Origin of the sequence: Mammaliicoccus sp. RAM2, assembly GCF_045897195.1 — a bacterium.
GTDB classification, from domain to species: domain Bacteria; phylum Bacillota; class Bacilli; order Staphylococcales; family Staphylococcaceae; genus Mammaliicoccus; species Mammaliicoccus sciuri.
The window spans coordinates 115,344-173,014 of record NZ_JBJNWI010000005.1; the positions used below are offsets into that span (position 1 = coordinate 115,344).

A 57,671-nucleotide genomic window follows, 5' to 3' on the forward strand; every position below is an offset into this window, starting at 1 on the left:
CTTTCACCTAAATAATTATTTATTACCTTTTTTAATTGAAGTTGTAAGTTTTACTAAACCTTTTTTAGGACCTGGCACATTACCTTTAACTAAAATTACGTTATTTTCTGCATCAACTTTAACTACTTCTAAGTTTTGCATAGTAACTGTGTTTCCGCCCATACGGCCTGGTAATTCTTTACCTTTAAATACTTTAGAAGCATCTGAAGCCATACCCATTGAACCAGAGCCTCTGTGGTAACGAGAACCGTGACTCATTGGTCCACGAGAGAATCCGTGACGTTTAATTGAGCCTTGGAAACCTTTACCTTTTGAAACGCCTGTTGCATCAATAATGTCTCCTGCTTGGAAAGTATCTACAGTGACTTCTTGACCTACCTCGTATGCTGAAACATCAATGTTTCTGAATTCACGAGTGAAGCGCTTAGGTGCTGTACCTGCTTTTTTAGCATGGCCTTCAGCAGCTTTAGTAGCATATTTGTTAGATTTACGATCTTTTTTATATGCTTGTTTGTCTTCAAAACCGATTTGAACAGCGTTGTAGCCGTCTACTTCTTCAGTTTTAGTTTGTAATACTACGTTTTGACTAGCTTCTACTACAGTAACTGGTATTAATTCACCGTTTTCTGCGAATACTTGAGTCATTCCAATTTTTCTTCCTAAGATTCCTTTGGTCATCGAAAGTCGCACCTCCTGTTATTTTAATGAATTATAATTTGATTTCGATGTCTACACCTGATGGTAAGTTTAAGCCCATAAGAGCATCAACTGTTTTTGGTGTAGGGTTAAGAATGTCGATTAAACGTTTATGCGTACGTTGTTCGAATTGTTCACGTGAGTCTTTGTACTTATGAACGGCACGGATTACAGTATAAACTGATTTCTCAGTTGGTAATGGAATCGGACCAGACACTTGAGCTCCTGAACGTTTAGCTGTTTCAACAATTTTCTCTGCTGATTGATCGATCATGCGGTGATCATACGCTTTTAAACGGATACGAATTTTTTGTTTTGCCATAATTTTCCCTCCTTGTTCGTCTACTTTATAGTGATAGACTTCTCCACGAAAACTCTCTTACACACCGCCATGGCAAAGCGGCCGGGTGTGTCAGTAACCTCTCGCTTCATCGCTTCTTAAAGTCCAACATTAGATATGATACATGATTTATTTCTATTAATCAATAGATAACCATATATTTTTTCTAATTTCATCTAACACATACCCAAGTATTATAACGGATTATGCGTTCTTTTTCAATAGGTAAAATTTAAATAGATAATTTGTAATCTAAATGTTATAATATAACAAGCAATTTTAACTAGGTGGTGAAATCATGAAAAGAGGAATCAAATCAGTTTTGCTAGTTCTTTCTATTATATTAGTTGTATCTGAGTTATTATTAGCCATACCTTTTCTAGGTGGAGGAATCGTTCTTTCAACTGGTTATAATGCTTTGGTACTTAATGGAACGTTATACTTTATTACGACTCTCATCCTATTAATAGATAACCAGAATTCTGTTAAAGTAATATTTATCATTCCATTAATCGGACTAATCGCTAGCTTTGTTGCAATCATTCCTATTATTGGCTGGTTATTACATATCGTAATGGTCGTATTAATGATCATCTTCTTATTTACGATTATAATTGCGCCAGTATATATCCCATCTAAATATTACAAGACTACTTATAAAAGTTAATATATAAATAAAAAGCCACGAGACTTCATTAAATGAAATCTCGTGGCTTTTTTATTATGCATGTACAAATACAAAGTAAGCGACAAAGACGAAGAATAAACCGTACATAATTGGGTGAATTTCTTTATGTCTTTTTGCTACGATCATTGTAATTGGGTAGAATATAAATCCACACGCGATACCTGTTGCAATTGAATATGTTAAAGGCATCATAATCATTGTTAAGAAAGCTGGTACTGCTATCTCAAATTTTTGCCAATCAATTTTACCTAAGTTACTAACCATCAACACTCCTACTATAACAAGCGCTGGTGCTGTAACCGCACTTGTAACAACTGCCATTAATGGAGAGAATAATAATGCTGCTAAGAAACAAATACCTGTTACAACGCTTGCGAACCCTGTACGTGCACCAACTGCAACACCTGCACTAGATTCTATATAACTTGTTGTAGTTGAAGTACCAAATATTGCACCTACAATTGTTGCTAATGAATCAGAGAATAATGCTTTACCTGCTCTAGGTAATTTATTATCTTTCATTAATCCAGCTTGGTTTGCAACCGCAACTAACGTTCCTGCAGTATCAAAGAAATCTATAAATAAGAAAGTTAAAACGACAATTAAGAATTGTACATTAAATATAGTAGATAAATCACCAAACGCTTCGAATGCTGCACCAAATGTTGGTGACACACTTGGTACTTTCCCTACTATACTATCTGGCATTGCAATTAAACCTGTAATTAATCCCGCAATAGCTGTTAAGACCATTCCGATGAAAATTGCTCCTGGTAATTTTTTAGCCATTAATATAATTGTAATGATAATACCGAATACTGCTAATAGTACTTCTGGGTTATGCATAGTTCCAAGTGTAACTAAAGTTGAATCTTCTTTTTTAACAATACCTGCTCCTTGTAAACCTACAAAGGTAATAAACAACCCTATACCGGCAGACACAGCCATCTTTAATTCAAATGGTATTGCATTGATAATAACCTCTCGTAAACCACTCATCGTTAATATTGCAAATATAACACCTGAGAATAACACGCCTGTTAAACCAGTTTGCCATGGAATACCCATTGTTAGCACAACTGTAAACGCGAAAAACGCATTTAATCCCATACCTGGTGCTAAAGCTATCGGGTATTTCGCAATGATACCCATAAATAAACAACCAACTAGTGCTGCTAAAGCTGTAGCAACAAACACAGAACCTTGGTCCATTCTCATTGAATCAGGTACATTTTCAACACTTGCCAAACTTAACATTGATGGGTTAACCGCTAATATGTATGCCATAGATAAGAATGTCGTTAAACCACCAAGAATTTCTCTTTTATAATTTGTTCCCAATTCATCAAACTTAAAGTAACGTTTCATCATAAGACTCCTTTATTAATTTCAACACTGTACATTGTATTACTGGGAACATCAAAAATCAATACTTTTTACGAACATTTATATATTTTAATTTATTTATGTTCGTGTTATAGTTCGCTTTTTACGCTTTATAATCCGTGACAGTACGCCTCTAGCCAACTCAATTAAATATATAAACAAAAACTGAGACATCACATGATGTCCCAGCCTTTATTCAGATTAAGTTAGAACTTCAACCCTTTTAAAGCGTCTTTAAATGGATTGTTTTCTACTTCTTCAGTTTGCATATATTTCTTCATTTCTTTTTTGCCAATTTTACCTGATTTTCTATTTTTAAGTCTTTCGTCCATATGCTCTTGTGTTTCTGTATGACCACATACACATCTATAAGTCGCTTTTTTTCCTGTACCATAGAGTGTAAGTTTTTTCTTACAGTTTGGACATCTGGCATTCGTTTGTCTTTGTTGATTCTTTTTAGTCTTACATGTTGGATCTTGACACACAAGCATTTGACCATTTTTCGTTTTAACTTTAAGCATAAATTTTCCACAAGTCGGACACTCAGTCGTTGTGATATTATCATGCTTGAATTTGTCATCACTTTCTTTAATATCTGTGATGATTTCTCTCGTGAAGTTTCTCATTTCATCCATGAATTTATTTTTAGAATAATTTCCTTTTTCGATTTGAGTTAACTTCATTTCCCAATCTGCTGTTAATTCTGGTGATGTCAGTTGTTCAGGTGCTAAGTTTAATAATTGTTTACCTTTTGGCGTAATCTTAATTTTACCTTGTACCGATTCTATAACATTAGAACTATATAACTTCTCAATGATATCTGCTCTAGTTGCAACTGTTCCGATACCACCTGTTTCATTTAAAGTTTGAGCCAATTTCTTATCTTTAAGTTTAAAGAAATGATGTGGTGATTCCATCGCTTTAAGTAAAGTTCCTTCATTGAAGTATGCAGGTGGTTCTGTATCTTTACTAACGACATTCACTTTTTGTATATTCACGTGCTGTTGTTCTTCAAAAGGTAAAACTTTTACATGCGTCTTTTCTTCATATAATTCCTTAAAGCCTAATTCAACTGCTACTTCTTGTGTCAGTTTAAAAGTTTCTCCTTCACATGTTAATGTCACAGTTGTTTCTTCATATTGATATGGTGGTAATAATACTTCTAAAAATCTCTCAGCTACAATCATATATATTTTTTGTTCTCTAGGAGATAACTGATCAAAGTTAGGTCTCACTTCTGTTGGTACAATCGCATGATGGTCTGATACTTTTTTATTATCAACAAAATGTTTACCCGCTTTAATTGGTTTCTTAAGCAATGGTACAGCATGAGATTTAAGTGGCGTAGCACTTAATGATGATACTCGTTCTTTCAGAGATGAAACCATATCATCTGTTAAGTAGTTAGAATCTGTTCTAGGATAAGTCAGTACTTTATGCTGTTCGTACAATGCTTGCATTGTATTCAACGTTTCTTTCGCACTCATTTTATATCGTTGATACGCTGTTTGTTGCAAACTTGTAAGATCGTATAACTTTTGAGGGTACTTTGTTTTTTTCTTCTTCGAAATATTTTGGATAATACCCTTTTTATTTTGAACTTTTTGTTTAACTTGTTCTATTAAATCAGAATCAAATGTTTTATCCCCACTCTTACTCAGCCATTTAAATTTATATCCTTCAACTTCAATATTCATTTGATAATACTTTTCAGGTTTAAATGATTGAATTTCTTGTTGTCTCATTTGTACAAGATTTAAAGTTGGTGTTTGAACACGACCACACGATAATTGCGCGTCATATTTCGTTGTTAAAGCTCTAGTCGCGTTTATACCGACAATCCAATCCGCTTCACTTCTACATAATGCTGCTTGATATAAATTGTTGTATGCTTCACCAGGTTTTAAATTTTGAAAACCTGCTTTAATTGCTTTTTCAGTAACCGAACTGATCCATAGTCGCTTAATTTGCTTTTTGACTTTTGCTTTTTCAATAATTAATCTTGCAACAAGTTCTCCTTCTCTACCAGCATCTGTCGCAATAATAATTGAATTCACATCGTCTCGCTTCATCAAATGCTGAACTGTGTTAAATTGGCTTCTTGTTTTCTTAATTACAACATGTTTCATATAATCAGGAATAATTGGTAAAACATTTAAATTCCATTCTTTAAATTTTTTGTCGTATTCTTCAGGCGTAGCATTCGTTACAAGATGTCCTAATGCCCAAGTAACGATATAATTTTTATTTTCAAAGTAACCTTTTTTCTGATCATGAATACCTAATGCTTTAGCGATGTCACGACCTACTGAAGGTTTTTCTGCAAGAACTAATGCTTTCATTTCTTTTCACCCATTCTTTTTTACATTCGTACTATTATAACATGAATAAAAAGTGTTCTAAAGGCATGAAAAACTTTTATAAATTTTCGATTAATCGTATAATGGAATAAAATAATCGTTGAATATTAAAGGAGTGACTATCATGCAAATACTGCCTCTTAAAGAAATCGATTCGATTGCTTCTTATTTACACGAAAAAAATAGGCAAGAAACAAACTACGTGACACATATACCCCAGTCAATAGAAGATATAAAGAATGACTTAAGCCATAAATTTGATGAGAATACCTTCTACTATATAGAAGATCATGACACAATTATCGGGATATTAGGATTTGAAAGCGTAGATGATGAAACTGCAAATGTATGGGGACCAATCGTTAATGATACAAGTGAAGAAACGTTAAGCGCGTTAAAAGAAATATGGGAAACACTTTTAAACGATCATCCAAACATTAAATATTGTCACATTTCACTACATAAAGATCACATTTTAAATAACAGTAAACTGAAGAGACTACATGCGGGATATGTAGAAACGCAATATACGTTAGAAATTCAACAACCACCTTTACCAATTGATAAGAAACACCAAATGACGCCGTACAGCAAACCATATTACTATGCATTTAATAAATTACATTCCAATAGTTTCAAACATAGTGATATCAGTGCTGACGATATAATAGACTCACTAGATGATAATCATGCGCTTTATTTATATATAGCTGAAGGGCTCGTTAAAGGCTACATATATCTATCCATAGATATACCTGAGAAATTAGCCACAATTCCTAATTTAGCTTCTCACCATGATTACAGAAAACAAGGCATTGCTTTTCAAATGATTCATTTCGCGACGACAGAAGCATTTAATCATCAAGATGTCGAAACAGTTCGTATCTATGTAGATAGTAAAAAACATGAACAAATACAATTATTATATGAAAAAGTCGGTTTCCACATCGTCAATGAAACACATCATTTCAAATATGTTAGACCATACGATGTTTAACATTTAAACTAAGACCCACGAATGCTTATTGAACATTCATGGGTCTATTTTTAATAGTAAAATTACATTGTGAGCTATATGTTTTACATTAAAAAAGTTTCGGGCGTATAATACTTGGGTAGTTTAAATAATGCAAATAAATAGAGAAAGCGAGTCTTGTGTATGGAATACCTTATAGCCCTATTACCAGCATTGTTCTGGGGAAGCGTCGTATTAATCAATGTTAAAGTTGGTGGAGGTCCTTATAACCAAATCTTAGGTACAACAATCGGGGCTTTCATCATCGGTTTATGTTTATTCTTCTTTGGTGATGTACACTTTACATTCACTACAGTTATTATCGGTATGATTTCTGGTGCTTTCTGGGCACTTGGACAAGGATTTCAACTTAGAAGTGTAGACTTAATTGGGGTTTCAATTACGATGCCTATATCTACAGGCTTACAATTACTTGGAACAACATTATTCAGTGCTGCATTTTTAGGAGAATGGTCAACAGGTACGCAAGTTGCACTTGGCCTATCAGGTTTAGTGTTACTAATTATCGGTGTTATATTTACATCTGTTCAGAAAAAAGGTTCTGGCAATAGCGGAAATACTAAAAAGCTTGGTAAAGCTATTCCAATATTACTCATATCTACAGTCGGTTATGTCGTATACGTTGTAATCGGCCAAGTATTCGATGTTGAAGGTTGGGATGCGCTATTTCCACAATCTATAGGTATGGTAATTGGTGGTATCATTTTATCATTCAAACATAAACCTACTGTTAAACATACGTCACTCAACTTATTGCCAGGGATTGTATGGGCATTAGGTAATATGTTCCTATTCATTTCACAACCAAAAGTTGGTGTCGGAACGAGCTTTTCATTTTCACAAATGTTAGTAATCGTTTCTACTCTAGGTGGTATTTACCTATTAGGTGAACAAAAAACAAAACGTCAAATGACATTTATTTGGATAGGTATCGTGTTAATCATTATTGCCGCATTTATTATTGGTGCAGCTAAAGGGTAAACTCAATATATAAAAATAGGAGTGTTTAATATGTATGAAGATTTAAAAGATAAAGTTGTGATTGTCACTGGAGGTAGCAGTGGTATTGGTAAAGCAACTGCTGAACGATTTGGTAAAGAAGGATCAAAAGTTGTCATTGGATATTTAGGTCACGTTGAAGAAGCTGAAAAAATCGTTCAATCTATTAAAAATTCTGGTGCTGACGCGGTTGCTATTAAAGCAGACGTTTCAGTAGAAGCAGATATCAAAAACTTGATTCAACAAACACATGAAACATTTGGTCGTATAGATGTGTTGATCAATAATGCTGGTTTCGAAAAACCAATTCCATCTCATGAAATGAGTTTAGAAGAATGGTCTAAAGTTATCGATATCAACTTAACAGGTGCTTTTATTGGTAGTAGAGAAGTCATTAATTACTACTTAGAGCATGATATTAAAGGTCAAATCATCAATACTGCAAGTGTGCACGATGTTATTCCTTGGCCAAACTACGTCAATTACGCAGCAAGTAAAGGCGGCTTAAAATTGATGATGGAAACTTTATCTATGGAATACGGTAAAAATGGTATAAGAATTAATAATGTTTCTCCAGGGGCTATTGTTACAGAACATACTCGCGAAAAATTCTCTGACCCTGCAACACGTGAAGAAACATTAGAAATGATTCCATTACATGAAATTGGTGAAGCGGATCAAGTTGCAAATATTAATGCATTCCTAGCTTCAGAACAAGCAAGTTACATTCACGGTACAACAATATATGTTGATGGCGGAATGACAAACTACCCTGCTTTCATGGGTGGTAAAGGTTAATATATAACAAAAAGCGTTTGGATGCGAAATCCAAACGCTTTTTTAATGTTTAATTAAACAAAGAAAAATTGATATACATATAATATGACGATTGATATGACAATACTTAAATTAGTAGCCATGCCGACTATAGGTAAGGTCTTATATTTAAATGTAATAGCATAAGACAATACTGAAACACCTATAGGTAATAACCAACCAATAAGTAACGTCGTTTTGATCATTGGATCATCAACAGGTAAGAAGAAATGAACAATTAAGCCCATTAATAAACCAAAGCCATAATGAAATGCTAAGTATTTAACAACAATTGGTAAGTATGCTTTTTCGATTTTAAAATTCAAGAATAAACCTAATAAGATCATGGATAATGGCATATTGGCATTTGCAATAATTCCAAAGAAATCTATCGCTTTATCAGGTACTTTAATGCTCATTATATTTAAGATAAACATAATCATATATGTCATAAGTGGTACGGTCTTTAATAAATTTAAACCCATTCGTTTAAAGTCAAACTGATCGCCACCATCATTGAAGTAACTACCAACAAAATAAGTTACACCAAACATAATGATAGCTGTACCAATGTCTAACATACCAAAGTATAATAAACCATTTTTAGGCCAAATTTGTGCGACTAATGGATATGCAAACAGTCCAATATTAACTGAAGCGGCCATCATGCCAACAGTACCTCTTATTTGATTATTATATTTTTTCTTGAATAACCATATGATTAGTAGCTTTGCTATAATGCCGTATAATAGCATTAATATAGGTAGCCATCCTAAAGATAAATCTAAATCAGATCCATTTAAATTTACAATCACTAATGAAGGCAAAGTAACATTTAGTACAAGTGTTGCAAGTACATTACCATCAGAAGCTTTAAAGAATTTAAGCTTCTTTAGAACGTATCCTAAAGCAATTAATAAAATAATCATTATAAATTTTTCTGTCACTTTATCACTTCTCTCATTAAACTCACATTTATCTATATTAACAACAGTTTAACTTCTATGCACACTTTTTGTTTGAAATATTAATAAATTATACTAAAATTAGTTTAGTTATATTTAATAATATCATCAAATCTTACATCAATAACTTTGGCTAAATCTGCTGGATCAAGTTCAATTTGATAACCACGTTTACCTGCACTTACGATAAACGTAGTTAATGGTTCTGCATTGATATCAATTACGGTTTGATATGTTTTTTTCATACCAATTGGAGAACAACCACCTCTGACATACCCTGTAACTTTGGTGAGTTGATCAAGTGGTAAGAGTTCTAATTTTTTCTGACCAACAGCTTTACTAGCTTTTTTCATATCAAGATGTTCAACGACTGGAATAACAAAAACGAAATATTCACGATTCCCATTTGTTAATACAAGCGTCTTATACACTTGATGTTCTGGTTTCTGAATTAATTGCGCAACTTCATGACCATCTAAATGATCTTTTCCTATTTTAAATTCATGAGTATGATAAAATATATTATATTGATCTAAGATGCGCATAGCATTGGTTTTTACTTTTTTCAATTTATCACCTACTTCATAGCTATTTTATAAAAAGGAGTGTTTAAAATGGATTTAAACCAACATCTTTCTGAACTTAAATATGATTACATACGTATACAAAATGACCTAGAAAAGAGAGAATCTACTGGTCAAGCAACCGACTTACTTGAAAAACAACTTATCAAAATCGAAGAAGAAATCAGTAAAGTTCGCGCTCAACTTGATCAAGATTAACGAAAGGATATGACTATGTTAATTCTCATACTTTTATTATTTACCATTATTTATCTTATTATTAGTTACTTAAGTATATACCAACTACATACGATGCTTACGCAAGCTTTAAGATTTATAATGGGGCTTATGCTTATTGTCTTTTTAGGCAGTATTGTATTTAGTTTTGCAATGCAAACTTGGTGGATATTAGCTGTATTGGTTTGTCTCGTTATCAATGTTGAAATCACAGCATTTAAATATCGTATTAAAGACCAAAAAGCGATTCAACTACTCAATTATATGTCGATCTTTATATTAATCATATTTGCGTTTTTATTATTTATAGTGTTTTAATACCCTAAAGCATATCATCAAAAGCTCATTTATGTGAAAAAGCTGAGAATCATTTTTCTCAGCTCTTTTTATTTGTATAAGTGAGCTAGACCTTGTAACCTCTTAGCACCATCCAATAGTTCATCATCACTTAACGCTAATGAGATTCTAACGTAATTTTGACCATTATCGCCAAACGGTATACCTGGTGCGACTAAAATAGACACCTCTTGTAATAAATATTCTACAAATGCTTCTCCATCATATTCTGGAGGTGTTTGTAACCAAAGGAATATACCACCTTTCATTGGCTCAAATGGTATACCTACTTCTCTTAATGACGCATCAAATTGATCTCTTCTCGTCTTAAATATTTCATTTTGTTTAATAAGAAAATCATCGCATTCATTTAATGCGACAGTACTCGCATCTTGTAATGCACCAAACATACCGGCATGTGTGTGCGTTTGATATTTCTTTAAAGCAGCAATCATTTCTTTGTTACCGACTGCAAAGCCTACCCTGTATCCAGACATGTTATACCCTTTCGATAAGGAAAATATTTCTACAGCTGTTTCTTTAGCACCTTCCGATTGGAGAATACTTGGATTCTTCTGATCAAATCCAAAAGCACTATATGCAAAGTCATGTATAATATTTGTTTTCGTATCTTTAAATTTAGCAATCGTTTCATCAAAAAATTCAGTATTTGCAACAGATCCAGTTGGATTATTTGGATAAGTTAAGTAAATTAATTTTGTCTTATCTAAGATTTCAGGTTCTATCTCATCCCACTGTGGTAAGTATTGATGTTCAGGCGCTAATTCTAAAGAATATGGCTTAGCACGAGCAAGTAGAACACCTGCTAAATAATCTGTATAGCCTGGATTCGGTAATAACACATAGTCTTTAGGTTCTACGACACAGATCGGTAAACCTACCAAACCATTTTTTGTACCATATAAAATACAAACTTCCTCTTCTTTATCTAAATCCACATCATATTGTCTCTTATAAAAATCTACAATCGCTTGTTTAAACGTATCTTTACCATGAAAAGCACCATATTTCTGATTTTCTTGCTTTTGTATGGCATTTATAAATTCATCTACGATAACCTTTGGCGTCTCGCCATCTGGGACACCGACCGCCATATTAATTAACGGTAACGGACCATGTTCAACCTTACGACCCATTGTCTTTCCAAAGTAACTGTCTGGTATCTCTGATAATAGTTTTGATATTGGCACAATAACGACTCCTCGAAATAAAATTCTTCAGACTATTTTTTTGTATATGAATATATTTTATCAAAGTATGAAACACGAACAAGTATTTTCTTATTAAATTACTAAGAAATAAATCATAGTAGGCGTTTGGAATTGTTATTCTGGATGCTTATATTAGGATAGGCTGCCTTAGTTACAATTCCCACGACTTTTGTTACTAACAACACCAATATATATACAACATACAAAAAGCCCCTCCTTGTCTCACTGACATGGAGGGGTTAAACATCTATTCTATACGTTCTTTTGGTCTTTTAAATATTGCTCGTTTAAATTTCATAATGATTTCATATGAAATTGGCACAACTAATAGTGTTAATATCGTTGAAGAAATTAATCCTCCTATTACTGTAATTGCTAATGCTTTAGAAATAAGGACAGAACTTCCTCCACCAAATAATAGTGGTACTAATGCCCCGATTGTCGCAATAGCTGTCATTAAGATAGGTCTTAAACGCGTGCCTGCTGCTTCTATTAATGCTTCTCTTGTAGTCATGCCCGCTTCTTCCATATTAATCACTCTATCTATTAATACAATCGCATTCGTTACAACAATACCAATCAACATTAACATACCTATCATGCTTGGTACGGATATTGTTTCTTGTGTAATTAACAGTCCTGCAATTACACCAATGATAGATACTGGTAATGAGAATAATATTGCAAATGGTGCTAATCCACCTTTGAATGTTAATACGATTACTAAATATACGATTAGAATTGCTGCGCCCATCGCCAGCAACAATTGTTCTATTGCTTCGTTGATGTCGTCGTTTGTACCGCCAACATTCAATTCAACATCTGTTGGTGTATCAATTTTAGAAACTCTTTGATTAACATCTGTTGTCACTTTCGCAACATCGTCTGCAGTGATTTTAGCATCTACAGAAACAGAAATTTTGTCATTTTCTCTTGTGATTGTATCTGGTGAAGTTGTTTTCTTCAATGTCGCAATATCACTTAGTTTCACATCTTTACCTAATGGAGATGTAATCTTAGTATCTTCTAATTTCTTCTCTGACCAATCTGTTTTTTCTTTTTTAGTCAGTTTAACATCGATAGATTTACCATCATCATTTAATTTAGTAACAACTTTTTCTTGTGTTGTTTGATTAAGCGTCATAGCAATTTGACCTGCAGAAAGTCCTAATTTGCTCGCTTTATTTTGATCAACTTTCACATCGTATTGCTCATAAGATTTAGAAAGGTTCGAACTTACATTTTCTACACCTTTAACTTTCTTCATTTCTTTCTCTACATCTTTAACTGTACCTTCTATTGCGTCAGTTGATGGACCTGATACTTTTACAGATACTTCGTTCGCTGTACCACCAGTAGAGAAATCTTGTTGTTTCCATTCACCTTTATGATTGAATTTACCGATATGGTCCATAACTTCTTTACCGACATTATCCCAGTTAGGTGTATCTTTATCGTATTTAACCATTAAAGCCATGTCATTTTTGGCAGAAGGATTAAATGGATTTTCTCCGCCTACGCTGTATTGAACAAAATCTACGTTTTTATCTTTTGATAAATATTTCTCAGCTTGTTCACCGTTTTTAACAACTTGATCTTCTTTTTCACCTGGTGAAGGTTTATAAGTCAGTGCTAACATTTTATCTTCGCCTGTATCGATAAATGATTTACCAATATAAGGCGTGAATACAAGTGCAATACTTGCGATAACAAGCACAATACTTAGTACGATAACGAGCCATTTATGATTTAAATTCCATTTTAAAATGCCTTTGTATTTATTCGCTAACCAATGTCCTCTTTCTTTTTTAGCTTTCTTAATACCATTTCTAAAGAAAATGTGTGAAAGTACTGGCACAATTGTTAATGCTATAAGTAGTGAAGCTAATAAGCTAAATGCGACTGCTAAAGCAAATGGTCTAAACATTTCTCCAATTTGTCCAGTTACAAAAGCTAACGGTAAGAATACGACAATTGTAACGATTGTTGAAGACATGATTGGTATAAACATTTCTTTCGTCGCACTTGTAATCAGTTTACTACCTTTCAGTTCTTCACCTTTATCCGACATACGTCGATAAATATTCTCTATTACAACAATGGAGTCATCAATAACACGTCCAATTGCGACTGTTAATGCCCCTAAAGTCAAGATATTTAATGAAACATCCATCGCTTTTAGACCAATGAGTGCCATTAATAATGACATTGGAATAGATACCATCGCGATAATAGTTGATTTAATATCTCTTAAGAAGAACATAATGATAATAACTGCAACGATAGAACCGATTAAAGCTTTCTCAACCATCGTCGATACTGAGTCTTTAATTGTTGATGCTGTTTCCATCAATTGCACAGATTCTATGTTTTTATGATCTTTCTTATAAGCTTCGAGTTCTTTGTCTACATTATCAACGACATCTACTAAATTGGCATCTGTAGATTTCGTTACTTGAAGAGCTAAAGCATCTTTACCGTTTGTCTTAGAAATTGAATCTCGTTTCTTCTCTTGTTTAACATCTGCGATATCAGATAATTTTACAGATGGGATACTTTGAGATGCACTGCTATCATTTGATTCGGAGCCTTCTTGAGCTTGTTGTGCTTGCTGGCCTTGTTGTGATTGACTTGCAGCACTTTGTTGACCACCACTTGAAGCACCACCTGTCATAGGTATTTCTAAGTCTTTCAGCGCTTTAATTGAAGTAAATCTTCCATCTACGACAATTGATTTCAAATTATCACCAAATGTATATAAACCTAAAGGTGATTCTTTCGTAGCACCGTCGATATATTGAAGCACTTCATCCTCACTCATACCACGTTTCGTTAATTCATTTTGGTCAAATTCTAAATTTACTTCTTCTAACGTTTGACCAGACAATGATACATTTTGAACGCCGTCTACTTTTTCAAGTTTAGGTATTAAATCTGATTGCATTTGTTTTGTTACTTTTTCAAGATTATCATCTTTATCAGATATTGAATAACTCACAACTGGGAATGAATACATAGACATTCTACTCATATCTGGGTCTTGAACTCCGTCAGGTAAATCTAACGCTTCTAATTTCTTTCTTAATTCAGTCTCAGCTTCATCCATGTCTGTTTGATATGTATATTCTAATGTAATTGCTGAAGCATTTTCTAAAGACTGACTTGTAACATTTTGTACGCCTTCTAGATTTTGAACTTCTTTTTCAACTGGTTCTGTTACATTTTCTAGTACACTTTCAGGTGTTGCACCAGGATATGGTGTCGTAATAGTAATAACAGGAGTTGTAACATCCGGTAATAACTCTAGTTTCATTTTGAACGCTGAATATATGCCGCCAAGCAAAATAATAATCGTCATAAGCAAAATAGCAAATTTATTATTCAGCGAGAACTTAATCATTTTTTGAACCACTCAATTTCCCCCTAATTTATGATTTGTAAGTAATTGTATAATAATTTAATGTTGAAACAAACCTTATACATAAAGAAAGCACTAAAATTTTAATAATTTAAAGTTTTAGTGCCTTAATCTTATGTCTAGTTTCTTTTGATTTTCTTTTCGATTTTTCTTTTATATGTGACTACTGCCGGTTTTACTTTCTCGATTGCAGTATAAAGTGGTTTATTTAATACATAATCAAATTCACCGATTTTCTCACTTAAATAAGTGCCCCAAACTCTCTTGAATGCCCATAATCCATAATGTTCATGGTCTTGGTCAGGGTTATTATCCGTACCACCGAAGTCGAACTTAGTAGCGCCTTTCTCTTTAGCAAAGCGCATCATTTCAATAATCATGCGGTGATTCGGTAAAAATTCACGATATTCATTTGATGACGCACCATATAAATAATATGATTTCTTACCTGAGAAGATTAAGATACCGCCAGATAAATACACGCCATCTGGTTTTTTACTTTTTAATTCTTCCATTTCTTGAATACGTTTTTCAAAGTTACCTAGTTTTTCATCAGCATCATTTAACTGATTAACGACTTTCTTAGTTTGTCTTCTATTTGCTAATTTTTCTTTTTCTTCTAATAGTGAATCACGTTCTTTAAATAAGTCTTTTAAGACTGTATCTGGCACGACTTTGACTAAGAATAATTCACAATCCCCATCTGGATGTAAATGATCATAAATATTCTCAAAGTATGAAACATCTCTTGTTAAGAAATTATCTCTCTCGCCTGTTTCTTCCATGATTTTCGCAAAGATTTTCAAGTCGTCACGGTTACCAATGACTAATTCAGTACCTCTTTTTAAAGAGTTTCTTACACGTGAACGGTTTCGTTTATCAAAGCTTTGCATTAAGTCTTCTTCAGGTTGATCGATTTTTGTGATCATCGTCATTCTAGGTTGGATATATTTCTTACTTAATCCATCTTCAAAACCTTTATGTTCAAATCCTAATGAAGTTAAATATTCAAGAACACCTTCAGATTGATTTACTTCTATATCTGGGTCAATTTTAATGGCATAACTTTTCTCATTACGTGCGATTTCTTTAGATAATTCAAAAAGTACTTTAACAGATGTTTCGTCTTTATAATCAACAACAAAACCTCTAGATATGTAACATAATGTATATGGTAGCTTTGGCACTTTCTTAAATAAAAGTTGTGCTACACCTGTTATTTTTTCACCATCGCCCACTGCTATACGACGAGAATACCAACCTGTAAGCTTTTTGGATTCTGCCCACTTTGTAAGTTGCAACATATCACCATTTGGATGTTGCTTTACAAATTCATCATGTTGCTCATGAGTGATATTCATTTTCTTTATCGTCATTTATAAATCTCCTTTTTATCAATTCGTCTTTTAATTATACAATGAAACGTACTATAATTTCACGCAAAAGACCAATATTTGTTATACTTGTCATATAAAACATACAGTTAGGATTGAAATATATGAGACAACTTGTTCTAACGCTTTTTATTATTATAAATATCATACTGATTGCGGTCAGTCTAAATTTTGATAGCACGATTAATTATTTAAGCTATCGTATCATAACTGTTGCCTTCACCTTGCTACTAAGCATCGTCTTTATTCTCGAGAACGCACGCAAATCTATATTATTTATAGCCATTATAAGCGCCTTGATTGCACTCGCGCATTTAAGTATTATTATTCAAAGTGTCTATCTCAATGTTTATGCGAATTAGCTTTGAATTCGTAACACGCGCCTTTATATAAAATGCGCGTGTCTTTTTTTATATTTGTTGATGAGAGTGATAATGTAGTGTATTTCTCTTCTGCATCCTCTATAAGTTTAATGACAACATCATCTTCTTTAAAGCCTAACTTAACATCATCTTCGCTTTTCTCAATCTCTTTCAATCCATACCATGATTGCCAATTTTGACTAGATTCTTGAAGATTACCGACTTGAATCGTCACTTCATCAATTGATAAGTTATAATGAAAATTATCTTCTAATGAAGCTTCTCTTTCTTCATCACTTTCGCCCCACTGAATGATGAATGGTAAATTTAAATCTTGCTTATCATCTAAATATAGTAATTGCCATTGTATCGTTGTGCCGTCCGGTTTCGTTCTCGACATTTCAATTGGACCTACAATATCTAAATCAAATTGCTCTAGATGAGTCTTAACGCTATCGATATTTTGTGTTCTAAGGCAGATCCTTTTAAATCCTTCTTGTACATGCTCATCTTTAAACGTATTCGCAAAGCTTAATCTACCTTCTTCCGTTTGAGCATATGAACGCGCTAAAGCTGCATCAAAGACATCAATCCACTCTATATAATGTAAATCTATATAACTTAATTGATTGTACGTTCCTAATTGTGTATGTTTACCACCTTGGATGGCTTGAATATATTGATGTGGAAATTCAATTGATTCTATACCGTCTACGTAATGAATAATATGATCAAATTTTAAATTCATGTACATACCTCCTACTTTTAAGCTGCTCTTTTAAACACTTTACTATTAATGAAGAATAAAATAATCAGCAATATTGAAACGATAATAATCGTAAGGACATATGGATATACTTCGTGTTCTCCTTTTATACCCACTAACGGTGAAACGATACCACCGAATAGAAATTGAGATAGTCCTAATAAACTTGCCGCACTTCCAGCGCCACCTTTATTGTTAGCCATCGCAATAGAAAAACCAGTCGTACCAATTGCAGATACTGGACTAACGAGTATGAAGAATCCGATCATTAATATCCAAATGGATAAGCCATTCATCAATGTGATTGAAACGATAATCACACCTATAATTTGAATCATTCCGAATAAACGCATAAGTACATGTTCGTCATAATAGTCGACTAATTTATTAATAATTTGACCTGATAATATTAATCCAAAACCATTAAAAGCAAACATACAACTAAAAGCTAATGGTGAAATATGATAGACAGATTGCGTTATGAATGATGAAGCGGATATGTAACTAAATAACAATGCGTATGTACATCCTTGTATAAATAAAGGCATTAAAAATTTTGGACTTTTTAGTAAATTTTTAAAGTCTGTTAGCACTTCACTGATTCTACCTGATGAACGTTCTGCTTCTGGTAATGATTCAGTTAATTTTAATGAAGATAAACTAAACATAATAAAACCGAATATCGTTAGTAAAATAAAGACCACTTTCCAAGTTGAAAATGATAATATAATACCACCCAATACAGGTGCTAAAATAGGCGCAACACCATTAACAAGCATTAATATCGCTAAGAATTTCGTTAAAGCTTTACCTTTATATAAATCACTGGAAATTGCCCGGGAAATAACTGCGCCTGCCCCACCAGTAAAACCTTGTACAAATCGTAATGCCATCATGACGTAGATATTAGGTGCAAATACGCATAATATTGAAGCAACTGTATAAACAATTAATGCAACCATGAGTGGTCGCTTACGCCCTATAAAGTCAGATAGTGGCCCGACAAATACTTGTCCAACTGCTAAACCAACCATAAAGAGTGTGAGCGTTAATTGCGTGTTTGACGTTGTTGTATCAAAATCACGACTAATTTCTGGTAATGCTGGTAAATACATATCTATTGAAAATGGTCCAAATGCGGTTAATAAACCGAGAATCACGATTAAAAATAATGAAGGCTTAGCCATCTTTTGTTCGTTCATGAAATACGCTCCTTTTATATCTATTACCTAATATTATTGCTTAACAATTTTCAAATAGCAATGTTATATGTGAACACTTATTAAAATACTTTACTTTCAGATAGTCATCATTCAAAATATAGTCAGAAACTTAGAATCGGAGTGGAAACATGAACATTTTTTTAACAGGTGCTACGGGATTTGTAGGTGCAGAGTTAATACACTCACTTGCAAAAGATGCACAAAAGCAATTTTATGTATTATACAGGAGTGAGCAGAAGAAAGATCAATTGCTCAATAAATTAAATCCATCGTATCATTCAAGAATTCACTTTATTAATGGAGACATTACAGAAGTATTATGTGGTGTGTCTGAAAGTGATATTGAAACGATACCTCAAATAGATAAATTTTATCATTTAGCTGCACTCGTCAAATTTAATTTCGAACTTGCAGATGATCTTTATCAAATCAATTATATCGGCACACAACATGCTTTGGATTTAGCAGAACATATACAAACAAAGCATTTTTTATATGTATCAACAGCCTATACAGTTGGTGAGCAAGAGCGTGGTAATGAAGTACTGCATTCAATCGATTCACCAACAAATAATCCATATGAAGCGACTAAAATTAAAGCTGAACATATCGTGATGCAAAGAGAAACAATGGCAACTTCAATCATACGTCCAGCTATTATAATAGGTGATTCCGTAACAGGAGAAGCTGATTCAAACTTCACATTGTATGGCTTTATGAAAGCATTAAAAGTCTTCAAAAGACGTGTAGAAAAAAAGAAAGATCATGCAATATATAGACTATTTGGAGATGCAAGTCATACGTCGAATTTCGTACCAGTTGATTATGTTGTACAAGTACTTACAGTAGCATGTGATTATGCAGAAAATCATAAAATTTATCACGCAACCAATCAGAATCCACCATCAAATGACTTTATATTTGCGACAATTAAGAAACATCTAGACTTCCATCAATTAGAAGTTGCTCCAATGATTGAGATAAACACAATAACAGATGAAGAAAGAGTACTGAATAGTTTTATCGATGTATTTGCACCTTACTTCTCTAAATCTATCAAATTTAATGATGAGAATACTGAAGAAATGCTCAAAAAAGCAAACGAACAGACACTCGTACTTTCAAAAGAAACATTGGATATGATTATCGGAAAATATTTTATGAAATAGTAAAACAAGCTAGGACAATCGTTTTGTCCTAGCTTGTTTTAGTTGTATTAGAATGCTGTAACTTCCACTATTTCGAATTGTGGTAGTTAGATGGGCGCTCATTTAGAGACATTTCTCAGAATTCTGTCCCTAACTTTTAATCTAACCACCTATATAGTTCATATTAATTTTATTTTTCTTTCGTCTAGCTACAGTAGCTGCTGTTCGTTCATCTGAGTATCTGTCATCTCTTATATTCCATAAATACTTTAATATAGTTAATAATTCTTCGTCCGTCTTACCGCTTCTTAGCTCTGATTTTATATCATAGCCATTCTTTTCAGCAAATAAGCAACCATAAAATTTACCATCAGATGAAATTCTTGCTCGTGTACATGATGAACAAAACGATGCTGATACACTCGTGATCAAACCAAATTGTGCGCCGTTATCTTTATGGCGATAGTATGTTGCAACTTCTCCAAAATAATTGGCTTCTACTGGTTCTACATCATAGGCTGAAGAAATGATATTTAACATTTCTTTCTTAGTGACGACTTTATCAAAATTCCACCCATTATCATTACCTACATCCATAAATTCTATAAATCTTACGATAATGTTTTTCTCTTTAAAATGCTCAACAAGTGGTAGTATTTCTTGGTCGTTCACCCCTTTTTGGATTACGACATTCACTTTAACTTTTAAACCTATGCTCACTGCATAATCTATTTGATCGAGTATTTGAGAAGCGGATATTTGGCGATTATTAATCGATTTAAATAATTCATCATCCATTGCATCTATACTTACATTCACTCTACGTAGTCCTGCATTGTATAAATTCAATCCATGTTTTTTTAACAACATACCATTTGTTGTTAGTCCGATGTCTTCAATACCTTCTATTTTGTTCAAAGCTTCTACAAGCTCATATAGATTTCGTCTTAGAAGCGGCTCTCCGCCTGTAATTCTAATTTTCTTTACACCAAGTGAGCTGTATAACTTAGATAATCTCGTAATTTCTTCAAAACTCAACAATTCTTCTTTAGGTAAGAAGACGTAATCATCTCCAAAAATTTCTTTTGGCATACAGTAATCACAGCGAAAATTACATCGGTCGGTAACGGATATTCTTAAATCTCTAATTGGTCTTCCTAATTTATCTTTGATAGGTTGATGCATCGTAACGCCCCCTCTACCTATACAATCGTTAAGACTCTGCTTTTTCTAAATCTTCAATGTAATTTATGTTTTGGTACCAATTAGTTGAATCTTTCACATTTGATACATCTAACCATTGTGAAGGTTTCTTTTCGTATATTTCTTTCATTCTAAAGGCTTCATGGTCTAACGCTTCTTTAATGTCCGCTTCGACACGATGACTATAAAATGCTAACGTCGGCATTTTTTTACCATTTGCTTCGTATCCAGCAATATCTAGCTGTTCTTCCATTACACGCGAAATAAAAAATTGATACAAATGACTAATCGCTTTTTCGGTAATTTTAGGTGTATCGCAAGCAATCACAAAATAACATTCCGAATCATGTTTTTGCATCACGCTATATATCCCACCTAAAGGACCATTATTTTTGTACTTTGATAAATCTACGACAACATCATGGTGATTGAATGAATCTTTCAATTCTTCACTCGTACTAATCACAACTTTTTCAAATAAATTCGTTTGATTTAAAGTTTGAATGATTTTTTCATAAAAAACTTCTCCATTAATTGTCGCTAACGCTTTTGGTGAACCAAATCTACTGGACTTACCGCCAGCTAGAACTATTGCTATCATTTTCTCTTTACCCTCCACTAACTGGTGGAATCAATGCAACAACATCTTGGTCTGTTATAACACTTGAATCTTGCACGAATTCCTCATTTACAGCAACTTGAAAAGTTTCATCCTTTAACTCTGGATGCTTCTCAACTAAATATTGCTTAAAGTTTAACACAGAGTAGTCTTGGTTAAGAGTTATTTGCTCTTCATTTATGTTTATTATTTCTTTTAAATGAGCAAAATACAATACTTTCATTATTTACCCTCCATTTGAATAGAAGAATGGTACTGTTTTTGACTGCCTTGCCATTCTTCCCCATCTTCCCATATTTCTTTTTTCCAGATTGGTACGATTTCTTTAATCCTTTCAATTGCATATTCATTCGCCTTATAAGCATCTTGTCTATGCGGTGAAGATACACTGATGACAACAGCTATATCTGATATTTGTAATTCACCAACTCTATGTGCAATTGCAACTATTGTACCTGGCCATTTTTCTTTAATTTCATCACCTATTTGAGCTAATTTCTTCTCTGCCATTGGGATGTAAGCCTCATAAGCTAAGTACTCCGTTTTAATGCCTTTTGTCCATTCTCTGACATGTCCTGTAAACACAACAACTGCACCTTGCTTTTCATTGAGTGTCCAATTTCTGTATTGTTCAGGATTTATTGGATCATTGACGATTTCAAATTGTTTCACTTCAACACCTACTTTTTCAACCAATTTTCAACCCAAACTTTAAAGTCTTTATTTTCTTCAAGATTAAACGCATCAAACTGATATACAATATTTTGTAGCGTTTGTTCCAAATCTTGAGATTGCTTCGTTAAAAGTACTTTTGGAAAATGATCATGCTTAAATCCTTCAATTAGTAGTACATCAGGCTCAATAGACAAATCTTCATCTATTATTTGCTGTAATGACTTCTCCTCAAAAGTTACTCTCTCTATTAACTGTTTACCCAATACGATACTTTCTTTAGCACCGCTATTTATAAACGTTAAACTGTCTACCTCTTTATGATTTAAAGAAATTTCGTCTGCACCGTGCCCATGATGTTTAATTGTAGATACTGTTAATTGCTGACTGCGACATTTTTTAATTAATTCATTTATTAATGTTGTTTTACCACTATTTTTATAGCCAACTATTTGTAATATCTTCATAGTGTTAATTGACTTTCATATGACTGATGGTCTGTTAATAGAACTTTAACATCGTCGTCTTTTTGATAACCTCTTGTTCCACCAGGTAATATAATCATGCCATTACTTTTAGCAATCGCGACGACTGCATTTGATTTATTAAACCCTGATGGTTCAGCATAAACACCTTGTGAAGTGAATGATAATTTACCTCTAATAAATCTCGTAAATGGGTTAGCTTTTTTAAAGTCTTCATTCAACTTCGCGTCTATTATAACTGGGTATATAGCATCTGCAGACATCATTTTTAGAATTGTTGGCTTAGTAAACAAATGAAATCCTGAGTAACAAGCTGATGGATTACCCGATAAACCAAACAACAACTTCTCACTTTTGTAAGCAACCGTTGTTACGCTACCAGGTCTCATTTGAACTTTATTAAAGAGCACTGTTGCACCAATTGCATCATACACTTTAGGTAAATAGTCGAAGTCTCCTACTGATACGCCACCAGTTGTAATCACGATATCATGTTGTGACATTGCTTTTTCAACAATATCAATGCAACCTTGTAAGTTATCTTCTTGAATTTTGTATGTAGTAGCTTCGATATCAACTTCTTTACATAACGATTCAATCATAGGACCATTTGAATTTCTAATCTTTCCTGGTTCTAATGGCTCATTTGGTCCTACTAACTCGCTACCTGTTGCTATGACTGCAACGGTTGGCTTCTTGGATACTTTAACAGTTTCGTAGCCAAATGTTGCCAACACTGCAATAACTCCACTATTAATACGTTGACCTTTATGTAAGACGTATTCATTTTCTTTACATTCTTCTCCTTGAAACGCGACATTTTCACCTTCCGTAAATGGTTTACGAATGGTAAATCCTGTTTCTGTTTCCACTGTTTGTTCAAACATTACAACTGCATCTGCACCTTCAGGTATAGGTGCGCCAGTCATAATACGTACCGCTTCTCCGCTATTTAAAGTCACATTTGAAGCTGTTCCAGCACCGATATGATCTACAACTTTAAATGATATTCTATTATCTCCTGATGCCCCTTTAGAATCAGCGCTTTTAATTGCAAACCCATCGTAAGGTGATTTATCAAATCGAGGAATATCGTAAGTTGCTTGAATATCTTCAGCAAGTATATAGTTTAAACTTTCATTTATTAATACTGTTTCTGTCTCTAACTGCTTTACTACTTTAATAACACGTTCAATTGCTTCTTTTACTGGTATAGGTGTTCTCATTTCAACTGTCAATTGTCTACACTCCCTATCAATTTATTTAAACTTACATGTTATAATATCTTTAGAAAGGATGATGATTTTGTCTGAATTTACACATTTTAACGAGCAAGGCCATGCAAAAATGGTTGATGTCTCAGATAAAGAAACAAGTACACGTATCGCAATTGCAAACTCAAGTATTAAAGTAAATCAAACAATCTATGATCAAATAAAAAATGCAACAAATAAAAAAGGCGATGTACTTGGCACAGCACAAATTGCAGGCATTATGGCTGCTAAGAATACAAGCCAATTGATACCTATGTGTCACCCACTTCAATTAACAGGCATCGATATCTCTTACGAATGGGATAAAGATCAACCATACACAATCAACATTTCAGCAACCGTTAAGACGAAAGGTCAAACGGGTGTAGAAATGGAAGCTTTAACTGCTGCAAGTGTTACAGCTTTAACAATATATGATATGTGTAAAGCCGTTGATAAAGGCATGGTTATTGGTGAAACATATTTATCTTATAAGACTGGTGGCAAAAATGGCGACTTCAAACGCCAATAGTTATTTATTAAGCTCATGTACTAAATGATTCAATTCTTTAGTTATGAGCTTTTCCATTGCTAATTTAACTGCACCTGTAGAACCCGGTATTGAAATAATAACTTGATGCCCTACTGTACCTGCAATTGCTCTAGAAAGTATCGCTCTCGTACCTACATCTTCTGTATAACTTAAATATCTAAATATCTCACCGAATCCTTCAATTTCTTTATCTAGTAAAGGCTTAATCGCCTCGATCGTAACATCTCTTTGACTAATACCTGTACCGCCAGTTGTAATAATGGCGTCAACATCATTATTAAGCCACTCATTTACTTGCGTTTGAATTTCAGTGACATCATCTTTAACAATTTGATAATGGCCTTCTTTAATTTCAACATTGAGATCTTTCAAATATTGTTGAACAAGTTGTCCACCTTTATCTGTTTCTTTCGTTCTCGTATCACTTACGGTTAAAACTGCCACATTTATAAGACGATTTATTCTATTAACTACACTCATCGATTTAACTCCTATCCAAACATATTCTCAACAAACTGTCTGCCTTCTTCTACAGAATCCAAATCATGAATTAATAATCTACCATTATTAAATGCTACGACACGATGGTCATCGTATAAATACTGAATCATATACGCATTAGAACGATGCAATAATCCATTTTGAGCAACAAACTTTTCAATAGCTGGTCGATTAAGCTTCTCGTTTATATATTGAACAGTATGACGGCCACATAATTCAGTTAGTTGTTTGTCTGAATTTGATAATTTTGAATAAGTTGGTTCTGCTCCACAAGTCTCACAATAGTCTTGTTTCATTTGTTCAAATCCAAATGATTGATGTTCACCGAACCAAACGTCACCGTACGTAATTTTAGGTGTAAATGAATAACCAGCCAATATTTTAAGTGCATCTGCAACTTGTAAACTTGCTGCCATTGTTACTGCTGGATTTATCACGCCTACTGTGTCACAAGTTCGGTTAATCACTGGCAATTGTGGTAATACACAGTTCAAGCAAGGTGTTTCTTTAGGCACAAAAGTCGCTTGAACATAAGTAGATTCTAAACATGCGCCATATATCCACGGAATATTCATCTTGTACGCAAAATCATTAATAATTTGTCTCGTATTAAAATTATCTGTCGCATCAATAATAATGTTTGAATAACGCGCTACTTCATGTAATAACTTTGCATCACATTGCGCAATATAAGATTTTATTGTAATATCTTCACGAATTTTCATTAAATGTCTTTCTGCAGCTACAACTTTAGGTAGCATTTCTTTAATATCATTCTCTATAAATAATGTTTGTCTTTGTAAGTTTGACGATTCAACATAATCTCGATCAATAATATTGAGTCTCTGTATCCCCGACCTAGTCAACTGTTCAGCAACATGCGTACCAAGTGCACCCATGCCTACAATTGTGACACTCGCTTGTTCAATTCTTTCTTGACCTTGTTCTCCAATTTTATCGAATAAAATTTGACGAGAATAACGTTCGTTCATTTATATCAACCTTTCACGAATCTCTTTAACTCTATTATAAAGTTAAACGCTTTTATCCTCAATTAATTGTAAGGGAGCGGGACAGAAATCTAATTTATATAAAAAGATTTCGTAGTCCCGCCCCGGCAAGGATGACTAGAGTTGGAAAAAGCTTTATAAAAGCGCATTTTCAATTCAGTCATCTACTGCCAAGATACTAAAAAAGACTGAGGCATTCCGTTATGTCCCAGCCTTCTTAATTTTTAAAGACAAACAACTAAAGATACTTTCTTTCTATTTTAGTCATATGCATCATTGTGATAAGTGCAATCACACCAAATATAGCAAGCATAAAGAATGCTAAATGATTTGAACCAGTCAAACTCGTTACTAACGTTATAATTAATGGTGGGAAAAAGCCTCCGAGTCCACCCATCATAGATACAATTCCGTTTACAACACCCGCTTCTTTTGTGAAGTATGTTGGTACAAGTTTAAATACAAGTCCATTACCAATACCTGCACAAACACTTACCGTCAAACATCCAATTGTAAACAAGATGAGATGATGTGATATTGAAAGTACGATTGCACCTGCTATTAAACCGATAAAGAATACTTTCAATACGTTTAAAGCATTAAATTTATCTCCTAACATACCACCTATTGGTCTAAGTAATGTTGCGATTGCAATAAAGATACCTGTTCTAATACCAGCATCTACTTTATCAATTTCAAAATGACTCACTAAAAAGTTTGGCAAGAACAAACCAAATGCAACAAATGCACCAAACGTAATAAAATACCAGAAACTAAAATAGTAAAGTTTATAGTTATTGATAACTTGTTTCGTTTGTGAAATCATTGGAATTTTGACTTTATGTTCTTCCTTATCTCCAAAGATAAACATTAATACTGCGAAGATAAGTAATACGATTAAATAAAGTTGAACAGTATGTTGCCATCCGATAATGCCTGCTATTGGAGGCGCTAAAAATGATGATACGGCTGTCCCTAAATTACCCATTCCATAAATACCATTCGCAAAACCATGTTTTTCTTTTGGAAAATATTTAGGAATAGATGTAACACCTACTGAAAAGATTGCACCACCAAGACCAATAAAGAATCCTGCAACCATCAATCCTGTAGTTGAATGTGCTTGACTTAAATAAAATACTGGAAACAATAAAATAATAAAACTCACTAAAAATACCAATCTAGAACCTAACAAGTTCGTATAATAGCCAATCGGTATTCTTAATATTGATCCTAAAATAACGGGGATTGCTAAAATAATAGCTTTCTGACCTTCTTCAACACTTATATCTTGTGTAATATAAGGCATTAAAGGTGCGAGTATACTCCAAACCATAAATCCTGCCATTAAACTAAAGGTTTGGAGTGGTAGTTGAACTTTTCCTAAGTTATTTCTCATGTTTTTCACCCTTCGAAATTAATCTTTATGTATAATCTTTCCAATATTATTGTAGGTCATTTGTGAAAAAGTACACATAAGGATATCCCCTTATTGAAACATGGAAAATCCCTATATTCATTTATAAATTCAATACACTAAAAAACATAAAAAGACCTGATAAATTGAGGCTTTTGAGCCAAAAATTTATCAGGTCAATTTCATTTTAGAAGTCCAATAATTTTTTCTTCATAGCATATTCAACTAATTCTGGGCGCGATTTTAAACCAAGTTTATCCATAATTCTCGCTTTATGTGCTTCAATCGTTTTGACAGAAACAAATAATTTCTCCGCGATTTCTTTATTACCATAGCCCTTTGCAATTAAAGGTAAAATTTCTAGTTCTCTTTGAGATAATATTTTAAATGGATCAGAAGTACTTTGATCACTGTTATCTTGATGATTAAAAAGTTCATTCACAAGTGAACTTGTGACTTTAGAATCAATATACATATCGCCTCTATATATTGTTCTTACAGCATGTATTAATTCTTCATCTGGTGCATTTTTCAAGATATATCCTTTTGCACCACTTCTTAATACATGAAATAAATATTCTTCATCATCATACATTGTTAATATTAATATTTTAGTTTGCTTAAAGTCATCTGATATTTTACCAGTTGCGATTAATCCCGATTCACCAGGTGGCATACTTAAATCCATGATCAATACATCTGGTGAATGTTTTGCAACCATTTGATATGCTTCTATACCATCTGCAGCTGTCGCAACAACTTCCATGTCTTCTTGATAATTTAAAATCATTGAAAAGCCTGTTCTCACCACTGCATGATCATCTGCTATTACGATGTTCATATATACCACCCCCACCATTTATGCTATTGGTACATTCAATTTAATATTTGTACCTTTTTTAAGTTTACTTTCGATATTGATTTTACCGCCAACGATTTCAGCTCGTTCTTTCATACCATATATACCTAGTCCTGAACCTTTTGGCTGACTACCTAATACAAATCCATTCCCTTGGTCAGCAATTTCAACTTCTATTTCATTTCCATCACAAGACATATGTACATCAACACTATCCACATTAGCATACTTTAATGCATTAAACACTGCTTCTTGTACAATTCTATATACGACCGTTTCTATTTCCGTATTAAAACGTTTAATAGACGAATCATAATGATAGTGAACATGGAAACCGAAATTTTTCTCAAGCTGTTTAAAATATGACTTGAATGCTGCGTCTAATCCAAGATCATCTAATGATGAAGGCCTTAGTTCTAAAGATAAGTTTCTAATATCATCGATTAATCGAGACATTAATGTTTCAATATGTTGAGATTGTTGCTTCAATTCGTCAATATCATTCTGATATTTCAATAATCTAAGTTCAACACTGACATTAAGCAATTCTTGAACAACACCATCGTGTAATTCTCTAGAAATTCTTTTACGCTCGTTTTCTTGTGCAGATATTGTTTTTTGGATCATCGTTTGCTGATGTAATTTCTGTTGTCTTTCAATTTGTGGTGATACATTTTGTAATGTATACACTTTAACATCGTCTTCTTCGCTAATCGTTTGATAAGTCGCTGTAAAAGGTTCAACAGTCCCGCTATTCGTCTGCATAAACACTTGAAAGCTTGTGTTGCCAATCTTTGAAGACTCTAAAAAGCAGTCTCTACATGATTGTAAGGCATATTCATTTGAATAACCTTCACACCTACTACAAATGGCATGTGTCAATGATGATTGATTGTCTTCAGAGATTACTTTTCGGGCAGCTTCATTCATATTAATAACCTGTCCTTTACTATTTAAAAACACAATCATTTCGCTCGTTTTTTCATAGTATTGTTTTAATATATCCATTAATATTGAAGCATCTTCTGAACTCATACATTCATCATGTCCTTTCCATAAAATGGTCCAAAGCGATTAAAATCATTCATATCTATTTCAGGAAATCGTTTTTCATCACGTTGTCCGAGCAAGAGTACACCACAAACTCGGTATTTTTTCCATAATGGAATCGCAAGCAATGATGTTAATTGTTCACTTTGAACAATCGGATAGTTAAAGGGGTGATCATGATAGGTACTTTCTTTCAAATCATGAATTTCAACAGGTTTCCCACTTTTGATAACAATCCCTGCTATTCCTCTTCCGCTTCTTAATACGATGTTTTGATATCTATGATTTAAATTTCCAGATACATACTGCCATTTTATATGAAAGTGAGCAGAGTTTTCAGAAGTCATTGCTAATCCAACAAAATCAACACCATAAGTACTACGAATAAGATCCAACTGTTCCTGAAAATCAAAATCATTAGACATTTTAAACACCTCGCTTTTACTTATAGTTTAATTCGTTTTATGTTTTCTGTAAATAATGTAACTTCTACTAAAGTAATTAAGTGGAACACTCCAAACATGTACCAATCTCGTAAATGGCCATAAACTTGTGATTAAAAATCCTAAAATAATATGTACCTTAAATGTTAAAGGGACGTCATTCATTAAAGCAACATCCGGTTTAAAGATTAACAAGCCTCTAAACCAAACAGAAATTGTTTGTCTATAATCAAAGTCTGGTGTTGTCGCGTTCGTCCATAACGTCGAGATACAACCCATCAACACGATAACTAACAATAATATATTTACAATAATATCCGATGCTGAACTTAACCTTCTTACATTTTGTTTCGTGATTCTTCTAGCTGTTAAGAGGACCATACCGATTAATGTCACAATACCGAAAATACTCCCAATATAAACTGCGCCGATATGATATAAATGATCATTAACGCCGACACTACTTAGCCATTCTGCAGGTATACCTAAACCAACTACATGTCCGAATATAACTGGAATAATACCTAAGTGAAATAAAATACTTCCCCACATCAATTGTTTCTTCTCAATAAACTCACTAGACTTTGCTGTCCATGAAAATTGATCATATTTAAATCTAAATAAATGACCAATAATAAAAGTAGCGATACATAAATAAGGATAGATAACCCATATAAATTGATTAATCACCGTTGATCACCTTCTCTTGCTCTATTACACATGATTTTAACGTTTCTCTAATTGCTTTAATCAAATGAAAGTAAGGACTGTTTTGTTTACCTAATGCTTGAAGCAATTCATATGTTCCATCTTCAATGACCATCACAACAAGCGTTAAACTTTCTTGTGCACGACTGTCGCCTCTCCACTCTGCAGCATATAAGAATTCAAGCATAAGTGGTAAAAAATCTGATAGTTCATTTTGAGGCATTTCTAGCCCGAACATTTCATAAAGTACTTTTAATCTTGCAAGCATTTGACCTCGTTCTTTTTGTTCTGTTAGTTTATTATACGTCATATATAACGTCGTCTTTTTTTCAAAATCAAATGTTCTTGTATATACTTCTTGAATATCATCTAAAGAAATATCATGCATATTTTCCCAGTATTGTTTAATTTCGTGATAGGCAGGATGATTGGAATCGAAAGCTTTATCAAATGCTTTAGGATGAAAGTCTAGCTTTTCTGGATAAGTTAACTGGTTACTAAAGAAACCAAAGCTTTCTTTAAGTTGATATAATGCATCTAAATTAATCACGGAAAATCCCTCCATAGAAGTTCTCATTGTATATTTCTTGTCCGGATTTTTGTTCTGATAATCCTTGAACACCACAACCATCACAATTTGAGCCAAACATTTCGCCACCATAACCTTGGCTACCTTGTGCTCTATAAGTATCCATATAACCTTCTTTATGTGATGTCGGTACAACAAAACGATCTTCATGTTTAGCAATCGCGAGTAATCTATACATCGATTTCGTTTGTCTTTCAGTGAGTCCTACACGTTCAAGTCTTGAAATATCAAAATCTTTACCACTGGATTTAGCTCTCATATAACTACGCATCATGGCCATTTTTTGCAATGCTTCTTTAACCGTCTTCGTATCACCTGCTGTTAACATATTCGCTAAATATTGAACGGGTAATCTCATTTCTTCGATAGCTGGGAAAATCATATCTGGATTTCTAATAGAATCTTTACCTTCAAAGTAATTCATAATCGGACTTAATGGTGGGCAATACCATACCATTGGCAATGTTCGATATTCAGGGTGTAAAGGAAATGCTAATTTATATTCTATTGCCAGTTTATATACTGGTGAATTTTGTGCAGCTTCAATCCAATCTTGTGAAATACCATCTTTTTCAGCTTGTTGAATAATATCTTCATCAAATGGATCTAAAAATAGATCAAGTTGCTTTTGATATAAGTCTTTTTCGTTTTCTGCAGAAGCTGCTTCTTGAACTTTGTCAGCATCATAGAGTAATACACCTAAATATCTCATACGACCTGTACAAGTCTCAGAACATACTGTTGGTAACCCAGCTTCAACTCGAGGGAAACAGAATGTACATTTTTCTGCTTTGTTCGTTTTCCAGTTGAAATACACTTTCTTATACGGGCAACCTGTCATACAATATCTCCAACCACGACATGCATCTTGGTCGACAAGTACAATACCATCTTCATCTCTTTTATACATTGCACCAGATGGACATGATGCAACACAACTTGGGTTTAAGCAATGTTCACACAGTCTTGGTAAATACATCATAAATGTTTGGTCGAAGTTAAATTTAATTTCTTCTTCGATTTTTTGAATGTTAGGATCAGTAGGTCCTGTAACATGAGCACCAGCTAAATCATCTTCCCAGTTTGGTCCCCATTTAATATCTAATTTTCTACCTGAAATAACAGATTCTGCTTTTGCTACTGGAGAATGGTTTCCTTCTTTAGCTGTTGTTAAATGTTTATAATTATATGTCCACGGTTCATAATAATCTTTCATTTCTGGCATATCAGGATTATAGAAAATTTTACCCAATGCAATTTTAGATAGTTTACTACCTGACTTTAATTCTAATTTTCCTTTTTTGTTGAGTACCCAACCACCTTTATAAGTTTCTTGGTCTTCCCAACGTTTCGGATAACCGATACCCGGTTTCGTTTCAACATTATTAAACCATATATACTCAGCGCCTGATCTATTTGTCCATGTACTTTTACATGTGACGCTACATGTATGGCATCCTATACATTTATCTAAATTCATAACCATAGCTACTTGCGCTTTAATCTTCAAGCCAATCTACCTCCTTCATTTTTCTTATCGCAACATATACATCTCTTTGGTTTCCAATTGGCCCATAGTAATTAAAGCCATAACTAATTTGTGCATAACCGCCTACTAATTGCGTAGGTTTCAAGTGAATACGTGTAGGTGCATTATGTGAGCCACCACGTGTATCTGTAATTTCTGATCCAGGTGTCTCAATATGTTTATCTTGTGCATGATACATAAACATCGTACCTCTTGGCATTCTATGCGATACAACTGCTCTAGCTGTAACAACACCATTTCTGTTATATACTTCTAACCAATCATTATCTTGAATGTCGTTCGCCATTGCATCTTCTTTCGCAATCCAAACAGTTGGACCACCTCTAAATAACGTCAACATATGCAAATTATCTTGGTAAGTTGAGTGAATATTCCACTTACCATGAGGCGTTAAATATCGTAATACTAATGTATCTACGCCACCTTTTATGTTTTTATCTTTCGTACCGAATACCATTGGCGGTAATGTTGGTTTATAGATTGGTAAGTTCTCGCCAAACTGTAAGAATACTTCATGATCAATATAATAACTTTGTCTACCTGTTAACGTTCTAAAAGGTACAAGACGTTCGATATTTGTCGTAAATGGCGAATATCTTCTGCCTAATTTATTTGAACCAGGGAATACTGCTGTCGGTATAACTTCTCTCGGTTGTGCTGTTATATTTTGGAACGTTATTTTTTCTGATGCACGTTCACTAGAAATATCTTTCAATGTCATCCCCGTTTGTTCTTCTAAGTCATCGTAAGATTTTTGTGATACTTTACCATTTGAAGCTGATGAAACATTCAATATAACATCTGCTACTTTTCGTGCTGTATCCATTCTAGGAAGGCCATTTTTAACAGTGTCATCTTCCCACGTATCTAACATAATCTTTAATTCATCGTATTGCTCTTTAACTGAGAAACTTACACCATGAGCACCGACTTTACCTTTTTCTAACAACGGTCCAACTGATATATATTTATCGTATATAGCTGTATAATCTCTTTCTACAACTGCGAAACCAGGCATCGTTTTACCAGGTATTGCTTCAATTTCACCTTTAGACCAATCTTTAACAATTCCGTAAGGTGTTGAAATTTCTTGTTTAGAATCATGTGCTAAAGGTGTTGTCACAACATCTTTAAATGTGCCTTTCATATGTGTCTTCGCTAAATCAGAAACAGATTTTGCTAACGTTTTATAAATATCCCAGTCTGATTTTGATTCCCATAATGGGTCAACTGCAGGGTTAAACGGATGTATGAATGGATGCATATCAGTAGAAGATATATCATGTTTTTCATACCATGTTGCTGCCGGTAATACGACATCTGCATACAACGGTGTTGCTGTCATTCTAAAATCTAGCGCAACTAATAAATCTAATTTGCCGGTTGTTTCTTCTCGCCAAACAATCTCTTCTGGTTTATCTGTTTCATTAGGATTTGCTAACAGACCTGATTTAGTACCTAATAAATGTTTCATAAAGTACTCTTGTCCTTTTGCTGAACTAGAGATTAAATTTGAACGCCATACAAACAATGTTTTTGGATGATTTTTCTTTGCATCTGGGTCTTCTATAGCAAATTTAGTCTTTTTAGATTTTACTGATTCAATTGCCCTTTGAAGAATCGCTTCATTTGAGTCATCCCCTGCATCTTTCGCTTCTTCTCCAAACAATAAGCTATTACAATCAAATTGAGGATATGATGGTAGCCATCCTAATCGTGCAGCTAATACGTTATAATCAGCTGGATGTTGATGTTTCAATTCATTTGATAACGGTGACTGTAATTTATCAACACCAGACTCTTCATATTTCCACTGATCCGTTGCAAAGTAGAACCAACTTGTTGCATTTTGAAGTCTAGGTGGTCCTTGCCAATCCTTCGCAAAAGCAATCGTTGACCAACCTTCTATCGGACGACATTTTTCTTGACCAACGTAATGCGCCCATCCGCCACCATTTACACCTTGGCATCCGCATAATATAACAAGGTTTAATATAGAGCGATAAATTGTATCAGAGTTAAACCAGTGATTGATACCTGCCCCCATAATAATCATTGAGCGACCATTTGTATCAACTGCATTTTGCGCAAATTCTCTTGCCACTTGCGTCACTATTGAAGATTTAACACCTGTTACTTTTTCTTGCCATTTAGGTGAATACATAGAATTTTCATCTTCATAACTTGATGCTTCAAGTGGATGATTTAATCTTCTTACGCCATATTGACTTGTCATTAAGTCGTATATTGTCGCGATATAAATTGTTTCTCCGTCCTTATTTTCGATTTCTTTAACGATAATAGGTCTTTCGAAAATACCATTTCCATCATTATCAAAATACGGAAATTGAATTGTGATCACTTTAGAATCATGGTCTTTAAAAGATAGAGCTGGATCTATTTCTTTTCCATCTTCACCTACTAAATTTAAGTTCCATTTAACGCCTTCTTCATATCTTTGTCCCATCGTTCCATTAGGTATGACAAGTTGTTCACTATTTTGGTCGTAAACTACTGGTTTCCATTCTGCATGTTCTGTTTCCATACCTAAATCACTTGATCTTAAGAAACGACCTGCTTTATAACCTTCTCCATGTTTATCAAGTTGTATGATAAAAGGCATATCAGTGTATTGTTTTGCATAGTTGATAAACATTTCTTCTTGTTTATCTTCATAATATTCTTGAAGAATGACATGTGTCATAGCTTGCGCTAATGCTGCATCTGTACCAGGATTTGGTGCTAACCAGTTATCAGCAAATTTTACATTTTCAGCATAGTCTGGTGCGACAGACACAACTTTAGTACCTTTATATCTTACTTCAGTCATAAAATGCGCATCTGGTGTACGCGTTAATGGTACATTCGATCCCCACATAATAATATAACCGGCGTTATACCAATCACTTGATTCAGGTACATCCGTTTGTTCACCCCATATTTGTGGTGAAGCAGGTGGTAAGTCAGCATACCAATCATAAAAACTAAGCATTTCCCCACCTAATAACGATATAAAACGCGCACCTGAAGCATAGCTAATCATGGACATAGCCGGTATAGGTGTAAATCCAGCAATTCTGTCTGGACCATATTTTTTCACAGTATATATAATTTGTGCTGCGATGAGTTGTGTAACATCTCTCCAATTTACGCGAACATGTCCACCTTTACCGCGTGCACTTTTATAAATTTCAGCTTTCTGTTCATCTTCAACAATGGATGCCCAAGCGACAACAGGATCTCCGTATTCACTTAAAGCAGCTTTCCAAAGTTTCCACAACTTACCTCTAACGTAAGGGAATTTCACACGTAATGGACTATATTCATACCATGAAAAAGAAGCACCACGCGGACATCCTCTAGGTTCAAATTCAGGCATATCAGGTCCACAAGAAGGATAATCAATTTGTTGATTTTCCCATGTAATCACACCATTTTTCACGAACACTTTCCATGAACAAGAGCCTGTACAGTTTACACCATGAGTCGTTCTGACAACTTTATCGTGACTCCATCTTTCTCTGTACATTTTCTCCCATTCTCTACTTTTTTCTTCTAAGATAGACCAATTTCCATTAAATTTTTCGGTTGGCTTAAAGAATTTCAAACCTAACTTAGACATAGTTAGAACCTCCTATTATTTGCCCTTAATTATCTATATCAATTGTAATTTTTTTCACAATGTTTATGTATTAGGGGATTACCTATACAACATGACGAATTCCCTACATTCCTTTATTTGCGCAAAAAAGCCTCAAACAAAGTGTTGATCTTTGTTTGAGGCTTCGGACATATTATTTATTTTCACCTTACAATTAACTGTTAATTAATTTCGATAACTTCATCTGCTAAAATTTGAACTTCTTTTTTAGAATGGGACACAAGTATGATCGGTATTTGCCAAGTCTTGAAAATGGACTTTACTAATGCCATACCTTCGTCTTTTGTTTCATCATCTAAACTTGAAAATGGTTCATCTAATAGTAATAAGTTAGGTTTGACACTTAATACTCTACATAATGCAACTCTTTGTGACTCTCCACCAGATAAAGTAGATGGATATTGATTTAAACAATTTTCTATACGTAAATGTTTAATCAATTGCTCTGTCTCTTTATTAGGCTCAATCATATAATGAATATTTTCATGAACTATCTTATGTGGAAAAAGTTGATAATCTTGAAACAGATAGCCAATATTTCTATCTTGCACTTTAATCACATGCTTTTGATCACTGAGCACTTTTTGATTAATTTCTATTCTGCAAGTTTCCGCTTCTGTAAGTCCTGCAATAATGTTCAATAATGTAGATTTACCTATACCTGATCGTCCAACTATCGCATAAATTTTCGGAGTATCAGATTGGATATTTAATGATATCGTTCTGTCTTTGATTAACTTTTTAATTGATATATCAATCATCCATATCTACTCCCATTTATGATTCTTTTTATTTAATATATTAAGTGAGCTAATCACACAAACTGCAAATGCAATAAGTACAATAACCCATAACCATGCTTTATGTTCCTCACCAGCTTGCACTAAGAAATAAATTTCTAATGGCAATGTATTCGTTAAACCAGGGATATAGCCAGCAATCATGAGCGTTGCACCAAATTCTCCTAACCCTCTAGCAAAACTCATCACTACACCAGAGAAAATGGATTGTTTTGATAACGGTAAAATAATCGTTCTAAAAATTTTCCCTTCACTAGCGCCCATCGTTCTTGCTGAGTTTAGCATCTTTGGATTAATAGATTGAAATCCATTCATTACATGTTGGTACATAAGCGGTAAACTTACAATAACCGCTGCAATCACCGCACCTACCCACGTAAAAATCACATTGATATGCAATACATCAGATAAAAATTGTCCAAAAAATTTATTTTTACCAAAGACAATAAGGAGTATAAAACCCATAACTGTCGGTGGTAATACAATTGGAAGCATAATGATGCTTTCGACTACAGGCTTTAATTTCCCTTTATAACTGAGCATCAGCTTTGCCAGAATAATACCTAGGATACAAACAATGATTGTACTGATAATTGTTACTTTAATTGATATCCATAGTGGTGTTAAGTCTGGCATAGCGTTATCTCCTATCCTTCAAAGTGATATTCTTTAAGAATTTCTTTAGCTTCTTTTGATTTTAAGAATTCAAACCATTCTTTAGCTTCTTTCTTGTCAGTAACAAGACCAGCTCTATAAGTAATTGGATGATCTAAAGGTGCATCTGCTAATTTAACGACGTTATCTACTTTTTTATCTTTACCTTTATACATATCTGTTGCGTATACAAATCCTGCTTCTGCATTTTCTTTTTGAACATAGTTTAATACTTGTTTAACATCTTTTGCGAAAACAAATGTACTTGTCATGCCGTTATATAAATCTTCTTTTTTCAAATACTCTACAGCGTATCGACCTGCTGGTACACTTTTTTCTTCACCAATTGCGACTTTGTTAGGCGCACTAACATCTTTAATATTTTTGATGCTAGAGTTTTCGTATTTAATGATAATTAATTTATTTTTAGCGTAATCATAAACTTCTTTAACTTTTTTACTATCTTGTAATTTATCAACATCAGAAGTGTTTGCAGACATTAATACGTCTACATCTGCACCAGCTTCTACTTGTTTACGTAAACTACCTGAACCACCATAATTGAATTTAATATTGGTATTCGGATGCTTCTTATTAAATTCTTTTTCTAGAGCTTTAGAAACATCTGTCAAACTTGCTGCTGCTGATACTGTTAACGTCTTGCTTTCAGTTTCTTTTTTAGCTTTATCTTGGTTAGATTCTGTGCTACAACCAGCTAATACAAGTAACAAAGCAAAGACTAATGTTAAAAATCTTTTCATGACTTCTTTCCTTCCTTTTTAGATATGTACAAACTTAATTTACACCTTTATCTATACTATTGTAAGACTCTTATACATTTTTTCACAAATTATTCTTAAAGTATAGTGAAATATGTAATGATAGGGAATATCCTTACTTATTTGAGGATACTCCCTATCTATTATTGCATCGGTATTTCTTCTAAATCTTTAATCGGTTTTTCATAATAGTCTCTATCTTTTTTGGCGTTAAATCTGTCCGCTTTTTCTACTTTGACTGTAATGTTATAATCTGGAATCTTAGCGTATTTCTCGTATCTACCTCTAGGTAATAAATAGTTGCCTTCAGGGAAGTAGACTTCAATGTTTCCTTTTAAGATATCTACATATTTTGCGACACCTTGAAATACGCCGAAACCATTATGCAATACAACACCTTCACCTTCAGCGATGCTTAATCTATCAGCATCTTCTTTATTCATTAATACATCATATCTTCCACCATGGTTAAAGGATTCATAATCACCATATACCATTGAGTTAAATTGTTTACCTCTTCTAGTCGTTAACATGAAATCATCAGGTTGTCTGTTTAAGTCTGGAATATCTACGCTAATTAAATGACCTTTACCATCTTCAGTTGGACAAATCCCATCTTCACATAACCAAGCGCCCCCCCACTGGAAGACGTCTCCTTGATTTTTTAAATGTTGGATACCATCATAATCTGGATTTGCTTTTGCAATCTCTTCTCTAATAGCTTGACCATCTTTAAAATCAATTAAATGTGCTTGTTCAGGTTTAACACGTTTAGCTAAATCAATATATATTTGCCATTCTGATCTTGCTTCTTTTATTCTATTTTGATTCCCTTCAATTACTGGTGAGTAGTAAACCATGCGTTCTGTTGAAGTAGACGTACCGCCACCATCTTGCTCATAACGTGTCTTCGAAGGTAATACAATAACGGTTTCTTTCGCATCAACTAAAGTAGATGTATTTAATATAATATCTTGATGTACTCTAAGTTCTAAGTTTTCTAAAGCTTTTTGTATAAATGTTGGGTCAGGCATTGTTTCTAAGAAATTCCCACCGGACATGTAATAACATTTAATTTTACGCTCATGATCATCTGGTAACATAATATTTTCCAACGTTACACCGACAGTATCACCTTGCCAATCCGCAATATCAAATCCCCATAACTTCTCAATACGCTTTTTATTTTCTCCATCAAATGCACCTCCTGGCAATACAAATGGATCACAGCCCATTTCTCCAGTACCTTGCACACTAGAATGTCCCCTGAACGGCATTAGACCACTATGCTTTCTACCTAAGAAACCTCTTAATAAAGCTAAATTACATACTTGAGATATATTATCCGTCGCAAACTCATGCATCGTTAATCCTAGTGCCCAGGCAAATACAGCATTTTGGGAATTGGCAAGTTCAAGCGCTAATTTATAAATTTGATCTTTAGAAATACCACTTGATTGTTCAATGTCTTCCCACGACTGCTTCTCGACTGTTTCTTTAAGTTCTTCATAGTTCGTAACATGTTCCTCAACAAACTTATGGTTAATTGCAGAACCGTATGCCTGTTCTTCCATTTCAAACCAGTGTTTCATAATGCCGTGCATAAATGCAATGTCACCACCAATATTGACTTGATAGAATTCGTCTGCGACATTTGTACCAAATAATGCTGATTCTGCCACAGATGGAATCCAATATTTATCCATTGCTGGTTCTTTATATGGATTGATAACGATGATTTTTGTTCCTTTTTTCTTTGCTTCAAGCATATATTTAGTTGAAACAGGTGAAGCATTAGATGCTACACTTCCCCAAAAAAGCAACACGTCTGTACCTATCCAGTCTTGATAATTCGCTGTTGAAGCTCCAACGCCTACTGAACGTTTCATCGCTGTTTTACTAGGTGAATGACATATTCTAGAAGCATTATCGATATTGTTAGCACCTAAATATCTCGCGACCTTACCTGCAACATAATATGATTCATTCGTAATCCCTCTTGAAGTTAAATAAAATGCATAATTTCTTGGATTCAATGATTTCATTTTTTCAGCTATTGTTTGCATCGCTTCTTCCCAAGAAATACGGATAAACTTACGATCCCCTTTTCGTCTCATCATTGGATAAGGAATACGACCTAATTGCCTTAATTCTGTGCTATTATATTTTCTCAATTCATCTATATCTTGATGTAAAATTTCTGGTTTAATTTCTGGCATTGTATTCAATCTTAAAACATTAAATCGTGTTGTACACACGTGAGGACCGGTTAAAGTTTGATCACTTAATCCAGATACACCTAATGCACATCCATCACAAACACCTTTAGTGATAATATTTTTAGCGTAATTTAAATTATCTTTATTATCCCAAACAATTTTCATTGTATCTCTTATATGTTTAGGCTTTACTTTACCTAGTCCAAAAGGTATTGGACTCACCCAAAATTCTGGTGCTAGCTTTAAATCTTTCTTCATAGGACCTTGATGTTTAGTCTTACCCATATTTACCCCTCCATGATTTCACTTACATTTATTATATGAAATCACAATATATTTTGAAAGTGCTTTCACTTTATTATTCATAGGTTACAAAGTAAAATAAACCTATTAAACAATTATTTAAATGGGGAATCATTATGAAGCAAAATATGACTTACAATCTTCCAATATTAAAATACCAAAATGATCAATTTATAGAGACAACGGATAACTACGCAACAGAATTTCCTATTACGATTATTATAAATGGAGAAGAATTTGCAACAATCGTTTGTTCACCTAAACATTTAGAAGAACTCGTGCTCGGCTTTATTGCATCTGAAGGGGTTATTAAGAAGAAATCTGAAATTAAATCTATTTCAATAGATGATTCTAAAGGTTTTGCTCATGTAGAGCTCACAAAAGAAATTGATATCAATTTCAAAAAAAATACACAACGCATGATTTCGTCGTGTTGTGGTAAAAGTAGAGCTTTCTATTTTAATAACGATGCCGTAACAGCTAAAGTGTCACAATCTAAAATAAACATTACACCTCAACAAATTATAACTATGATGGATAAACTACATGAAGAAAGTAAGATTTTCAAAGAAACAGGTGGTTTGCATAATGCTGCAATATGTGATGGAGATGACTTTTATTTGCATCGATCTGATATTGGTAGACATAACGCATTAGATAAATTATATGGTTATTGTATAGAACATGACATTCCAATCAGAAATAAAGTACTCATTTTTAGTGGAAGAATTTCCTCGGAAATATTAATCAAAGCATCTAAAATTGGTGTCGGCATCATCTTGTCTAAATCAGCACCAACTAACTTAGCAATTGGATTAGCACATGATTTAAATATAACGGCAGTTGGATTTATAAGAGATGGCAGCTTTAATATATATAGCCACACTTATAGAATACAAAATAAATCCTAACAATAAATAAACAGGTTGAGACATCATTTGCTGTCTCACCTGTTTTTATTTGTATTCTTTTAACGTTTCAAATTGAAATCCACTATAAATATAACCTTGTCTTTTATACATATCTTTAGCTGTATCTTCACCATCTGCTACTAGAATAATCGGTTTATCTTTAGCGATTTCTGCTACGAAGGCTTGCATTTTCGTTCCTATACCTAACCTTCTATATATTTCTCGAACACCAAAGCTATCTAATTCTACATATTTCTCATTCATCCATATAAGCAACATACCTACAGGCTTACCTTTATAATAAGATAATACTTGAATCGGATTATCACTATGTAATTGTTCTTTATTTAATTCAACTTTAAGATCTGCATAGTCTTTGCCATATGCTTCATCTTGTTCATATGATACGTTCAAGAAATCAACAATGTTATCCTCATTCGTTAGAACAACTTCAACCTCTTGATTGTCATCACTTTCAAAGTTCTTCTCAGAATTGATATATAATTCTAACCAACCTGTTTCATAACCTTGTAATTTCAAATATTCTCTTAATTCAATATCGATTGTTTCATTTTCAGGAAAGACAAATTTAAGAAAAGGCTGATTATTTTTTTGATGGATTTCTTTCAACATTGCTTCATCTGCTTTAAACGTATCTAAGTCTGGCATTTCTTTATATACAATTTTGTTAGAATCATACTGAATACGTTTATCCAATGTTTGATAATGTATATATCTATTTGTTTCAGTCAAAACCTTTCCATCTGTTTCTATATCTTTAAATGAAACCATCGTTATTCACCTCATTAAGTATTTCTTAATCGTTTTATTTCGGGTACATTCTTCAAGCTAAATAATAACATAGTTGCTAATATTGCTTTAACAATATCACCTGGTAAAAACGTTGCTGCTAATATGTATCTTTTAGCGATTGAAATATTCATAAACTCACCCATCACAAATCCGCCAATTAAATTGAGTAATAGAACTCCAATCACAATATTAATTGTTAACGCATATGTAAACGAGATCTCTTTCCACTTTCTATCTATAAAGAATCCAATTAGAAATGCAACAACTGGGTAGCCAAATAAATAACCAGCAGATGGTCCAAAGAATACACCTAGTCCGCCTCTACCACCTGATAATAATGGCAGTCCTGTTGCAACAAGTAATAAGAATATGATAACACTTAATGTACCTCTTTTATATCCTAATAAACATCCCGCTAATATAATACCTATATTTTGTAGAACGATTGGTACCGGCATAAATGGTAATGGAATTGGTGGTATAAATGCTAATACTGAAATAAAAGCAGTAAACATTGCTATAATAACGATATCTTTAGTTTTCAAATTTTTCACTCCTAATATAAGATAACGATATTATACCACATTGTTAACCAATGTAAATTACAAGTTAACAATTATTTTATAAACTAGAAATCGCACCATATAAAGCTGAATCATTTCCCTTTGAAGTGACTTCAATTTTGGCATGACCATAATCAGTTGGTAAATAATCATCGATAAATGGTTCTATCAATGATAATAGTCTTACTTCTTGTTGAGAAATTCCTCCTCCAATAAGTATAATTTCTGGATCAAACATGATTTGTACTTGCGCTATACCTTCTGCTACATGCTTAGCCCATTGATTAAGGATGTCTTGAGCTTTTTCATCATTTTGATACGCTAAATCAAACAACTTCTCGACTTGCACATCTTCTTTATAATTGGCACTGATTAATCTTTTTAAAGCGGTTGTTGAACCCCTATCCTCATATGTTGTATTCGTTTCTTTGTCATATAATAAATAGCCTATTTCGCATGCTCTATACTTTTCACCTTCTAATAATTGATTTTCATAATATGCGCCACCAATACCCGTACCAATCGTCATTAAAAATATCGATTTAACTTCTCTATCAAATGTTAACAATTCACCAAGTAACGCGCATGATACATCGTTATTAACTGCTACATTACTAGCTATATCTGCTAATGATTGTTTAAAATTTGTACCATTATAATATGGTATCGTCGGACCAGCATATGTAATTTCACCTTTACGTGAATCAACGACACCTGCAGTAGAAATACCAACTTCAGGTTTATTTAAGTTAAATTCTTTTGTATATGATTCAACGATTTCTTTAACCGCTTCAACTATACCCCCATCTTTATTATGTGGTGTTTCAATTTTTTGATAACTATGTATTGTGTGCTGGTCATCAATTGCACCAGCTTTAATAAATGTGCCACCTATATCAATTGCAATTTTCATAATATCCTCCTAAATAGACAAATGTGTCGTCATAAGTTCTTTAGCTAATTGAACATCTTTATTGGCAATTGCTTCGATAATTTTCTTATGCATTTCATTCGTTTGAATATAATTAATTTCTTTCCCCTCTTCTTCAATATGATAAAAGTATGACTGAATAACAGAGCTTAATTGTTCGAATAATACATTTCCTGTAGCACTTAATAAAGTTTGATGAAATGCCTTATCATTCTCATAATGATTGATAACATCTTCATTTACAATTGCTTTTAATTCAGTGATATCCTTATCTAATTTAACGATTTCTTCAATAGCTGCACATTCAAAAATAATTCTCAATGACAGTAAATCATTTTTCGAACCATTTGCGACTTGGAAACTAAATAGAAATCCTTCAACTAAACTAGAGATATCCGGTGCTTTGATAACCGTTCCTCTTCCTTGAACTGTCTCGATCACACCTGTATGTTCCAGATAACTCAAAGCTTCTCTTACAACTGAACGACTCACGCCATACATTTCAGTAAAAGCACGCTCTGTCGGTAAGCGATCCCCTTCTGTCATGCCTTTATCCAAAATATATTGTTTAATTTCTTGTAATACTTGCGACTTCAAACTTTGGACTTCAATCTTATCTAATTTACCCATCATTTTTGCTCCAATTCTTCTATCCACTCAACGACTCTAGACAGATGTTTATTAATAATGTCATGTGCTAAAGTTAAATTTTGTTTCTCAATTGCTTCTATTAAATCAGCATGTTCTTTGTAAGATTTTTCTATGTCTTCTTTATCAACGATTTGATTAAACTGGTTCTTATCGAAATACTCTTTAATAACTTTACTCATCGTGATTAATGTTTGATTTTCAGTAAAGATAATAATCGTTTCATGAAAAGCTGAATCATAATGTGCAAATTTTTGAGATTTGTTAAAAGACTCATAATAAATATCATTCAAATCTCTTAGTTTATTCGCATCGATCACGATTTTATTTTCTATTAAAAGACGTATCGCACCGAGTTCTAATATTTTACGCACTTCAAGTAATTCTTTAATTTTAAAACCATGTACTTTCATATGCGACTCAAAAAGCATTGATAAATGTTTATTCTTCTCTGTTATAAACATGCCACTTCCTGATTTAACTTGAATGAGACCACTTTGTTGTAAACGACTAATCGCTTCTCTCACAACTGTGCGACTCACCCCTAATTGTTCGACAAGCATTTTCTCTGAAGGTAGTTTATCTCCATTATCAAATTGATGTTCTGCTATATATTCTTTTAATTTTTCAACAGCTACATCAACGAGTGATGTTCGTTTCATCATTTTACCTACCTCCTCTTAATTATTTATTTTATCATAAGTGATGTATCAAATAATAAAACGATTGACAGAAGAATATGTATTCGCTTACAATATGATTATAAATTGGTCTGACAATATTATCAATTAATTAATATAAAGGAGTTTTTTAAATGAAAGGGTTATATTCTGCATTACTAGTGCCATTTGACGAGAAAGGCAATATTTTAGAATCAGGTTTAAGACAAATCATTCGCCAAAATATCGATAAACAACAAGTAGATGGTTTATATGTAAATGGTAGTTCAGGTGAAAATTTCTTAATGAATACTGATCAGAAGAAGAAAGTCTTTGAAATTGTTAAAGACGAAGTAGGATCAGACGCTAAATTAATCGCACAAGTTGGTGCATTAGATTTAAACGAATCAATCGAATTAGGTAAATTTGCTACAGAATTAGGTTATGATGCATTATCAGCTGTAACACCATTTTATTACCCATTCAAATTCGAAGAGATCAAGTATTACTACAATGCCATCATTGAAGCTACTGGAAATGAAATGATCATTTATTCAATTCCAGCATTAACTGGTGTTAACTTATCTATACAACAATTTGAAGAACTTTTCGAAAATGAAAAAATTATCGGTATTAAATATACTGCTGCTGACTTCTACTTATTAGAAAGAATTAGAAAAGCATTTCCAGACAAATTAATACTTTCTGGCTTTGATGAAATGCTTATTCAAGCAGCAGTTTCAGGTGTAGATGGTGCGATTGGTTCAACTTATAACATCAATGGACAACGTGCTAGACAAATATTTAATTTAGCTAAAGAAGGCAAAATTGAACAAGCGTATGAAATTCAACATGAAACAAACGATATTATTGAGCAAGTATTGGCTTTAGGTATTTACCCTACTTTGAAAGCTGTTCTAAATGAAAATGGCATTGAGGCTGGTACAACTAAACGACCACTCGCGCCATTAGATGAAGCATCACTCAAAAAAGTTAAAGAACTTGTTTCTAAATACAATTTATAATTATTTGATGTACAAAGGGGATGTCATATTATGAATGAAGTAGGATTTGGTACAGGAAACTGGATTGCATTAATTTTATATTTAATTGCAACGTTATTAGTAGGTGTATATTTTACAAAAAGAGCTGGGCAAGATACAGACGCGTTCTTCAAAGCAAAAGGTAGAATCCCTGCATGGGCAGTTGGATTCTCAATCTATGCTACAACTTTAAGTGCGATTACTTATATGGGAACACCAGAAAGAGCATTTAATACAGACTGGTCTTATGCAGCTGGAAATATCGCCATTATCGCGATTATTCCATTATTGATTTATTTCTATATTCCATTCTTCAGAAAGCTTGATGTAACAACTGCTTATGAATATTTGGAAGAAAGATTCGGTATCACAATGCGTGTTATTGGATCTCTAGCATTCACATTATTCCATATTGGACGTGTTGCGATTGTTATTTATTTACCAACATTAGCAATCACTTCCGTTTCAGATATTAACCCATATTTAATCGCAGCATTAGTTGGATTATTATGTGTTATCTATACGTTTATGGGTGGTATAGAAGGGGTTATTTGGAGCGACGTTATTCAAGGTATTATCTTATTAGGTGGTGCTGTTGCTGTTATTTTCTTAGGTGCTTTCCAAATTGATGGAAACTTCGGTACAGTCTTAAATGAAGCTGTGCAAGATAAGAAATTTGTCTCAGCGGACAACTGGAAATTCGGAACAGCTGCTGCTGCAATTCCAATTATATTTATTGGCTCTATCTTTAATAACTTACACCAATACACTGCCAGCCAAGATATCGTTCAACGTTATCAAACAACTGGTTCAATATCATCAACAAACAAATCATTATGGACTAACGGGTTATTAGCATTTATTACAATCCCTATCTTCTATGGAATGGGAACTGTGTTGTATTCTTTCTATAACAATGTAACATCTTTACCAGAAGGATTTAACACATCAGCTATCGTACCTTATTTCATACTTACACAAATTCCACCATTTGTTGGCGGATTATTAATCGCTGCTATATTTGCTGCAGCACAATCAACAATTTCTTCAAGCTTGAACTCAATTTCAGCCTGTGTAGTTGTCGATTTAAAACAAAGATTTTCTAAAACAAATAACGCTAAAAATGATGTACTATTAGCAAGAATCATCATTATTCTAGCAGGTGTCTTTGGTACATTGGCATCATTATACTTAATTAATCAAAAAACAAACGAAACATGGGATTTATTCTTACTTGTAACAGGACTATTCGGTGTACCAATCGCCGGCGTGTTTGCAGTAGGTATATTTACTAAAAAAGCCAATACTTATGGTGTTATCATCGGACTAATCGTCGCAGCAATCGTTTCTTACTTTATAGGAAAAACAGATATCACACCATTTACAGTATCCGTAATCGGTTTCTTTATCGCATTTATTGTAGGTTACTTAGCAAGCTTACCATTCGCGAAACACAACAAGAATATCGTAGGCTTAACTATTCATACAATTAATGATCAATATGTTAAAGAAACAAAATAATGAACTATATAAAAAGCAGGGACATCAGCGTCCCTGCTTTTAATTTTTGTTGCATAATGTTCGAGAGTCTTCGTGCGTTACACACTAATTTTGTACCTTTGCGCACGATATCTCTTAGTCTTCGTGCGATTCACCCTGGTTTTATACCTTTGCGCACGATATCTCTTAGTCTTCGTGCGATTCACCCTGATTTTATACCTTTGCGCACGATATCTCTTAGTCTTCGTGCGTTACATACTGATTTTGTACTCTAGCGCACGATATCTCTTAGTCTTCATGCGTTATGGCCTGAACAATAAAAAGCAAAGACTGACGTCCCTGCTTTTTATATTCTGATAATGAGAATCGGTGTTATAGCATTTGCTATTGATTATTCAGCTTTTTTAAGAATTTCATCTTTTAAGTATTTACGTTGCATTTCTAATGAATATGGATCGTTATACCAGAATGTTTGTGCATCAATTTCGATGACTTTATCATTTTTAACTGCTGGAATTGATTTCCATGATTCAGTTTTTGTGAATTCTGGTTTTGCTTGTCCTTTTGTTACTGGTAAGAATAAGTAATCTCCTGAATATTTTTCAATTTCTTCTTGAGAGATTTTTTTCCAACCGTCTTTTTTAACATCTTTTTCAATGCTTTCTGGCATTGCTAAACCGAATGCTTGGTATAATACTTCTGTTCCTCTACCCCAGTTTTCACCGTAAGTATAGATGTCTTTTTGGAATGCTTCAATAACTGATACTGTTGTATCTTCGCCGATTTTATCTCTAATTTCTTTCCCGTCTTTAGAAGTTTCTTTCTTCCATTTTTCTACCCATTCTTTTGCTTTGTCTTCTTTACCAACTAATTTACCTAATTCTACTTGCATGTCTAAGTAATTGTGTTTTGCATAGTCGTAAGGAATTGTTGGTGCGATTTTATCATATTTCTTTAAGTTTTTATCTGCGTTATATGTAATGATTAAGTCTGGTTTTAATTTAGCTACTTGTTCAACATTGTCTTCACTTACTTTTTCAATACCATTAATTCTATCTTTAAGTATTGGTGTTTGATCTGTAGAAGCTGGTACACCCACAGGTTTAACACCTAAGTGTAATAAGCCACCAACGTATGATGGTGCTAATACAACAATACGTTTAGGGTTTTTCGGGATATCTATTTTTTTACCGTCGTCTAATTTATAACTTACTGTATCTTTACTTGATTTTGTTTTACTGTTGCTCTCTTTCTCATCAGATTTATTGCCACAAGCAGCAACAACTAATGCTAAAGCCATAATAAACACTAAAAGTTTCTTCATAATTATCCTCCCAATTGATAATGACTCTCATTTTCATCTTTATCTATTATATAACCCTTCATTCTATATAGCAATAGAATTTTTAAATTTATATAACTTTTTTATTCTATTTTACAATAATAATGATGTATGCAAATACAACAAAAAAATACCGATAAAAGACGTTACGTCATTTTATCGATATTTTAATATTACGATTTATTTTTACTTGGCAAAGTTTTAACAAAAGTGAATAATACAACAGTTTGGAAGAATAACATGATGCAAAGACCTATGCGAACATAAAAATGATCGACCATCCAAATTGATAAGCCTACTACGATATATACACTTATAAGCAATTCGAACTTTTTCTTTAAAGTGTACCCTCTATATTTTTGAAAATCTTCTACATATTCTTTATAAACTTTTGTGCTTACTAACCAACTATGGAATTTATCTGAACTTTTAGCAAAACAAAATACTGCTAATAATATAAATGGTGTTGTAGGTAATAACGGCAATACAGCGCCAGCAAATCCTAATATAGTAGCAAGTATACCAACTGATATTAATACAAATTTCATGCAGAAACCTCACTTTTAACTCATTATGTTCATTATAAGAACGCATATTATAAAATTGCAAGTAAAACATTTCAGCTTATTGTTTAATAATTTATCAAATGCTAAAATTAATCAATTAACATCTTTTAGAATCGAGGGGCTTATAAGTGCAGAACAAACAACTAAAAGGTACCTTATTAGTGATGCTTGGCGCTACATTTTGGGGGTTAGGTGGAACGGTTACTGAAAAGTTATTTACAGAATACCATTTACCTGTTTCATTATTTGTAGCTGAAAGATTGATATTAAGTGGATTTTTCCTTTTGCTCATTGCAAAATTAATCCAGAAACATCCTTTAACAAATATATTTAGAGTCAAACATTCATTATTTCAATTGATTATATATGCTTTATTCGGCATGTTAGGTGTACAATACACCTTTATGGCGACAATTGATAAAGGGAATGTTGCTATTGCTACTTTGTTACAATTTTTAGCACCAGTCGTCATATTACTTTATTTACTAATCACTAGAAAAAGTAAATTTAGATTAACTGATATTATCATCATCGTGTGTTCACTATTCGGAACGAGCTTATTATTAACAAATGGTGATTGTGCCACATTATCAGTCCCTCCAAATGCCATCGTTTGGGGATTATTAACAGCTTGTGCAGCTGCTTTTTATACTGTATATGCTGTTAAATTATTTTTAAATTGGCCATCTCTTGTTGTAATCGGTTGGTCAATGTTAATTGGCGGTATTGCACTTTCAATTATCAACTTAGATTTCTCATTTCCTTGGCATTTATTAGATATACAAGGCGTCATTTATTTCATCTTTGTGATCACTTTCGGAACGATGTTTGCTTTTTGGATGTATTTAGAAAGTGTGAAATATATTAGCCCACAAACAACAGCATTATTTGGTGTACTCGAGCCCGTAACAGCTGTTATATCTTCAGTTCTATGGTTAAAAGTACCATTTGGATTGTGGCAACTCATCGGTATGATTATCATCTTGATTGTCGTACTATATATGTCAGTAGGCATGAAACCAAGACGTAAAAAACGTAAAAAAGCCACACAAACAGATCATCTATAGTAAAAAAGAATGGTTAGAAATCTTAAAAATTTCTAACCATTCTTTTTATTGACTTTTACTTCTTTCTTCTCTAGCCTTTTTAGTTAATTTTGTAATGGTTACGTCATCCATCGGTGGATTGTGTAAGCCAGCTCTTATATCTCTATAATAGCGTTGCAACGGTCTTTCCATTTGTAAGCTTTTCGCACCTACAATTCTCATTGCGATATCAATAATTTTAATAGAGTGATTAACGACAACATGTTTAGCTGCACCTATTTCAACATCTATAACTGCATCTGTTATGGAAGGATTTAAATACTTATTGATTACACTATATATATAATGTCTTGCAGTTGTTAATTCTAATTCCATCTGACCAATATTTTGTTGAACAGCTGGAATATCAGCAATCACGCCATCGATACTTCCAGGACTATATTCATTTGCAAAATCAACAGCATAATCTCGTGCTGCTTGCCCAATACCTAAATATACTGCTGGAATATGTAGATTCCATGGGTTGATATTATTACCTCTTGGACCATTCGCAACTTCTACTAAGTATTTCTCATGAACTTTAACATCATCTAACACTAAATCATGACTCTCAGTAGCACGCATACCTACCATATTCCAATTCTCTGCTATTGATAAACCTTCAGATTCTCTTGGTATTAAAAAGAAACCGAGTGCTTCTTTTTCTGGTACATATGCACCAACAAGAAAATGCGTTAACCTTTGACTCATTGTTGTAAATGTCTTAACACCATTTATAATATAATGATTTCCGACACGATCAGCGTGTGTACTTGGACGTGCACCTCGAGTTGGGCTGCCTGTTTCCGCTTCACTTACAGCTCTATTAACAATCGCGCCATTTAATACTTCTTCAGCAAATTCATCTAATAAATCTTGCGTCCATAATTTTTCTTGATAAATTTGTCCAACTACACCCATATGCCAACCAATTGCTAATGCAGTTGCACCATCAATTCTACCTAATGTTTCTTGGAATAAAATAATATCTTCTGGTGTCGCACCTTCGCCACCATATGATTTTGGAAGTACAATTTTAGTATAGCCTTCATCAATTAACCAATTAATATTTTCATATGGAAATTCTGAATTTAAATCATTTTTTTCAGCGTGTTTTTGTAATGACGCTTTATGATTTTCTATTTTATTAACCCATTTTTGTTGGAATTCATTCTTAATAAATAAATCTCTACTCATCGTGTCCACACTCCTTAATATCACTTTATCATTGTATTTATTTGCTTTCAATATATATCCGAGCATACCAATAAGTTTTTATAAAAAACAGGCAATACTGAAATTCACGATCGGTATCAGTATGTGCCTGTATAAAATTAATAATTAATATGACTCTCCAAGTTCATTGAAGTCTTGGTCATTGTATTTTTCTTCATCTAATTGTCCTGTAATTTTAGCAGTAGCCGTACCCGCTAACATTGAATCATTAACATTCAATGCTGTTCTACCCATATCGATTAATGGTTCAACTGAAATTAATACCCCTGCTAAAGCAATAGGTAAATTCAATGTTGAAAGTACGAGTATAGCGGCAAATGTTGCACCGCCACCTACACCTGCTACACCAAATGAACTGATGACTACAACACCGATAACAGATAAGATAAACGGTAAATCAATGTCAATACCTGCACTTGGTGCAATCATCATAGCTAACATCGCTGGATAAATACCTGCACAGCCATTTTGTCCAATTGATAAACCAAATGAACCTGCAAAGTTTGCAATACCTTCTGGAACACCTAGTCTAGTTGTTTGTGTTTGAACATTTAAAGGTAACGTTCCTGCACTTGATCTAGACGTAAATGCGAATAGTAATGTTTCACTTGCTTTTTTAACATAAGTAGCTGGGTTTAAACCAACAACAGATACTAAAATTAAATGTATGATGAACATCGTAATTAAGGCCGCATAAGATGCTACAACAAATTTACCTAATGTCCATACTGCTTCAAAGTTACTTGTCATGACCGTTTTAGTCATAATCGCTAAAATCCCGTAAGGTGTTAATCTTAATACAAACGTAACGATTCCCATAACTAAGGCATAAATCGCATCTATCCCTCTTTTAATTAAGTTACCTTTTTCAGGTTCTTTTCTCATCACACGTAAGAAACTAAATCCAACAAATCCAGCAAATATAACGATCGCAATTGTTGAAGTACCTCTAGCACCTGTGAAATCTAAGAATGGATTGGCAGGTAACAATTCAATAATTTGTGATGGTAAATTATTAGCCGTCATATCTTTAGAAGTTTGTTCAATTTCTTGACCACGACTATTTTCTACATTACCTAAATCGATTTGTGATGCATCTAAATTGAATAGCATCGCATAAATAATTCCAATTAAAGCTGCAACAGCAACCGTTCCTAGTAAAAATGTAAATATCCAAGCGCCAGCTTTAGCAAAGTTTTGACCAATTGTTATTTTAGTAAATGCTGAAACAATTGATATAAAGATAAGTGGCATAACGATCATTTGTAATAGTTTCACATAACCTGTACCTACAATATCAAACCATGAAGCTGTCGACTCTGTTACTTTAGAATCTACACCGTAAATAAGATGTAAAGCTAAACCAAACACAATCCCTATTCCTAAACCAATAAGAACACGCTTAGAGAACTTTACATGTTTCTTATTTAAATAACCTAATAAACCTATAAATAATAAGAAAACAATAATATTAATGACTACCCAAAGTGTTTCCATTAATGGACCTCCTAAATCTTTTAATTCCGATACATTAAATAAGAATACACTTTAAAAATATGTTTTGCAATACGTTTATCTTTTTCTAAAAATTTAGATAAATACAATCAAAAAAACATACTAAGATCATTGTTTCAATAATCTTAGTATGTTTAAAATTATGATGATTTTTTTAATTACTTACGTCGCTTTAGTTACAGTTCGACCAACTTTTGTTACTATGGGCCTCCTTAGTTACAATTCCACCGACTTTTGTGACTATGGGTCTCCTTAGTTACACTTCCGCCGACTTTTGTTACTAACTGCTACTCTATTTCACAATACAAGACTGTCTTCAAATGCCCAAGATTTATCAGTTAATATATTTCTATAGAATGGATCTTTTCCTATTAACTTAATTTCATCTGCTAAGCTTTCGACTTCATCTAAATGGTGCGTTGTTAATATAATAAGTCTTGTTGTTTTTAAATGATTTAATAATTTATGAATGTCAAATCTAGATTTCAAATCAATACCTACTGTTGGTTCATCTAAAATTAATATACTTGGATTACCGAGCAATCCGATTAATAAATTAACTTTACGTTTTGTACCACCAGAAAGCGAAGAGATTTTTGCTGTTCTTTCATATAAATTCAACTGATTACAGTAATCTTCTATAAGCTCTGAAGATATAGGTTGTTTATTTAATGCTTTAAAAAATTCTATATTTTCATTTACTGTCATATGTTCAAATAATGCAATATCTTGAGGTATATAACCTATGATTTCTTTGATTTTTTTATTGTTTAACTTTTTCCCAAAATAACGGATACCCCCACTATCTGGATTTTCTAATGCTGTAATCATCCTTAGTAACGTTGACTTACCAGCACCATTTTCACCTAGCAATACGGTAAGTGTCTTATCCTTAAATGTTGTATTAAAGTCATGGAAAATTTCTTTATCTTTATACTTTTTTGATAAATGCTCTATTGTAATCATGTATACACCTCCTAAACTTGAATATACAAATAAAGACAACTTATTGCGATAGACCATATGATAGACATAAATAATTTATGACTAAGCGTATTTATTTTAAATAAGAATATACTTAAGACACTTTCATATATACATAATGTCATCAATAAGACCAAATAAAATACGATGCTTAATGACCATGATAATATTAAGCTCGTAATGGCTACAATCGCGAATAATAATATGACATGACTCAATATATAATACGTATATAATTTGATTTTGGTGCCATTAAACATCATTAATCGCTCTAGTGCAGCATTTTGTTTCAGTCGTTGGTGCAATACAATTTGACTACAACTCACGATTAATAGCAATGCAACATATACTGCTGCACCAATCGAAACATCTGAATGCTTTTGAACTGCATGGTGTTCCATTTTAGAGTGAGGTGTATTTTTAATATACGCTTCTTTAATTTCTTGCATTGTTACATCTTGTTTAGATTTCTTTAAATGACCTTCAATAATGACGGGTATTTGCTGTTGGTATAAAGCTTTACTCGTCACTTCTAATGCAATTTCTCCAATGAAACCATCTTTGTAATATAGCGGAATGCTATCACGTAAACGATTTTCTTTTAAACGGGTACTAAAATCATCAGGTATTTGTAAGCTTACGATTGCTTGCTTTTTTTGAATGACATCTTCGATATACGCCTCATTCTTTGGTAAATGTATGACTTCTAAATATTTTGTTTGTTCTAAAGTATGCACTAACTCTTTTGAAGATTGAGATTTATCCAAATCTTGAACAGCTATTGGCATTTTAAATAATTGATTGCTGGATGCTTGAACGCCTACAATGAGCAATATTGTTATAAACAGTAACGCCACTAAAGTTAAATATTGTTTCCATTGCTTTTTAACAACTAAATAAAAGATTGATTTCATCGGCGATACCTCCAATACAAAGCAGAGATTACTAATACAAGCATAATACCTAAATGCCAATAATACATTGGATGTGTGTCAATGATGTAATTATTTAATAGCATTTCTACTAACTGATTAAACACAATTGAAAATGGTAATGCCTCAATTATTCCTGCACTCAAACTTTTTAAATAAATGATTGGAATCACTGCGCCAGATAACAATATTATCACTAACGTTAATAAAACTTTGAACAAATAATTCAACATACTTCTAAACGCAATATCTATAAAGAGAAACACTAAGAATATCATGATTAAATAATAAGCAATATCTAAACTAAGTTGCCCAATATTATACATTTCAAATTCTGGTTTAAGAAAATGTATGATGACCCATAAACCCAGTATACTCCATAGTGTTGTATAGAAAAGACTAAACACACCTCTTACAATTGTTAATTTTTCATATGAGAAATGATACATACTTAATCGTTCTTTCAACGCATCTTTTTGATTCATTTTTAAAATGCTAAAAATTGAAAAGAAGAAGAAAAAAATAGATACAAAATAAGTTGAAATTGTATAATAACTGAACGTATCAAATACTTTGATAGGCTCATCATCAAAGGAGCCGCTTCTATTTAAACCAGTAAATAACATATCTGTCATCATCGTTAATAATTCATTTTCGGATGCACTAGGATAAAGAGACGTATAAGACATCGCCCCACCCATCGACAACATTAATCGACTATAGACCGAATCTGTTAACTGCAAAATAATAATACTTTCAACTGATTGTTTATCATATGTATTCACAACTATTGGTAACTCACCATTTTTATAAAATGCTTTCGTCATGCCATCTTTAAAGACAAAATAGCCATCAATTTTCTTTTTTGATAATAGTTGTCGTGCTTCCTCTTCATTATAATGCTTAATAGACAAATCATTTCCAAGCGATTGCCCATCACCTATCGCATTTAAAATTAACTTTGTTTCTTTTGATTGATCTTTATCTACGATTCCAATCGTAAACGCCTGATCTTTTTCGTTTACTTGGTTAACCCCAATCATTACGGCCAACACAGCTAACAATAATAATAAAATATATGCAATCAAATACCACTTTTTAATTAAAAAAGAGTGGTATATGTTGAACAATTTTATTGTCGACATATAACCACTCCTCTCTAATTATTGAATATCTTTCGCAAGATTTTCTCCTAAATCTTGTAGCTTATCTTCTATTTCTTTTGTTAAATCATCAACTTCTGAATCTGATAATGTATTAAAGTCAATCGCGCCATCTTTCTTGAATTTAATATCTTTTTTCAGTTCAGTTTTACCATCCATAATTAATTTAATATTTTCACCATTCACATCAAAATCAACATTTAATTTTTGTTTTTGTTGATTGTTTTTAGTGTCTGTTGTTAAATTATGGTCGTAATTTAAGTCGAAGCTTTGACCGCTAGATGGTGCAATCGTCACTTTACCTTTATCCGTACGTTTATCTCCGTCAACTTTAGATTTATTATCTAATTTTAGTGTTGTTGTTGAGTATGAATTTTCTTTGATTTCTAGATCGTATTTATCGCTAATTTCATCTTTACCAGTTGATTTACCTTTAAGTGTAAGTCCACCGTCTTCACCTGGTGCTGATACTTTATAATCTACTTGTA

At 33.0% G+C, this 57,671-nt stretch carries 56 protein-coding genes (1 of these 56 only partly in view); 12 read left to right on the forward strand and 44 right to left on the reverse strand.

Annotated features, from left to right (window positions below; translation table 11 throughout):
* Positions 1 to 15 precede the first annotated feature (15 nt).
* Positions 16 to 678: a 50S ribosomal protein L3 gene (gene rplC / locus ACJTHF_RS08920; protein ID WP_025906796.1), complete on the reverse strand. Its 663-nt coding sequence runs from the start codon at positions 676 to 678 to the stop codon at positions 16 to 18.
* Between the two features lie 31 nt (positions 679 to 709).
* Positions 710 to 1,018, reverse strand: coding sequence for a 30S ribosomal protein S10 (rpsJ, locus tag ACJTHF_RS08925; protein ID WP_016998799.1), 309 nt, complete (start codon positions 1,016 to 1,018; stop codon positions 710 to 712).
* A gap of 316 nt (positions 1,019 to 1,334) precedes the next feature.
* On the opposite strand from rpsJ, the gene ACJTHF_RS08930 reads away from it, so the two are divergent.
* Positions 1,335 to 1,703 carry a hypothetical protein gene (locus tag ACJTHF_RS08930; RefSeq protein ID WP_048541070.1) on the forward strand — a complete coding sequence of 123 codons (369 nt, stop codon included), beginning with the start codon at positions 1,335 to 1,337 and terminating at the stop codon, positions 1,701 to 1,703.
* A gap of 54 nt (positions 1,704 to 1,757) precedes the next feature.
* Here the strand turns inward: ACJTHF_RS08930 and ACJTHF_RS08935 are convergent, their stop codons facing one another.
* Both ACJTHF_RS08935 and ACJTHF_RS08940 read right to left on the reverse strand, forming a co-directional pair.
* Positions 1,758 to 3,092 (reverse strand): NCS2 family permease, encoded by a 1,335-nt coding sequence (locus ACJTHF_RS08935; protein WP_025906798.1) that lies wholly within the window; start codon positions 3,090 to 3,092, stop codon positions 1,758 to 1,760.
* A 224-nt stretch (positions 3,093 to 3,316) separates the two neighbouring features.
* A complete protein-coding gene (locus ACJTHF_RS08940) occupies positions 3,317 to 5,452 on the reverse strand; it encodes a DNA topoisomerase III (RefSeq protein WP_232157258.1) in 2,136 nt (711 codons plus the stop codon).
* A 142-nt stretch (positions 5,453 to 5,594) separates the two neighbouring features.
* Here ACJTHF_RS08940 and ACJTHF_RS08945 point away from each other — a divergent pair, with 142 nt between their 5' ends.
* From ACJTHF_RS08945 to ACJTHF_RS08955, 3 genes are all read left to right on the forward strand, one after another.
* The gene (locus ACJTHF_RS08945) at positions 5,595 to 6,467 is read left to right on the forward strand and encodes a GNAT family N-acetyltransferase (protein WP_084755799.1); all 873 of its coding nucleotides are present in this window, start codon (positions 5,595 to 5,597) and stop codon (positions 6,465 to 6,467) included.
* A gap of 162 nt (positions 6,468 to 6,629) precedes the next feature.
* Positions 6,630 to 7,487, forward strand: a complete 858-nt coding sequence (locus ACJTHF_RS08950) for a GRP family sugar transporter (RefSeq protein WP_232157260.1) — start codon at positions 6,630 to 6,632, stop codon at positions 7,485 to 7,487.
* A gap of 30 nt (positions 7,488 to 7,517) precedes the next feature.
* A complete protein-coding gene (locus ACJTHF_RS08955; RefSeq protein ID WP_058591150.1) occupies positions 7,518 to 8,303 on the forward strand; it encodes a glucose 1-dehydrogenase in 786 nt (261 codons plus the stop codon).
* 53 nt (positions 8,304 to 8,356) lie between these two features.
* Here ACJTHF_RS08955 and ACJTHF_RS08960 read toward each other — a convergent pair whose 3' ends face one another.
* Positions 8,357 to 9,268 (reverse strand): AEC family transporter, encoded by a 912-nt coding sequence (locus ACJTHF_RS08960; protein WP_058591151.1) that lies wholly within the window; start codon positions 9,266 to 9,268, stop codon positions 8,357 to 8,359.
* Positions 9,269 to 9,372: 104 nt separating this feature from the next.
* Complete coding sequence (gene ybaK, locus ACJTHF_RS08965; protein WP_171992046.1) at positions 9,373 to 9,855, reverse strand: Cys-tRNA(Pro) deacylase; 483 nt, start codon at positions 9,853 to 9,855, stop codon at positions 9,373 to 9,375.
* Between the two features lie 45 nt (positions 9,856 to 9,900).
* Here ybaK and ACJTHF_RS08970 point away from each other — a divergent pair, with 45 nt between their 5' ends.
* Together ACJTHF_RS08970 and mspA are read left to right on the forward strand one after the other, a co-directional pair.
* Positions 9,901 to 10,068 carry an SE1832 family protein gene (locus ACJTHF_RS08970; protein WP_232157262.1) on the forward strand — a complete coding sequence of 56 codons (168 nt, stop codon included), beginning with the start codon at positions 9,901 to 9,903 and terminating at the stop codon, positions 10,066 to 10,068.
* A gap of 9 nt (positions 10,069 to 10,077) precedes the next feature.
* Positions 10,078 to 10,404 (forward strand): membrane stabilizing protein MspA, encoded by a 327-nt coding sequence (gene mspA / locus ACJTHF_RS08975; RefSeq protein WP_241489712.1) that lies wholly within the window; start codon positions 10,078 to 10,080, stop codon positions 10,402 to 10,404.
* A gap of 68 nt (positions 10,405 to 10,472) precedes the next feature.
* Here mspA and ACJTHF_RS08980 read toward each other — a convergent pair whose 3' ends face one another.
* From ACJTHF_RS08980 to ACJTHF_RS09000, 5 genes are all read right to left on the reverse strand, one after another.
* Positions 10,473 to 11,633, reverse strand: coding sequence for an aminotransferase class I/II-fold pyridoxal phosphate-dependent enzyme (locus tag ACJTHF_RS08980; RefSeq protein ID WP_232157264.1), 1,161 nt, complete (start codon positions 11,631 to 11,633; stop codon positions 10,473 to 10,475).
* A gap of 268 nt (positions 11,634 to 11,901) precedes the next feature.
* Complete coding sequence (locus ACJTHF_RS08985) at positions 11,902 to 15,066, reverse strand: efflux RND transporter permease subunit (protein ID WP_325878670.1); 3,165 nt, start codon at positions 15,064 to 15,066, stop codon at positions 11,902 to 11,904.
* A gap of 125 nt (positions 15,067 to 15,191) precedes the next feature.
* Entirely contained in the window at positions 15,192 to 16,442 is a 1,251-nt protein-coding gene (locus ACJTHF_RS08990; RefSeq protein ID WP_232157286.1) for a lipid II:glycine glycyltransferase FemX, read from the reverse strand.
* A 366-nt stretch (positions 16,443 to 16,808) separates the two neighbouring features.
* Positions 16,809 to 17,576, reverse strand: a complete 768-nt coding sequence (locus ACJTHF_RS08995) for a VOC family protein (RefSeq protein ID WP_158258761.1) — start codon at positions 17,574 to 17,576, stop codon at positions 16,809 to 16,811.
* Between the two features lie 17 nt (positions 17,577 to 17,593).
* Positions 17,594 to 18,796, reverse strand: a complete 1,203-nt coding sequence (locus ACJTHF_RS09000) for a multidrug effflux MFS transporter (RefSeq protein WP_058591156.1) — start codon at positions 18,794 to 18,796, stop codon at positions 17,594 to 17,596.
* 149 nt (positions 18,797 to 18,945) lie between these two features.
* On the opposite strand from ACJTHF_RS09000, the gene ACJTHF_RS09005 reads away from it, so the two are divergent.
* Entirely contained in the window at positions 18,946 to 19,986 is a 1,041-nt protein-coding gene (locus ACJTHF_RS09005; RefSeq protein ID WP_058591157.1) for an SDR family oxidoreductase, read from the forward strand.
* Positions 19,987 to 20,127: 141 nt separating this feature from the next.
* On the opposite strand, the gene moaA is transcribed toward ACJTHF_RS09005, so the two are convergent.
* The 6 genes from moaA to glp are packed head-to-tail and all read right to left on the reverse strand — an operon-like array spanning position 20,128 to position 24,182.
* Positions 20,128 to 21,150: a GTP 3',8-cyclase MoaA gene (gene moaA / locus ACJTHF_RS09010; protein ID WP_058611887.1), complete on the reverse strand. Its 1,023-nt coding sequence runs from the start codon at positions 21,148 to 21,150 to the stop codon at positions 20,128 to 20,130.
* Positions 21,151 to 21,178: 28 nt separating this feature from the next.
* Positions 21,179 to 21,769, reverse strand: coding sequence for a molybdenum cofactor guanylyltransferase MobA (gene mobA / locus ACJTHF_RS09015; RefSeq protein WP_048541095.1), 591 nt, complete (start codon positions 21,767 to 21,769; stop codon positions 21,179 to 21,181).
* A 7-nt stretch (positions 21,770 to 21,776) separates the two neighbouring features.
* On the reverse strand, positions 21,777 to 22,010 hold the full coding sequence (gene moaD / locus ACJTHF_RS09020) for a molybdopterin converting factor subunit 1 (RefSeq protein ID WP_048541098.1): 234 nt from the start codon (positions 22,008 to 22,010) through the stop codon (positions 21,777 to 21,779).
* Positions 22,010 to 22,459, reverse strand: a complete 450-nt coding sequence (locus tag ACJTHF_RS09025; protein ID WP_058591222.1) for a molybdenum cofactor biosynthesis protein MoaE — start codon at positions 22,457 to 22,459, stop codon at positions 22,010 to 22,012. The genes moaD and ACJTHF_RS09025 overlap by 1 nt, the downstream gene beginning before the upstream one ends.
* 8 nt (positions 22,460 to 22,467) lie before the next feature.
* Entirely contained in the window at positions 22,468 to 22,926 is a 459-nt protein-coding gene (mobB, locus tag ACJTHF_RS09030; protein WP_407812614.1) for a molybdopterin-guanine dinucleotide biosynthesis protein B, read from the reverse strand.
* Positions 22,923 to 24,182, reverse strand: a complete 1,260-nt coding sequence (glp, locus tag ACJTHF_RS09035) for a gephyrin-like molybdotransferase Glp (protein ID WP_084755788.1) — start codon at positions 24,180 to 24,182, stop codon at positions 22,923 to 22,925. The genes mobB and glp overlap by 4 nt, the downstream gene beginning before the upstream one ends.
* Positions 24,183 to 24,249: 67 nt before the next feature.
* On the opposite strand from glp, the gene moaC reads away from it, so the two are divergent.
* The gene (gene moaC, locus ACJTHF_RS09040; protein WP_048541103.1) at positions 24,250 to 24,729 is read left to right on the forward strand and encodes a cyclic pyranopterin monophosphate synthase MoaC; all 480 of its coding nucleotides are present in this window, start codon (positions 24,250 to 24,252) and stop codon (positions 24,727 to 24,729) included.
* Here moaC and ACJTHF_RS09045 read toward each other — a convergent pair whose 3' ends face one another.
* The 14 genes from ACJTHF_RS09045 to ACJTHF_RS09110 form a co-directional block, all read right to left on the reverse strand.
* Positions 24,730 to 25,230: a molybdenum cofactor biosynthesis protein B gene (locus tag ACJTHF_RS09045; RefSeq protein ID WP_078354944.1), complete on the reverse strand. Its 501-nt coding sequence runs from the start codon at positions 25,228 to 25,230 to the stop codon at positions 24,730 to 24,732.
* Between the two features lie 11 nt (positions 25,231 to 25,241).
* Positions 25,242 to 26,243: a ThiF family adenylyltransferase gene (locus tag ACJTHF_RS09050; protein ID WP_048541106.1), complete on the reverse strand. Its 1,002-nt coding sequence runs from the start codon at positions 26,241 to 26,243 to the stop codon at positions 25,242 to 25,244.
* 256 nt (positions 26,244 to 26,499) lie between these two features.
* The gene (locus ACJTHF_RS09055) at positions 26,500 to 27,660 is read right to left on the reverse strand and encodes a nitrate/nitrite transporter (protein ID WP_058591163.1); all 1,161 of its coding nucleotides are present in this window, start codon (positions 27,658 to 27,660) and stop codon (positions 26,500 to 26,502) included.
* A gap of 205 nt (positions 27,661 to 27,865) precedes the next feature.
* A complete protein-coding gene (gene nreC, locus ACJTHF_RS09060; RefSeq protein WP_048541110.1) occupies positions 27,866 to 28,519 on the reverse strand; it encodes a nitrate respiration regulation response regulator NreC in 654 nt (217 codons plus the stop codon).
* A gap of 18 nt (positions 28,520 to 28,537) precedes the next feature.
* Positions 28,538 to 29,572: a sensor histidine kinase gene (locus ACJTHF_RS09065; protein WP_058591164.1), complete on the reverse strand. Its 1,035-nt coding sequence runs from the start codon at positions 29,570 to 29,572 to the stop codon at positions 28,538 to 28,540.
* Positions 29,569 to 30,012, reverse strand: a complete 444-nt coding sequence (gene nreA, locus ACJTHF_RS09070) for a nitrate respiration regulation accessory nitrate sensor NreA (protein WP_058591165.1) — start codon at positions 30,010 to 30,012, stop codon at positions 29,569 to 29,571. The genes ACJTHF_RS09065 and nreA overlap by 4 nt, the downstream gene beginning before the upstream one ends.
* Positions 30,013 to 30,039: 27 nt before the next feature.
* The gene (gene narI, locus ACJTHF_RS09075) at positions 30,040 to 30,720 is read right to left on the reverse strand and encodes a respiratory nitrate reductase subunit gamma (protein WP_078354945.1); all 681 of its coding nucleotides are present in this window, start codon (positions 30,718 to 30,720) and stop codon (positions 30,040 to 30,042) included.
* Complete coding sequence (gene narJ, locus ACJTHF_RS09080; protein WP_078354946.1) at positions 30,713 to 31,288, reverse strand: nitrate reductase molybdenum cofactor assembly chaperone; 576 nt, start codon at positions 31,286 to 31,288, stop codon at positions 30,713 to 30,715. The genes narI and narJ overlap by 8 nt, the downstream gene beginning before the upstream one ends.
* On the reverse strand, positions 31,281 to 32,837 hold the full coding sequence (gene narH / locus ACJTHF_RS09085) for a nitrate reductase subunit beta (protein ID WP_058591168.1): 1,557 nt from the start codon (positions 32,835 to 32,837) through the stop codon (positions 31,281 to 31,283). Before narH ends, narJ begins: the two co-directional genes overlap by 8 nt.
* On the reverse strand, positions 32,827 to 36,498 hold the full coding sequence (locus ACJTHF_RS09090) for a nitrate reductase subunit alpha (RefSeq protein ID WP_075578153.1): 3,672 nt from the start codon (positions 36,496 to 36,498) through the stop codon (positions 32,827 to 32,829). The genes narH and ACJTHF_RS09090 overlap by 11 nt, the downstream gene beginning before the upstream one ends.
* A 200-nt stretch (positions 36,499 to 36,698) precedes the next feature.
* Positions 36,699 to 37,298 carry an ATP-binding cassette domain-containing protein gene (locus tag ACJTHF_RS09095; protein WP_048541123.1) on the reverse strand — a complete coding sequence of 200 codons (600 nt, stop codon included), beginning with the start codon at positions 37,296 to 37,298 and terminating at the stop codon, positions 36,699 to 36,701.
* Between the two features lie 6 nt (positions 37,299 to 37,304).
* Entirely contained in the window at positions 37,305 to 37,973 is a 669-nt protein-coding gene (modB, locus tag ACJTHF_RS09100) for a molybdate ABC transporter permease subunit (protein WP_058591170.1), read from the reverse strand.
* A gap of 11 nt (positions 37,974 to 37,984) precedes the next feature.
* Entirely contained in the window at positions 37,985 to 38,752 is a 768-nt protein-coding gene (gene modA / locus ACJTHF_RS09105; RefSeq protein ID WP_078354948.1) for a molybdate ABC transporter substrate-binding protein, read from the reverse strand.
* 161 nt (positions 38,753 to 38,913) lie between these two features.
* A complete protein-coding gene (locus tag ACJTHF_RS09110; RefSeq protein WP_078354949.1) occupies positions 38,914 to 41,274 on the reverse strand; it encodes an FdhF/YdeP family oxidoreductase in 2,361 nt (786 codons plus the stop codon).
* 134 nt (positions 41,275 to 41,408) lie between these two features.
* On the opposite strand from ACJTHF_RS09110, the gene fdhD reads away from it, so the two are divergent.
* Complete coding sequence (gene fdhD, locus ACJTHF_RS09115; RefSeq protein WP_078354950.1) at positions 41,409 to 42,203, forward strand: formate dehydrogenase accessory sulfurtransferase FdhD; 795 nt, start codon at positions 41,409 to 41,411, stop codon at positions 42,201 to 42,203.
* Positions 42,204 to 42,248: 45 nt separating this feature from the next.
* On the opposite strand, the gene ACJTHF_RS09120 is transcribed toward fdhD, so the two are convergent.
* The 5 genes from ACJTHF_RS09120 to ACJTHF_RS09140 all read right to left on the reverse strand — a co-directional run bounded on the left by ACJTHF_RS09120 (position 42,249) and on the right by ACJTHF_RS09140 (position 45,823).
* Positions 42,249 to 42,995, reverse strand: a complete 747-nt coding sequence (locus ACJTHF_RS09120) for a GNAT family N-acetyltransferase (RefSeq protein ID WP_078354951.1) — start codon at positions 42,993 to 42,995, stop codon at positions 42,249 to 42,251.
* 14 nt (positions 42,996 to 43,009) lie between these two features.
* Positions 43,010 to 43,561: a biotin transporter BioY gene (locus tag ACJTHF_RS09125; protein ID WP_048541132.1), complete on the reverse strand. Its 552-nt coding sequence runs from the start codon at positions 43,559 to 43,561 to the stop codon at positions 43,010 to 43,012.
* A 76-nt stretch (positions 43,562 to 43,637) separates the two neighbouring features.
* A complete protein-coding gene (locus tag ACJTHF_RS09130; RefSeq protein WP_232157288.1) occupies positions 43,638 to 44,495 on the reverse strand; it encodes an ROK family protein in 858 nt (285 codons plus the stop codon).
* 6 nt (positions 44,496 to 44,501) lie between these two features.
* Positions 44,502 to 45,140 (reverse strand): FadR/GntR family transcriptional regulator, encoded by a 639-nt coding sequence (locus ACJTHF_RS09135; RefSeq protein WP_078354953.1) that lies wholly within the window; start codon positions 45,138 to 45,140, stop codon positions 44,502 to 44,504.
* Entirely contained in the window at positions 45,140 to 45,823 is a 684-nt protein-coding gene (locus ACJTHF_RS09140) for a FadR/GntR family transcriptional regulator (RefSeq protein WP_048541137.1), read from the reverse strand. Before ACJTHF_RS09140 ends, ACJTHF_RS09135 begins: the two co-directional genes overlap by 1 nt.
* Positions 45,824 to 45,972: 149 nt before the next feature.
* On the opposite strand from ACJTHF_RS09140, the gene ACJTHF_RS09145 reads away from it, so the two are divergent.
* Positions 45,973 to 46,842, forward strand: coding sequence for an N-acetylneuraminate lyase (locus ACJTHF_RS09145; protein ID WP_048541140.1), 870 nt, complete (start codon positions 45,973 to 45,975; stop codon positions 46,840 to 46,842).
* A gap of 30 nt (positions 46,843 to 46,872) precedes the next feature.
* Positions 46,873 to 48,381 carry a sodium:solute symporter gene (locus ACJTHF_RS09150; protein WP_078354955.1) on the forward strand — a complete coding sequence of 503 codons (1,509 nt, stop codon included), beginning with the start codon at positions 46,873 to 46,875 and terminating at the stop codon, positions 48,379 to 48,381.
* 370 nt (positions 48,382 to 48,751) lie between these two features.
* Here the strand turns inward: ACJTHF_RS09150 and ACJTHF_RS09155 are convergent, their stop codons facing one another.
* Together ACJTHF_RS09155 and ACJTHF_RS09160 are read right to left on the reverse strand one after the other, a co-directional pair.
* A complete protein-coding gene (locus tag ACJTHF_RS09155) occupies positions 48,752 to 49,684 on the reverse strand; it encodes an ABC transporter substrate-binding protein (RefSeq protein WP_106417487.1) in 933 nt (310 codons plus the stop codon).
* A gap of 191 nt (positions 49,685 to 49,875) precedes the next feature.
* The gene (locus tag ACJTHF_RS09160) at positions 49,876 to 50,250 is read right to left on the reverse strand and encodes a YbaN family protein (protein ID WP_058591178.1); all 375 of its coding nucleotides are present in this window, start codon (positions 50,248 to 50,250) and stop codon (positions 49,876 to 49,878) included.
* A 146-nt stretch (positions 50,251 to 50,396) separates the two neighbouring features.
* Between ACJTHF_RS09160 and ACJTHF_RS09165 the strand changes: the two genes are divergently transcribed.
* Positions 50,397 to 51,335, forward strand: coding sequence for a DMT family transporter (locus ACJTHF_RS09165; RefSeq protein ID WP_106417486.1), 939 nt, complete (start codon positions 50,397 to 50,399; stop codon positions 51,333 to 51,335).
* A 45-nt stretch (positions 51,336 to 51,380) separates the two neighbouring features.
* Here ACJTHF_RS09165 and ACJTHF_RS09170 read toward each other — a convergent pair whose 3' ends face one another.
* From ACJTHF_RS09170 to ACJTHF_RS09195, 6 genes are all read right to left on the reverse strand, one after another.
* Positions 51,381 to 52,550, reverse strand: coding sequence for an acyl-CoA dehydrogenase family protein (locus ACJTHF_RS09170; RefSeq protein WP_106417485.1), 1,170 nt, complete (start codon positions 52,548 to 52,550; stop codon positions 51,381 to 51,383).
* 144 nt (positions 52,551 to 52,694) lie between these two features.
* Positions 52,695 to 54,086 carry an L-cystine transporter gene (locus ACJTHF_RS09175; protein ID WP_058591181.1) on the reverse strand — a complete coding sequence of 464 codons (1,392 nt, stop codon included), beginning with the start codon at positions 54,084 to 54,086 and terminating at the stop codon, positions 52,695 to 52,697.
* Between the two features lie 315 nt (positions 54,087 to 54,401).
* The gene (locus tag ACJTHF_RS09180; protein WP_048541153.1) at positions 54,402 to 55,070 is read right to left on the reverse strand and encodes an ABC transporter ATP-binding protein; all 669 of its coding nucleotides are present in this window, start codon (positions 55,068 to 55,070) and stop codon (positions 54,402 to 54,404) included.
* Between the two features lie 11 nt (positions 55,071 to 55,081).
* Positions 55,082 to 56,002 carry an ABC transporter permease gene (locus ACJTHF_RS09185; protein WP_084755778.1) on the reverse strand — a complete coding sequence of 307 codons (921 nt, stop codon included), beginning with the start codon at positions 56,000 to 56,002 and terminating at the stop codon, positions 55,082 to 55,084.
* Positions 55,999 to 57,165, reverse strand: a complete 1,167-nt coding sequence (locus tag ACJTHF_RS09190; protein WP_058591184.1) for an ABC transporter permease — start codon at positions 57,163 to 57,165, stop codon at positions 55,999 to 56,001. The genes ACJTHF_RS09185 and ACJTHF_RS09190 overlap by 4 nt, the downstream gene beginning before the upstream one ends.
* 18 nt (positions 57,166 to 57,183) lie before the next feature.
* Positions 57,184 to 57,671, reverse strand: the end of a protein-coding gene (locus ACJTHF_RS09195) for a DUF6583 family protein (protein WP_119469798.1). The gene runs 1,012 nt beyond the window's last position; only the last 488 of its 1,500 coding nucleotides appear in the window; its start codon lies beyond the right edge, outside the window; the stop codon is at positions 57,184 to 57,186.

Coding starts and splice junctions, on each gene's coding strand:
- ACJTHF_RS08995 (WP_158258761.1), bottom strand. CDS start 17,576: ATGAATTTAAAATTTGATCATATTATTCATTACGTAGACGGTATAGAA.
- rpsJ (WP_016998799.1), bottom strand. CDS start 1,018: ATGGCAAAACAAAAAATTCGTATCCGTTTAAAAGCGTATGATCACCGC.
- rplC (WP_025906796.1), bottom strand. CDS start 678: ATGACCAAAGGAATCTTAGGAAGAAAAATTGGAATGACTCAAGTATTC.
- ACJTHF_RS09090 (WP_075578153.1), bottom strand. CDS start 36,498: ATGTCTAAGTTAGGTTTGAAATTCTTTAAGCCAACCGAAAAATTTAAT.
- ACJTHF_RS09180 (WP_048541153.1), bottom strand. CDS start 55,070: ATGATTACAATAGAGCATTTATCAAAAAAGTATAAAGATAAAGAAATT.
- mspA (WP_241489712.1), top strand. CDS start 10,078: ATGACTATGTTAATTCTCATACTTTTATTATTTACCATTATTTATCTT.
- ACJTHF_RS08935 (WP_025906798.1), bottom strand. CDS start 3,092: ATGAAACGTTACTTTAAGTTTGATGAATTGGGAACAAATTATAAAAGA.
- moaD (WP_048541098.1), bottom strand. CDS start 22,010: ATGAAAGTATTGTATTTTGCTCATTTAAAAGAAATAATAAACATAAAT.
- ACJTHF_RS09185 (WP_084755778.1), bottom strand. CDS start 56,002: ATGAAATCAATCTTTTATTTAGTTGTTAAAAAGCAATGGAAACAATAT.
- ACJTHF_RS09120 (WP_078354951.1), bottom strand. CDS start 42,995: ATGGTTTCATTTAAAGATATAGAAACAGATGGAAAGGTTTTGACTGAA.
- mobA (WP_048541095.1), bottom strand. CDS start 21,769: ATGATAGCAATAGTTCTAGCTGGCGGTAAGTCCAGTAGATTTGGTTCA.
- nreC (WP_048541110.1), bottom strand. CDS start 28,519: ATGAACATCGTAATAGCAGATGATCATGCAGTGGTGAGAACAGGCTTT.
- ACJTHF_RS09155 (WP_106417487.1), bottom strand. CDS start 49,684: ATGAAGAAACTTTTAGTGTTTATTATGGCTTTAGCATTAGTTGTTGCT.
- ACJTHF_RS09150 (WP_078354955.1), top strand. CDS start 46,873: ATGAATGAAGTAGGATTTGGTACAGGAAACTGGATTGCATTAATTTTA.
- ACJTHF_RS09000 (WP_058591156.1), bottom strand. CDS start 18,796: ATGAACGAACAAAAGATGGCTAAGCCTTCATTATTTTTAATCGTGATT.
- ACJTHF_RS08950 (WP_232157260.1), top strand. CDS start 6,630: ATGGAATACCTTATAGCCCTATTACCAGCATTGTTCTGGGGAAGCGTC.
- ACJTHF_RS08930 (WP_048541070.1), top strand. CDS start 1,335: ATGAAAAGAGGAATCAAATCAGTTTTGCTAGTTCTTTCTATTATATTA.
- mobB (WP_407812614.1), bottom strand. CDS start 22,926: ATGAAGATATTACAAATAGTTGGCTATAAAAATAGTGGTAAAACAACA.
- ACJTHF_RS09110 (WP_078354949.1), bottom strand. CDS start 41,274: ATGGGTAAGACTAAACATCAAGGTCCTATGAAGAAAGATTTAAAGCTA.
- ACJTHF_RS08940 (WP_232157258.1), bottom strand. CDS start 5,452: ATGAAAGCATTAGTTCTTGCAGAAAAACCTTCAGTAGGTCGTGACATC.
- ACJTHF_RS09055 (WP_058591163.1), bottom strand. CDS start 27,660: ATGAGAAATAACTTAGGAAAAGTTCAACTACCACTCCAAACCTTTAGT.
- nreA (WP_058591165.1), bottom strand. CDS start 30,012: ATGTCTAATGATTTTGATTTTCAGGAACAGTTGGATCTTATTCGTAGT.
- ACJTHF_RS08955 (WP_058591150.1), top strand. CDS start 7,518: ATGTATGAAGATTTAAAAGATAAAGTTGTGATTGTCACTGGAGGTAGC.
- ACJTHF_RS08970 (WP_232157262.1), top strand. CDS start 9,901: ATGGATTTAAACCAACATCTTTCTGAACTTAAATATGATTACATACGT.
- ACJTHF_RS09190 (WP_058591184.1), bottom strand. CDS start 57,165: ATGTCGACAATAAAATTGTTCAACATATACCACTCTTTTTTAATTAAA.
- ACJTHF_RS09050 (WP_048541106.1), bottom strand. CDS start 26,243: ATGAACGAACGTTATTCTCGTCAAATTTTATTCGATAAAATTGGAGAA.
- ACJTHF_RS09045 (WP_078354944.1), bottom strand. CDS start 25,230: ATGAGTGTAGTTAATAGAATAAATCGTCTTATAAATGTGGCAGTTTTA.
- ACJTHF_RS09135 (WP_078354953.1), bottom strand. CDS start 45,140: ATGGGTAAATTAGATAAGATTGAAGTCCAAAGTTTGAAGTCGCAAGTA.
- moaA (WP_058611887.1), bottom strand. CDS start 21,150: ATGCATCAACCTATCAAAGATAAATTAGGAAGACCAATTAGAGATTTA.
- fdhD (WP_078354950.1), top strand. CDS start 41,409: ATGAAGCAAAATATGACTTACAATCTTCCAATATTAAAATACCAAAAT.
- ACJTHF_RS09065 (WP_058591164.1), bottom strand. CDS start 29,572: ATGAGTTCAGAAGATGCTTCAATATTAATGGATATATTAAAACAATAC.
- ACJTHF_RS09160 (WP_058591178.1), bottom strand. CDS start 50,250: ATGAAATTTGTATTAATATCAGTTGGTATACTTGCTACTATATTAGGA.
- ACJTHF_RS09175 (WP_058591181.1), bottom strand. CDS start 54,086: ATGGAAACACTTTGGGTAGTCATTAATATTATTGTTTTCTTATTATTT.
- ACJTHF_RS09170 (WP_106417485.1), bottom strand. CDS start 52,550: ATGAGTAGAGATTTATTTATTAAGAATGAATTCCAACAAAAATGGGTT.
- ACJTHF_RS08945 (WP_084755799.1), top strand. CDS start 5,595: ATGCAAATACTGCCTCTTAAAGAAATCGATTCGATTGCTTCTTATTTA.
- modB (WP_058591170.1), bottom strand. CDS start 37,973: ATGCCAGACTTAACACCACTATGGATATCAATTAAAGTAACAATTATC.
- modA (WP_078354948.1), bottom strand. CDS start 38,752: ATGAAAAGATTTTTAACATTAGTCTTTGCTTTGTTACTTGTATTAGCT.
- ACJTHF_RS09095 (WP_048541123.1), bottom strand. CDS start 37,298: ATGATTGATATATCAATTAAAAAGTTAATCAAAGACAGAACGATATCA.
- ACJTHF_RS09145 (WP_048541140.1), top strand. CDS start 45,973: ATGAAAGGGTTATATTCTGCATTACTAGTGCCATTTGACGAGAAAGGC.
- ACJTHF_RS09140 (WP_048541137.1), bottom strand. CDS start 45,823: ATGATGAAACGAACATCACTCGTTGATGTAGCTGTTGAAAAATTAAAA.
- ACJTHF_RS09005 (WP_058591157.1), top strand. CDS start 18,946: ATGAACATTTTTTTAACAGGTGCTACGGGATTTGTAGGTGCAGAGTTA.